Here is a 57,671-nt window from a genome sequence, read left to right as displayed (position 1 = left end):
CGTCCTGGCTTATGTTCCCCTGAGACCTGGGGTAAAAAATTTACCTAGCGTGAGGTGATGACGTATGAATATCATCAATGAATATAATATTCTTCTTTGCAGAATTTCTCCCGGCCTACGAAAGGTTATCGTAAAATTTGAAATGAGAGGGGCGTTAAGAATTTTAGGCTGTTTGAGCGGAACGGATTAATCTCGCATGAATTTATCTGCCCGCGAGTTCCTAAAATTTAGCCACCGAATGAAAAATTTAGAGAAGCTTTCGTAAGCCTAGACTTTTTTGGTTCTTTTTTGGGCGATGCAAAAAAGAACAAGCGGTCCTATGAAATGCCAATAAACTCGCCTGGAAAATGTAAGAAAAATAGAATACGTCAATGGTAACTTGTTTCAGGGTCTAATAGATTAAAACCTTGGGAGTAGTCGAGATGTTCTGTATACATTAGGAGCGCTAGATGCTGAAACAAGTTCATTATGACGTGTCGAGAGTAGGTTCGGAACTAAAGAACTATAATTTATAAACATGCATCCCAAACCGGATCCTCCGGTGGGGGTGCAACCACTTCAATTGCCTCCTTGCTAACCGGATGTGTAAAAGACAACCTCCTTGCATGCAAATGTATACTCGCATCTTTATTGCTTCTGTCAAATCCGTATTTAAGATCCCCTTTTATAGGACAACCGATAGCTGAAAGCTGACTGCGAATTTGGTGGTGCCTGCCGGTATGCAGGTCTATCTCCAGCAGGTAGTAATTGTGCAGCTTTTTAAGGATCCGGTAATCCAGCAGGGCCTTTTTGCTCTCCGGCACTTCCTTTATATGAGCGTAGGATTTGTTTTGTTTTGGATTTCTTTTCAAATAGTGCGTGAGGGAACCTTCAGTATTTGGAGGAGGGTTCTTTACAACAGCCCAATAGGTTTTCTTAGCTTCTTTATCTTTAAAGAGTTTGTTTAACCTCGGTAGGGCTTTAGATGTCCGGGAAAATAGAACGATCCCGCTGGTGGGACGGTCTAAACGATGCACCACACCCAGGTAGACATTCCCCGGTTTATTATATTTTTCCTTTATATATTCCTTGACAACCTCGCTTAAAGGTTCATCTCCAGTCTTATCCCCCTGTACAATATCCCCCGGCCGCTTGTTCACTATGATCACGTGATTATCCTCATACAGTACCTGAAGATTTTGGGGGGTGGAGATAGTTTTGTCGGGTTTCAAATTTTTAATTTTTGTCTGGAAAGGAAGAAAAAAGAAAAGAGAGAAGAGAGAAGAGACAAGACAAATGAGAGATTTAGTCTAAAGTCTAATATCTCATATCTCATATCTCAATACTCAATTCTAATACTGCTCCTCATCGCTAGGGAAATTTTTGCTCTTCACGTCATCCCTGTAATTTTCAAAAGCTTTGGTCATTTCTGAATATAGGTCAAGGTAGCGTCTTAAAAACCTCGGATTGAACTCATGTGTCATTCCAATCATATCGTGCACCACCAGCACCTGGCCGTCAACTCCGTTTCCGGCGCCTATTCCAATTACGGGAATTGTTAGACTTTCTGCCACTTCTTTGGCTAATTTGGCGGGTACTTTTTCTAGGACCAGGGCAAAACAACCTGCACGTTCCAGCATTAGAGCATCGCTTTTTAATTTTTCAGCTTCGGCATCTTCTTTGGCTCTTACAGTGTAAGTTCCGAATTTATAAATAGACTGTGGGGTAAGTCCCAAATGTCCCATTACCGGGATCCCGGCATTAAGGATACGCTTTACAGAATCCTTGATCTCTTTTCCGCCTTCAAGCTTCACCGCATGTCCGCCGCTTTCTTTCATTATCCTAATGGCAGATCTTAATGCTTCTTTCGGGTCGCTTTGATAACTTCCAAACGGAAGGTCCACTACAACCAATGCCCTGTGAACTGCGCGAATTACACTGGCAGCGTGATAGATCATCTGGTCCAGGGTAATAGGCAAGGTGGTCTCGTGCCCGGCCATTACGTTACTGGCAGAGTCACCTACAAGGATAACATCTATTCCAGCCCCGTCTACGATCTTTGCCATGGAAAAATCATATGCAGTAAGCATGGCGATCTTTTCCCCGTTTGCTTTCATTTCTACAAGGGACTTGGTGGTAACTCTTTTGTATTCTTTTTTAGCGACAGACATTAAGATAAATTTTAGTGGAGTAAAAGTAGTAAATTAGTCAGCTACATTCAAACCTTGCACTTATGAAGAAGTTTTTAAGTTTTCTCTTTCTGGTTACCTGTTTCACCTCTTTTGCTCAAACGGCTGAGGAAACAGCGGTTAAAGATGTCGTCACCGGCTTTTTTGAGGCTTTCCACCGCCAGGATTCTGTTGCCTTGCGATCCTATGCGCATCCTTCAGTTAAAATGCAATCCCTGGGAAATAACGCCGAAGGGAAGTTGAACTTGTCAACAAACACCTACGGGGAATTCCTTGAGCGTATAACCTCTATTCCTTCATCCACCAAATTTGAGGAAAACCTTCATGGTTTTGATGTTAGGGTAAATGGGCCTTTGGCTACGGTGATCACACCTTATTCCTTCCTGGTGAACGGAAATTTAAGTCATTGCGGTGTAAATTCCTTTACTATGGTTAAGGAGACTGAAGAGTGGAAAATTGTCCATATCATCGATACCAGGGGCAGGGAAGGCTGTGAAGGTTATTTGAATAAGTCTTAAGCTGAAATTTAAAGAATAAGGGCTCTATATTTAATTTTCTAAAGCAGCTGCGGAAGAAGCAACAACAGCACCACCCCGTTATTCATAGCGTGCAGGGCAATTGGCCAGAGGAGGCTTCGGTTTTCAATTTTTACCTTTCCGAAGAAAATACCGGCGATGATCCGTGGGAAGATCAGCAGAAAAAGAACGAAATTCAGTTCAAACCCTTCCACATAATTATAAATATGTATCATCCCGAAGAGGACTGAGGTTATAATCCATATAAGAATCTGATATTTTTTCAACCAGGAGCATAATTTCCATTGCCAGGGAAGCGGAATTAATTCCCGCAACACCACGAAAGAAAAAATAAGAAAGACCAGCAAAAATCCGAATTTTACTGTCCAGTAAACATCAACGGGAATAAAGCTGGTAACCAGCACAACCAGCCAGCAGGAAAAAAAGAAAATGAGCTCATTAGTTGTTGGCCTTATAAGCGTCCTGAACATACCTTCCTCCAGCACCGGCGCAATGATCACCGCCAGGAGGAAGAACTGCAGCGGGTTCTCGAGAAGCAACCGGTTGATGTCATTTTGCTGATATTCGGAAATACTGAAATGAGGAAAAAGCACCTGCAATAGTCCCAGTGCAATAAAGAACATAAAGTAATAAGCCAGCATCCAACCGTAGTTGCGAAGCAGGTTTATGATCTTATGTTTCAGCAAACGAATTTATTTTTTAATTCAGCGGGATTTCCTGCCAAAGATAAGTGATAAATCCTAGCAGTCGCTTAAGCTTACTTTCACTGCCAGGCCGCCCTCAGATGTTTCCTTGTATTTGGAATTCATATCTTTTGCGGTATCCCACATGGTTTCAATTACCTTGTCCAGGGGAACTTTAGCCTTTGAAGCATCGCTTTCCATAGCGATCTCTGCCGCATTGATAGCTTTTATAGCACCCATAGCGTTTCTTTCTATACAAGGGATCTGCACCAATCCTGCGATAGGATCACAGGTAAGGCCAAGGTGGTGTTCCATTGCAATTTCGCTGGCCATAAGTACCTGCTCCGGGGTGCCGCCCATAACCTCTGTAAGAGCCCCTGCAGCCATTGCTGAGGAAACCCCTATTTCTGCCTGGCAACCGCCCATGGCAGCAGAGATCGTTGCACCTTTTTTGAATAAACTTCCAATTTCACCTGCAACCAGCATAAACCTCTTAATGTCCTCAAATGTGGCATTATGATTCTCGATCACGAGGTAATACATCAATACAGCAGGAACTGTTCCTGCACTACCATTGGTAGGAGCCGTAACCACTCTTCCCAGGGAGGCATTCACCTCATTCACACTAATGGCAAAGGTACTTACCCATTTTAGGATCTGGCGGAATTTTACTTCAGTCTTGCGAATTGTCTCCAGCCATTCTTCAGGAGAGTCATAAGTAGCCTCTCCAATTAGGCGGTCATGCATATCCGGAGCCCGGCGATGCACATTGAGTCCACCGGGAAGAGTGCCCTGGGTATGACAGCCGGTGTACATAGACTCCAGCATAACCTGCCAAACCTGCCGTAAACCTTCATCGATCTCCTCATCACTGCGGAGGGAGCGCTCATTTTCCAAAACAATTTCAGAAATTGGCTTATTCTGTTCTTTGCAATATGCCTGTAGCTCTATGGCTTTTTCTATAGGAAACGGAAAGCCCTGGAAGCTTTCCATCTTTTTTTTCGCATTCTTCCGTTCTTCCTTCACTACAAATCCGCCACCGATGGAATAGAAAGAGGAGGAGGTTGTTTTCCCGTTGGAGAGAGTGGAGCGAAAGATCATCCCGTTAGGATGAAAATCCAGGAACTTGCGGTTGAATTTTATATCGGTTTCGGGGTTAAAGGGAATAGTCCTTTCCCCGTTAAGGTTTAGACGGTGAAAAGTGTTTATGTTGTTGATCTCAGGATCTATTTGTTCAATATCCATCAACACAGGATCGTGACCACAAAGGCCAAGAATGACAGCCACATCTGTAGCGTGTCCTTTTCCTGTGAGGGATAGCGAGCCGTAAAGATCTATGTGAATGCTTTGCACATCATCAAAGGTCCTTTTTTGTTTAAGCTCTCCAATCCATCGCTGGGCGGCACGCCACGGCCCCAAAGTATGGGAACTCGAAGGGCCCACACCAACCTTAAGCATATCAAAAACACTAATACATTCTATTTTTTGCATTTCTCTCCTGTAATTGAGGGGCAAAAATAAGGATTTGGGAATTGTTTAGGGATATTTTCCGGAAATGTTATTTACAAAAAAGAAGGCATTTTTGAGTTGTCGGTTGTCGGTTGTCGGTTATCGGTTGTCGGTTGTAAAAGTTGTAGGTTGTAGGTTGTAGGTTTTAGGTTGGAAAAATGTGAAGAGTGCAAAATAGAGAGTAAAAAGTATATACGCACCACCAAATTCATAAGGGGTAAACTTGTATTACATCTGTAGCTCCCCCTTCGGGGGCCGGGGGGCTGTATTCTGCCATCATGTCATATCAAATCCGCTGGCATAGTGATTGACTATTAGAGGTTGTAAAACAGCAAACAATAATAAAAATCAACGTATAAAGTTATGAGTAAAATAATTGGAATTGACTTAGGTACTACCAACTCGTGCGTTGCAGTAATGGAAGGTAACGAGCCAACGGTGATCCCTAATGCCGAAGGTAAGAGAACAACCCCTTCTGTAATTGCATTTGTAGAAGGTGGTGAGATAAAAGTAGGAGACCCTGCAAAGCGCCAGGCGGTAACAAACCCAACCAAGACCATTTCATCTATAAAGAGATTTATGGGGAACAAATATTCTGAATCTTCAAAAGAAGCAGGAAGGGTTCCTTATAAAGTTCAAAAAGGAGACAATGATACTGCAAGGGTAGATGTAGACGGAAGAATGTATACCCCGCAGGAACTTTCAGCAATGATCCTTCAGAAAATGAAGAAGACTGCTGAGGATTATTTAGGACAGGATGTAACCGAAGCGGTTATTACTGTACCAGCTTATTTTAACGATTCCCAGCGACAGGCTACAAAAGAAGCCGGAGAGATCGCAGGACTTAAAGTAAGAAGAATTATAAACGAGCCAACCGCAGCAGCACTTGCATACGGACTTGATAAAAAATCACAGGACCAGAAGATCGCAGTTTATGACCTTGGTGGTGGTACCTTTGATATCTCTATCCTGGAATTAGGAGATGGGGTTTTTGAAGTGTTGTCTACAAATGGTGATACCCACCTGGGTGGTGATGACTTTGATGAAGTGATCATTGACTGGCTGGCAGATGATTTCCAGAAAGCAGAAGAAATAGATCTTAGAAAAGATCCTATGGCTTTACAGCGTCTTAAAGAAGCTGCAGAGAAAGCAAAAATTGAATTGTCTTCTTCTTCTCAAACAGAAATTAACTTACCATATGTAACTGCGACTGCATCAGGGCCTAAACACCTTGTGCAAACCTTGACAAGATCAAAGTTTGAGCAATTGGCAGATGAGCTGGTAAAACGTTCTATGGCTCCGGTAAAGAAAGCATTGGATGATGCAGGTCTTACCAAGAGTGATATTGACGAAGTAATATTAGTAGGTGGTTCTACCCGTATTCCTAAGATCCAGGAAGAAGTGGAAGCTTTCTTCGGAAAGAAACCATCTAAAGGTGTGAACCCGGATGAGGTTGTTGCAATTGGAGCAGCTATCCAGGGTGGTGTATTAACAGGAGATGTAAAAGATGTATTGTTACTTGACGTAACACCTCTTTCTCTTGGTATTGAAACAATGGGTGGTGTGAACACTAAGCTTATTGAATCTAACACTACGATCCCAACTAAAAAATCACAGACTTTCTCCACTGCGGCCGATAATCAGCCTTCTGTAGAGATCCACGTGTTACAGGGAGAGCGTCCAATGGCAGCCGATAATAAAACTATTGGTAGATTCCACCTTGACGGAATTCCCCCGGCACCAAGAGGAACACCTCAGATCGAAGTGACTTTTGATATTGATGCCAATGGTATCATCAAGGTAAGCGCCACAGATAAAGCTACCGGTAAATCTCAGGATATTAGAATTGAAGCTTCTTCAGGTCTTACTGAAGAAGAGATCCAAAAGATGAAGCAGGAAGCTGAAGCAAATGCTGAAAGCGATAAGAAGGCAAAAGAAAAAGTAGATAAGCTGAATGAAGCTGATGGAATGATCTTCCAGACAGAAAAACAACTGAAAGAGTTTGGTGACAAACTTTCGGATGATAAGAAGAAGCCAATCGAAGATGCTTTGGAAGAACTGAAGAAGGCATATGAAACCAAAGAAGTTGAAACCATTCAGCCTGCATTAGATAAAATCAACGAAGCCTGGAAAGTAGCATCTGAAGAGATGTACAAAGCACAGGCAGAAGCCCAGGGCGGAGCAGCCGGAGGACCACAAGGTGGACCCGGAGCCGGAGCTCAGGACGGTCAGCCGGGCGCAGGAGGAGACTCCAAGCAGGGTGACGATGTTGAAGATGTAGATTTTGAAGAGGTGAAATAACACATAATTCTAGATACTTTCCATAATTGGGAAGGACTTATAAAAAAAGAAGCGCAATCATTAATTTGGTTGCGTTTTTTTATTTTTATAAGTCTGAATAGCAAAACTTTATGAGTCGCTGTTCCTGATAAAAGATAAAACTATACTCAGAACTGAGATTTTTGCTTTGGAAAAAATATCATTAAAGAAATGTTAAAAAATTGCCTTCCTTTAGGAATCTATTAATATTAGCAAATATCAAATTCACGCATTAGCACCCTACTGTAAAATGCATTTTTTCTAATCTTTAAAAATAAAAAATGAAAATTTTACAATCCCCCCCCTCCATTATTAAACCCCTAGTGTTATCAATTTTTTTGGTTTTTTGTAGTTGCCAAAAGGAGGAATTACAACAAACAACTCAAGGAAAAAACTCTCCTGAAGTTGTTGTAACATCAGTGAAAATTTCCACCGTACGAGAGAATAATTTAATTTCAGATTTATTGGATAAGTTCTTAATAGAGCCTATACCAGTAGAAAGCAAAAGAGCTATTAAAAATCCGGATTTTCAAATTGTAGGAGATGAGACACGTTTTGTGAAAATTCAAGACTATCAATCCTATACTTTTCCGATTACTTTTAAAAATCAGGGAAAAGCAATTTACAACCTTGTTTTGAGTTCAAAAAATGGAGGGGAGTTTCAACCTTTTATTGTCCAATATAATTTAAAATTTCCCGAATTACTTTCCATAAACCAAGGCGGAAAGGTGTCTTTAAAAAATAAAGTAAAATATTATCCTGTTCACAATATGAATATGGGTAACTTTTTCGATACCTACCTTAATGCCAGAAGTGTTACTTGTTATGCTCGGGCGGCTCCTCAGGTCCAGAGGATTATCCTGAAGATACTAATTACAATCCTGGTTATCCTCAAAGCCCGGGAGATTCAGATGGCACTTATGATTGGGATGAACCAAATCCTCTGGGAGGTGGAGGAGATGGAAGCGGTTCCCCAGGGGATAATAATGAAACGGTAGATGGAGAAGAGATCATGACGGCTCCAATGATGCGCTTTGGTGCAATAGTACAAATTTCAGAGATTTTAGAATTAACTTCAGATTCACCGGAAAGAGAGTGGTTGCTATACGAGGCTACAGATGATCAATTAGTAGAGTTAAACAATTATTTAAATAGTATTAACTCCATTTCAGATAAAAATTTTGGCAAGGAAGCAATTGATGCCTGGATGGCCGCCGGGGAAGTGGATTTTGAGGAACAGATAATTTACACTACCAACATGAAAGAATGTGTAAAAGATATAATTAAGAAAATGTTGAATGATCAGGAATATATAGATTTAGGAGAAATGCCAGCTTTTGTAAAGGAGGAATTAAACCTCACCGGATATATTTTAAAAATTTTTAATCAGTCAGATAAATATAATTTAATTTTTGACGTCAAAAATTTACCTCCTAATGATGATGGTCAAAGAGTTAATGCCAATACTGATCCAAAACGTGATCCAAATGACCAAATAATAATTAATTTTACCATTACCCTTGATTCCGATTATATTAGTAATTCTACCGACTTGTCTGTTGCTCGTACTATCATCCACGAAAGCTTACATGCCTATACTTCTTATATTTATCAAGAAGAAATGTTTAGTAACCTTTCCAACTCCTTGAGGACTTTACTTTCAGCAAATAATAATGATCCAAATACAGCTCAACATATCCTTATGACCCAACAGTTTGTGAGTGCTATTTCGAATTCTTTGGAATCTTGGGATAACAGCAGTTTGGTAAATCACGAATATTATAATTATTTAAGTTGGTCAGGAGCTATGTTGGGCACTACTGCTTTTGACGATTTAGATCAAAACACACAACAGGCTATAGAAGACGCCAACATAGCTGAAGGCTCGGCACTTTCTCCAGCCACAGGACAAGCTCAAGGAACCAATAACTGTAATTAATGAAAACTAAATCGCTTATATTATTGATGATACTGGGCAGCTTTATTACTTGTAAATCTCAGGTGAGCAATCGGAATGTTCAGGAAAGAAAGGAGACTCAAGCTATTTTAAATTCCTATTTCGACGGATTCGAGAACAGAGGTATTCATTTTAATAATAAAATCTTACAAAATTATGAAGGTAAGCATTGGTCCCATTTAATTAACCCTTTCCATTTGAGCCTGATTCAAAATTTTAATATCAAAAATGAATCTGATGTTGTGCATTTTGAGAACTTGTTTAAGGAAGAAATTGAATTTCTACAAAAAAGTTCCCGGAGTTTTAGAATTGAAAAATGGACAGAAATATTAGATAAAAAGAATATAGTTGATTCTGGCACCTCAATGTTATCCTTGTCGAGCCCAGCATTTGATAGATCTTTGAACTACGCGATTTTTTATTTGTCAAGTAATGAGGGAGGTTCTTTGATAATATTTAAAAAAGAGGGGAATAAATGGGTTTATTTTGCCTCAGGGATGGTGTGGATATCATAAGTTTTAACCATATCTGGGAAAAAAAGTTATCTCCCCAAAATTTATTACGATCAACGAATCTTGAAAGTAATCTGGAGAGATGTCCAAAGCACAGGCCAAGCAAGGCGGGCAGCCGGGAGCAGGCGGGCCACAAGGTGGACCGGGAGCCGGAGCCCAGGACGGTCAGCCGGGCGCAGGAGGAGACTCTAAGCAAGGCGACGATGTTGAGGATGTAGATTTTGAAGAGGTGAAGTAAGCTAATCGCTTATCCCGACGTAAGGAGGGATCTCTTTAAAACTTAAATAAAATGAAGCGCAATCCAGAAATGGGTTGCGCTTTTTTGTTGTTCAAAAAATCTTATCTTAAAAGCAGTTGGTAGCGTACGCACTTATTTAGAAATGCAAGAACAATTCTTCCCCGCCTGAAGCCTTCCGTCTAGATTGGCTCATAATTTTGTTAATTAGGATAATCTTAGGTGCCAATCAATCCACCTTCCCTTGAAAAAAGGGAAGGAGCTTTTAAAAGTTAAAATTTAATTTAGTACCGAATGGTCATTCGACATCCCATTAAATATTTTATTAGCGTGAGGTGATGATGTAAAAGAACCATCAATTTGAGTTAATTTTTCTTTAGAAGGTCTTTTCCGGCCTACGAAAGTTTATCGTAAAATTTGAAATGAGAGTGGCGTTAAGAATTTTAGGCTGTTTGAGCGAAACGGATTAATCTCGCTTTAATTCATTTGCCCGCGAGTTCCTAAAATTTAGCCACCGAATGAAAAATTTAGATAAACTTTCGTAAGCCTAGACTTTTTTGTTTCTTTTTTGGGCGATGCAAAAAAGAAAAGGCGGTCTTATGAAAGAGGGATAAAATTGCCACCTTTTTAAGAAGTTACGGGAGAAATAAACTTTGATAATATCTGTCAATCGTAGATTTTTTTCTATATCGATACCAGAAGGAAAAATGTATTTTGAGGTGCTAGGGAGTTAATATTCTTGATGGTTAAAGGAAAACTTTTATACTGTCTACATCAAAAACACATAATACAAATACACCAAATTAAACACCACCAGCAATCCAAAACAAATCATACTAAAGATCCTGTAGGATCTGCCCGGCCGGTGCTCCTCCGGCATCTGTTTTCCCGTTACCAGTTTATAATTAAACCAGGCAAGAAAGGGTGCGGAGAGAAATGAGAGTCCTGCGGCAAAATCTACCAGAAGAGTGAAGGAACCCGAGAACAAAAACAGCAGGGACAATGATAAAATCGGGATTATGAAAATAGATATTTTGTACACCTTCCATTTGTCCTGCTTTGAATATTCCGCTTCTTTTTGAGGTTTTTTAAGTTCAGAAATCACACGCGGATAAGCATCTGTTACGGTTAAGACTGTGCTGAACATGGTAATAAAAGCCGCAACAGATATGAGGGGTTTGCTCCAGTTTCCAAGGGTCTGTCCGTAGAGGTTAATGAGCTGGGAGGAAAATTCAACACTGTTGGAAGAAAAAGAAGTTCCGCTGCCAAACATCACCAGGACTCCTAGTAAAAAAAAGAGCAAACCAATAAACGCGGCAGAGAGGTATCCTACGTTAAAGTCGGCAAAAGCTCCTTTGACAGAGATCTCCTGTTTATTTTGAAAGGCTTTTTCTTTGGTCCAGATGGAATGCCATACAGAAGCGTCAAGGGGAATGGGCATCCAGCCCATAAAAGCGATTATAAATCCCAGGCTGGCAGTGGTCCATAGGGAAGGAGTTTCATGGGTGATAACTTTTTCTGTAGTGCCGGCACCAAATGCCATTAGCACAGCTGCAAGAGTTGCGAGGGTTAACAGGGAAACGATCACCTTCATACTTTTATACAGCCCCGGGTATTTCCCTATAAGCAATAGGGCAATGCAGGAGCCAAGAATTATAAGGCTCCAGAGAAAAGGTGTTAGCCCCAGATTAAATAAACGTTCTGCCAGGCCGGCTGTTACAATTGTGACAGCTGCCTGGATAATGAACATACTACCAAGCGTGATAAGAATATAGACCCGGTAAGGGAATTTGCCCATTTTCCTGTATCCTGTGATAAGGTGATCCCCTGTTCCCGCGGCAAACCGGGGACCGAATTCCAGGAAGGGGTATTTGGAAACACAGGCGATCACCAGGACCAAAATAAGAACATACCCATAATCTGCTCCGGCCCGGGTTGCCTGCACCAGGTGGGAAACACCAATTGCCGCACCTGCAAGTAGAAATCCGGGTCCAATACTTTTTAGTATCGATACCGGCTTTTCCTTTAGAACAGATTTTCTCATAAGGGAGGCTTATTCAGAAGAAATAGTTTTGGCGATCTTCTCCAGGATTTCTGTATTCACCTCGTGCCCCCCATCGAAGGAAATTATCTCCAGGCGGTCTCCAAATAATTCTTTTGCCCTGGCATGTTCTGTTTTAAGCCGCTCTTCGTTCAAATATTCATCCCGGGTGCCGTAGATCAAAGTAACCCTGGTGTCGGTTAAAAATTCGAAATCTTCAGGTTCCAGTTCCTTCGGAAGTCCGCCGGAGTGGAGGATAAGGTGGGAGCATTCCACCTTATTTCGGGCAACCCATCTTGTGGCGGCCGATACTCCCTGGGAGTAGCCAAACAGGATAAGCTTTGGTGCGTTTTGAAGAGCCTCAGCCGTGTAGACTTCTTCGAGATAATTAAGTACATTCTCAATTTCAGGCTCTGTATTCTCTTTTGTGAGCCAGGAGGCCCCTACGTGACGATATTCATTGTTGAGATAATATTTTGACTGTGCCTGCGGGGCGATGATGTAATTATCCTCAGGATCCAGGTTTTTAAAATATTTAAGGAAATATCGGCTAAGGTATCCTATCCCGTGCAGGACCACCCACACGTTTTTCGTTGTAGCTGTAAGATCATTAAGAGTACTGTAGGTATTACTTATCTCGTAAGAAACCTTTTTTTCGGCTGGATTCATATTTTTTCTAATTAAAACGGAAAGTATAAAATATTGATTTGAAATACTCAGATTATTAATGTCAATTTGAAAAACAAAACAGTTTCTTTATAATGAGTATCCAGATATTCAATATAAATATCTGAAAAACAGCATATTGAAATAGTATTTTTTAATTTTTAAGGGATTTCCCCTATTGAAGTCGGGATTAAAATAAGATTAAATTTATTACCGAATTTTATAAAATTCTTCACATAAGACCCGATGTCCTTCCCTACCCGGACTTCTAAATGGGTGCATGCAGGAGTACGCCCAGTGATCACCTCCCATATGATAATTATGCTTATTCTTTAATGCAACCGCTGCATAAAGATATAAGTGCATCCTAACTATTGTATTGTATTAATTTAATCATGAAAAATTTTATAAAGTATTTTACTGCTATTGCAGGTTTCTTGCTGCTGTTTACCTATTGCAGCAAAGATGACGTTAATCCTCTCAAGGAGGAAAAGGCCAGCATTTCTTTTAGTGCGATCTTAAATGATATGGTTGCCAACAGGACAGCCACGAAACAGGAAGTAAGTGAATTACCCACTTGTACAGATGATGAGCCTTCCTATGTAGAAATTATTTTATTACAGAATGAGACAGAGGTCGTGGGGGCTTCAGGGGATCCATTTCGTATTGATCTGGTTTCGGGCCAGATCTTTACTGAAGAAGCTCCCGAACTGGAACTGGATCCCGGGACCTATATCTTAGCTCACTTCGCGGTTTATAATGCCGGTGGAGAATTAATTTGGCTGGCACCCAGAGGGGGAGCTCTGGCAGGTTTTGTTGCATCTCCTTTACCTCTGACTATAGATCTCAATGCCGGGGTTAAAAAATATGTGGATGTTTCGGTGTTATGTTACGACGATCGAGATGTCAACGAATATGGATATTTATTTTTCGATCTAAATCCAACCCAGGCTGTTACATTCTGCTTCTTTGCAAATTATTGTAATGATATAGGCAGGCATTTCCCGGCAGCTTTCTCAGTTGATATTTGGCTGGGAACAGATAATAGTGGTTCTGTCCTGTATTCCGGTTTAGAAAATGTTGTTTCTACTGAAGGTGAAGATCCCTCTGCCAGTCCGTTATGTGTAGCACTGCCGGACCTTCCGGAATTTGAAGATGACGAAGATTATATCTATTTCGAGATCAATTTGCTGGACTGGGAAGGAGTTTATGGAGATGTCACCAATACGGTTATCCAGGGAACCCTTAACAGGAATGACATTCATGGCAATTTTGATGGTGAGGATAATGTAGATTATGAGCACCTAAGATTTGGTTGTGATGGTGATGATGTCGATCCGGGAAACGGAGAAGATGGTGATGCAGACGGGGATGGAATTAGTGACGAAGAAGATAATTGCCCTAATGTAGCAAACCCGGAGCAGGAAGATACAGACGGTGATGGAGTAGGCGATGCCTGCGATAATTGTCCTGAAGTAGCGAATCCGGATCAGGCAGATGCTGATGGCGATGGCATTGGAGACGCGTGTGATGATGGAGAGGTTGAAGATGCTGATGGTGATGGTATTGCTGATGGTGTAGACAATTGTCCTAATGTAGCCAATCCCGATCAGGAAGATACAGATGGGGACGGTGTAGGCGATGCCTGTGATAATTGTCCTGAAGTAGCAAACCCGGATCAAGCTGACTCTGATGGGGATGGTATAGGCGATGCCTGTGAAGACGATGAGATTGAAGATGCTGATGGTGACGGAATTGCAGATGATGTAGACAATTGTCCCAATGTAGCCAATCCCGACCAGGAAGATACAGATGGTGATGGTGTAGGCGATGCCTGCGATAACTGTCCTGAAGTAGCCAACCCCGATCAGGCAGATTCTGATGGTGATGGTATAGGCGATGCCTGCGAAGAAGGTGAAATAGAGGATGCAGATGGTGATGGTATTGCAGATGATGTAGACAATTGTCCCAATGTTGCCAATCCCGACCAGGAAGATACTGATGGTGACGGTGTAGGTGACGCCTGCGATAATTGTCCTGAAGTAGCTAATCCTGATCAAGCAGATTCTGATGGTGATGGCATAGGCGATGCTTGTGAAACTACCGGAACTCCTGGAGAGGGTGGTGGACCACTGACTAACGGGGAAAACCATACAGGAAATATTGCTTTGGGCACTCTAGATACCTGGACTTTAAAGGCGGATGAAGGTGATTTTATCCACGTTTCAATAGTTAGGACCTCGGGAGACCTTACTCCAGAGATCCGACTAATTTCTCCTACAGGTGATGTGGTCAGCCATGCTTGGACTTCTGGTGGTGAGACCGCCCAATTCGTTGTGAATAATGCTCCTGTAAGCGGAAACTACCGTCTAATTGTGGGAGATGCCCACACTAATGGTAGTGGTGATTATGTGCTGCGTTTAGTTCATTCCCCAGAAGATTTCGTAATACCTATGGCTGATGAGGGTGGCGCTCTTATTAATGGGGCGAACCAACAGGGTTCCATTCCTCTAGGAGATCTTGACCAATGGAGCTTTTCAGCAAATGAGGGCGATTTCATACATGTTACAATAGTGAGGACTTCGGAAAACTTAACTCCAGAGATCCGTCTTATCTCCCCTACGGGTGATGTGGTCAGCCATGCTTGGACTTCTGGCGGTGAGACCGCTCAACTCGTTGTGAATAATGCCCCGTTAAGCGGAACGTACCGTGTAATAGTAGGAGACGCCCACATCAATGGCAGTGGGGATTATGTGCTTCGTTTAGCTCATGCACCGGAGGATTTTGTGGTTCCAGCGGGTGATGACGGAGGTATTCTTACTAATGGGGCTAACCACTCAGGCTCGATTGCTCTGGGGGATCTCGACCAGTGGAGTTTTTCTGCTAATGCGGGTAATTTCATTCAGGTTACCATAGCGAGAACTTCAGGGGAACTTACTCCAGAAATTCGTTTGATTTCTCCAACAGGTGATGTGGTCAGTCATGCATGGACTTCTGGCGGAGAGTCCACCCAACTTGTATTGAATAATGCCCCTTTAAGCGGAAATTATCGCCTAATTGTTGGCGATGCTCATATAAATCATTCAGGGGAATATGTGCTTACCATAACTTGGTAAGGTGGGTTCTCGACTTTAACTATAGGATCCGCGGCTGGAGTCTAAATGCCACTGGAAACTTAGGTCTCATCTGAGAGTTTGAGTATAAATTAATTACCCAATCAAAGACAAAGGAGTCGCTGAAAAACGGCTCCTTTTTCTGTTAGAAAAACTTTAGTAAGACTTACTGAATGCTTTCGTATTTTTACAAAGTAAACAACTTAAGTGGAATGGAGAAACACGAAATCCTTGCAAAATGCAATGAAATGTCTAAAAATACCTTGATGGACACTCTCAATATAGAATTTACAGATATAGGTGACGATTATGTAGTGGCAAAAATGCCGGTGACTTCCAAAGTTCATCAGCCGGACGGGGTGCTTCACGGGGGAGCTACTGTTGCCCTGGCAGAAAGCGTGGGAAGTGTGGCTTCTCATATTTTCCTGGATTCTTCAGAATATTTTATCCGCGGCATTGAGATCTCTGCAAATCATTTAAAAAGTATTTCTGAAGGTGATGTCTACGCCAAAGCCAGTTTCCTGCATAAAGGGCGTACCACCCAGCTATGGAACATCAGGATCACAGATGTGGAAGATAATCTTATTTCTGTGGTTAAACTTACAACCATCGCTCTCCCAAAGAAAAAGTAATGACAGATCCTAAAGAATTTTTTAGCACCCTTAAAGATCAAATGGAGAGGAATTTTCCCTTTGTAGCTTATAAAGATCCGGCTTCAAGATCGGGAAGCACCAAAGCATTGTTGCAAGATTACCTGGATGTTTATAAAACTACTGATTTCTCCCGAAGTGGATTCCTGTTTGCCCCATTTGATGACCGGCAGGAAGCGGTTTTAATTCCGCAGGAAAAGTCGAAGTTCCTGGAAACGGTTTTTTCCGAAACTGAAGAATTGCAGTTATCACCCGGAGTGGATTATTCAAATTCCAGTGCGGTGAAAGAAAAGGAGAGGCACATTGATCTTGTGCAGAAAGGAATAGACGCTATAAATGACGGGGAATTCCAAAAAGTCGTTTTATCGCGAAAAGAGGTTTTGGAAACCGGCAGCCTGGATGCTCTCGAACTCTTTCAACGCCTGCTGAAGAAATATCCAAACGCCTATGTTTACCTTTTTCATCACCCTGTGGTTGGTACCTGGCTGGGTGCTACTCCTGAAGTTTTGCTGGAGGTGGAGAGGAACAGGTTTAGAACCATGGCCCTGGCAGGTACGCAGCAGTTCAACGGAAGTATGGAGGTGGGATGGGGTCCAAAGGAAAAAAAAGAGCAGCAGTTTGTAACCGATGCTGTTGTGGAAAGCCTTCAGAAAAATGGCAGAAATATTCAGCTAAAAGGGCCGTATACCAGCAGAGCCGGGAATCTTTTACATTTAAGAACAGATATTACGGGAGAGATTGGAAATGTAAATGCGGAAGATGCTACCGGAAATGAAAAAGATCTTTCAGAAAAGGAAAAAAATAGCCTTACCAGCCTGATCACGGCCATTCATCCCACCCCTGCAATTTGCGGACTTCCAAAAGAACCTGCAAAAAAGTTCATCATTGAGAAAGAGAATTATGACAGGGAATTCTATACCGGGTTTCTAGGAGAGATCAATATGAAGCAGGAGATAAAGCGCAGCGGGAACAGGCGGAATACTGAAAACCTGGCTTATGCCGCGCAGGTCACAAAAACTTCCCTCTATGTGAATCTAAGATGTATGAAACTTACGCAAAACACCACAGAAATTTTTGTGGGTGGAGGCATCACTGCAGAAAGTGTACCTGTAGCAGAGTGGGAGGAAACCCTTAATAAAGCGGGTACCATGAAAGCAGTAATTTCAAAGATGCCGGGTATAAATTAAAAACCGGAAGTATTAATTGCAACCTCCGGTTAAACTCTTTTTAATAATTTCCGGCGCTCAGGAACGAAAGTCCAAAAATTATAAATAGCAGAACATAAAACCCCGTAACTACCAGGATCCATAACAAGGTAGCTTTGGCCCAGCTGGATTTATTGATGTTATTCCCACTTCCAAAAGCCCATACCAGGAGCATAATGAGACCTACAAGAGGAATAGCTGTTAAGAATAAGGTCCAAAACCATTCACTGGTGCGTACCGGTGAAGAATCCTGGGCCGGATAAAAATTTCCTGAATTGGCAGGCGACGTGGCTTCCATTTAACTTAATTTTTTTAGTTAGATAAAATGAAAGTAAATAATCCTTTTTAAAAAACCAAAAAAAATGTTAAAATGACCCTAACTGATTAAAGAGGGACGGCTGTGAGAGATTTTCTGCTTCACAATGAATTTATGCCAAGGTGAAAATTTGTAAATTTGGTGCTCTATGAAGTACTCAAAAATACCTGTTGCACAATCTATAGTCTCGCTTTGTGTAGCCAAAAATATAAAACACGTTGTGATCTCCCCGGGATCACGGAACGCACCTCTAACAATAGGATTTACCCATCATCCTGAGATAACGCCTTACAGCATCGTTGATGAACGTTGTGCAGCCTTCATGGCACTGGGTATGGCGCAGCAGTTACAGGAACCGGTAGCGGTAGTTTGCACCTCAGGATCTGCCTTACTTAATTATTACCCGGCCATTGCAGAGGCATTCTACAGCGATATTCCGCTGGTGGTGATTTCAGCCGACAGGCCTATTGAGAGGATAGACATTGGGGACGGGCAAACCATCAAGCAAAAGAATGTTTTTGAGAACCATATCCTATATTCAGCCAACCTGCATTCAGAAGTAGTACTGGAGACTGAGGCTACAGATAAGAAACTTCAGCAAAAACAATTTGAGTCCCAGCGGCATAATGAGCGGGAGATCAACCTGGCGTTGAACAAGGCACTGGAGGATAAAGGGCCGGTACATATCAATGTCCCCTTTTATGAGCCCCTTTATGATATGGTAGATGATCTTAAGGTAAAACCCCTGCAGATCTATCCCGATATTAAACAGCGAATTTATTCTGAAAAAGAGCTTACCCCTTATGCTGAGCTTTGGAGCAAAGCAAAGCGTAAAATGATAATCGTGGGAGTAGCCCAGCCCAATGCCGTGGAGCAGCGGTTCCTGGAAAAGCTGGCCGGGGATAATTCTGTTCTTGTTTTTACTGAAACTACCTCCAATCTCCAGCATCCTGAATTTTTCACCAGAATTGATACCCTTATTGGTCCCATAGAACGATCTGGTGATGCTGAAGAGCAGTTTCGCGCCTTACAACCAGATATTTTATTGACTTTTGGAGGGATGATCGTTTCCAAGAAAATAAAATCCTTTTTGCGAAATTATCAGCCGGAACAGCACTGGCACGTGGATCCAAAAAAGGCCTATAATACCTTCTTTTGTCTCAACAAACATTTTGAGACCTCTGTAAATTCATTTTTTCAGAATTTTCTTGATCTTACAACGCCGGTTGAAAGCGATTATGCCGAAAAATGGAAAGGCGTGAGAAAAGAGCGGCAGCAGCGGCATGAATTATATATGGAGGAGATCCCGTATTCAGATCTACGTGCGATGCAATCAATAGTACCCAAAGTGCCTAAAAATTACAACGTGCAGCTAGGAAACAGTTCCACGGTGAGGTACGCCCAGTTATTCCGGTGGGACGCTACTCATAAAATGTTTTGCAACCGCGGGACCAGCGGGATTGATGGCAGTGTTTCCACAGCAGTAGGGGCGGCAATTATAAGTGAAGAACCCACCCTGCTTATTTGCGGGGACCTTAGTTTCTTCTATGACAGCAACGGATTGTGGAATAATTATTTACCCAAAAACTTCAGGATCATTGTACTCAATAATGAAGGTGGCGGGATCTTCAGGATCTTACCAGGGAATAAGAATACAGAGAATTTTGATACCTATTTTGAGACTGTACATAATCTAAATGCAGCATCTATCTGCCAGATGTATGGGCTGGAATATCAGAGCGCAAAGAACACCAGCGAAACAGAGAAGGCATTGAAGGATTTCTTCGATGCTTCAGAAAAACCAAAGCTCCTGGAGATCTTTACACCTAGAAAACTGAATGATGAAGTACTGCTGGAATATTTCAGCTTTATGAAATCCTAGTAGCAGAAGTAGCCGGTTTAAGTTATATTCCTTATATTTATATGAATAATCTAAAATCCATAGAACATGGCTACAAAAACAGACGAAAAAGTTGGAAAGTACATTGATGATTACAAAACCAAGATAGGGGATGACCTGGATGTTGGTTTGCTTCGAAAAGTAACTGAAGCCTGTGGTCCAAGTATCTTTAACAGTGATGCCGAAACTGTTGCAAGCTCAAGTGAGACTGAAATGGCTACAGTGAAAAACAATTTCCTCATAAAAAAATTGGGTCTTAAAGATGACGATAAACTCGATGCCGGCCTTGAAGCTGTTATTGAGCGATATGGGAAATCCAACAGGACCAAATACAGGGCAGTTCTTTACTACCTGCTAACCAAACATTTTAAAAAAGAGAACATCTTTAATTAAACATAGAGCATTACTTTTAAAATCCTTTTTTCAGCAATGAAAAGAGGATTTTTTTATGAAGAAAAGTCATTTGAAATAAAAGTATCTTTGCAATTTAAATTAAGAATTATGCTTAGAGTAGGAGAATACCACACAATGAAGATCAACCGGGATACAGAACCCGGCCTTTTTCTTGAAAATGAGGAAGGTGACGAGGTGTTACTACCCAATAAATATAAACCTGAAGCCTTTGAGATAGGAGATGAAATTAAGGTGTTCGTTTATCTCGATCACCAGGAACGGCCTGTGGCCACAACCCTGGATCCATACGTAAAGCTGGATGAGTTCGCATATTTAAAATGTGTGGAAGTTAGTGATATTGGAGCCTTTCTTGACTGGGGGCTTGAGAAACATCTTTTTGTTCCTTACAGGGAAATGGCTTCTAAAATGCGCAAGGGCAGCTGGTATCTTATATTTTGCTACCTGGATGAAGAAACCGGAAGATTAGTTGCCTCCAGTAAAACAAATGCGTTTTTGGACAACAGGGAACTCACTGTAGAACCTTTTGAGGAGGTAGATCTTATAGTTGCAAATCCTACAGATCTTGGGGTAAATGTAATTGTGAATGAGATCCACCAGGGATTGATATTTAAAGATGATCTTTTCCAGGATGTACAAGTTGGTGACAGACTAAAAGGATGGGTAAAGAAGACAAGGCCAGATGGAAAAATAGATATAACCTTGCAACGTCCCGGTTACAGAAGTATTGAACCCAATGCCCAGGATATTTTGAATGAGTTATCATTAAAAAATGGTTTCCTTCCCCTTACAGATAAGTCAACGCCGGAAGAGATCCAGACAAAATTGCAAATGAGCAAAAAAAGCTTTAAAAAAGCTATTGGGACCCTTTACAAGCAGAGACAAATTGAAATTAAAGAGGACGGGATCTATTTAGTGCCTAATCAATAGTAATAATATCCACGATTGTAGGGCGAATATACCCGGCTACGAAGAAATGGGTTGTGAAAGCTGTTTAAGTATGTGGCGCCTGTAGTTTCTGCAGCATTACGATAAACTGAATTTCGGGTACCCCGGGTTTGTAGTTCGGGGCTAAAGGATTGGTTAAAGAACCTGGTCCCCATTTGGAAATCATTGTTCCTGGTGGTAAGATTGCTGCCGGGCGCCTGTGGTACCTGTACAGGGGGTGCAAGTTCGACGGTACGTCTTTTCATTTGTTTTTCTTCTGCCATTAATGCAGCTATGTCTACCTCTTTCCTATCTGAAGAGGTATCAAAATTTACCTCACGTATCCTGAATCTCCCTGTATTGGGAATTTCAGGGCCCAGGATAGTTAGGGATGGACGTATTTCAAGTCTTTCAATGATAAAATCGGGTGTATCTCTTACAGCAGGGATCTCCTGTGCCTTTCCTAACCAGGAAGTAAATAAAAAAATAATAAATAAGCCCGCAACTCTCATCAAACTTTGATTTTTACAAAGATAATCAAGAATTGTGCAAAAAACAGAATTTGAACTTTTAGAAACCTTCTGTTGAAGAAGAAGTTAATGGAAGAGCAGGAATGGCGGGACGGGGAATCGATAGAAAATATATGCAAAACTTTATTTCCTTTCCCTACCTTTTGTAAAGTAGTGGCTGCTTTGGGCAGGGGAATTCATATTAAAAATGTTATTTTTACCTTAAAAAAAAGTATATGCATAATATAGAGTGGCAAACAGCCAAAAAATATCAGGATATAACCTATAAGAAATCTAATGGGGTTGCAAGAATTGCATTTAACAGGCCCGACGTTAGGAATGCCTTTAGACCCCAAACCACCAGCGAATTATATGATGCTTTCTACGATGCTCAAGAAGATACTTCTATCGGGGTAGTATTATTGTCTGCTGAAGGTCCTTCCTCCAAAGATGGGATCTATTCATTTTGCAGCGGCGGCGATCAAAAGGCAAGAGGTCACCAGGGATATGTGGGAGAAGACGGAATGCACCGGCTAAATATCCTTGAAGTGCAGCGACTCATAAGATTTATGCCTAAGGCGGTTATTGCTGTGGTGCCTGGATGGGCAGTAGGAGGAGGGCATAGCCTTCATGTGGTTTGTGACCTTACCCTTGCCAGTGAGGAACATGCGATCTTTAAGCAAACAGATGCAGATGTTACCAGCTTTGACGGTGGATACGGTTCTGCCTACCTGGCTAAAATGGTGGGGCAAAAAAAGGCGAGGGAGATATTCTTTTTAGGAAGAAATTATTCTGCACAGGAGGCTTTTGAAATGGGGATGGTGAATGCTGTTGTTCCTCACGAAAAGCTGGAAGAGACTGCATACGAATGGGCACAGGAGATCCTTGCAAAATCCCCGACCTCCATTAAAATGCTGAAGTTTGCCATGAATCTTACAGATGATGGAATGGTAGGGCAGCAGGTATTTGCTGGGGAAGCCACCAGGCTTGCCTATATGACAGATGAGGCTAAAGAAGGCCGGGATGCATTTTTGGAAAAAAGAAAGCCCAATTTTGAAAAGAAATGGCTTCCATAATGGAAAATTTCTCCAACCCTGAGATTGATCTAACCAGCCTTCCTAACTATGAGGAGGTTAGCTTCCATGGTATTTCCGGGAACTATTTATTCAAAGCAGTTTTTCAAACCGGGATCTTTATGTTATTTGTTTTTGCGGCTTGGGGAGCGATGTTCTACTACAATGTGAACCCATATACTCTATGGATATCCCTGGTAGTCATTTTGTTATATTTTTTATTCAGGTTCTGGAATACTTATAAAATGCAGCAAAACTACGGTTACGCACTGCGGGAAAAAGATATACTTTACCGCCGGGGATTCTTTGTGAATACTACTACTGTTGTGCCCTTTAACAGGATACAGCACGTATCCATTTCCAGGGATGTCTTTGATAAATTTCTTGATATCGCTTCTATCCAGGTTTTCACAGCGGGAGGAAGTGGAAGTGATCTAAGTATTCCCGGCCTGGAACCGGTCCGGGCCCGCGAATTGAAAGAAGCCCTTTCTGTAAAGATCACAGAGGATGAGTCCTGAAGCTTTTAGCCTCCCGCAGCGGCAATCCATAAAAGGGGTAGTACTCATTTTCCTTACTACGCTTTACAGGTTCCTTCGCGGATTCTGGGTTCTGGGAGTTTATTTCCTGTTAAGTAATCCTTCTTCAACAACCGTGCTTTATGTGGTGCTTGGAATAATTGCTGTTGCAGTATTAACACTGGGATACAGCTGGTTTTATTACAGGAGATTCCTTTTTCATATCGATTATCAAAGAGATGAATTTGTTCTTCAAAAGGGGGTGTTCTCTACAGAGGATATTTCCATCTCTTTTGATAAGATCCAGCAGGTTCATTTAAAAAGGTCCCTGGTTCAAAGGCTTATCAATGTCTACAGCGTAATAATAGAAACAGCAGGGAGTAAAGAAGATGAGGTTAGCATAAAGGCTGTAAGCAGGGAAAAAGCCAGGGAACTTACAGATATCCTGATGAAGGCGAAAAAAGATGCAGTGGAACCGGTTTTTAATGACCTGGAGGTAGAGGAGCGGCCTGAAGATGCAAAGCCAAAAACAAAATTATGGACCCATAAACTGGATATACTTACCCTTCTTAAAATTGGAATAAGCAGCAATTACGGAAGAGGGTTTGCTCTCGTTCTTGCCTTTTTTGCCACAATTTATAATGAATTAAATACCTTCTTCAAGGATTATGAAGAAGAGTTTAGCGAATATTATGACCAGGTGCCGGACTTTACCCAATCCTTCAGCCTTATGATCATCTTATTCGGCATCCTTCTAATTATTAGTATTCTTATAACTGTACTGGAAGTTTTCATAAAGTATTTTGGACTTAAACTGGTGCAAACACGGGAGAGCCTGGACCTGGAGATGGGGCTTAAAACCAATACCAGGGTATCCCTGCAGCCTAGAAGAGTGCAGCTAATGCAGGTGGTAACCAATCCCATTCAAAAAGCCTTCAATTTATATGAGGCCAGAATTGCTCTTGCCAGCAGTGAAAATGTACTTCAAAAAAAGAAAATAAAAATTCCTGGTTTAGCAAGGGATACCGTTGGCAGGGTGAAATCTTTCCTATATGGAGCAAGAGAGACCGGCCTGGAGAAAGTCATTCGGCCTCACCGGTTAATGCTGCTTCGGCGAATTTTTATAGTGTTAATTCCTGTGGGAATAAGTTATTTGATACTATGGTGGTTTCCTTATACCACTCAGGGATTCTGGGTTAGTATGGCCGTTCTTTATTTACTGCTGGCGCTTCCGTATCAAATCCTTCGGTATAAGTCTTTAAAATTGATCTTTGAGGATGATTTCCTAATAAAAAAGCAGGGAGTGTGGACAAGCAGGGAAGAAGTCTTTGAAGCATTTAAAATGCAGGCGGTAACCGTAAAGCAACCCTTTTGGTATAAAAGAAGGAACCTGTATAACCTGGTTTTTCATACAGCCGGAGGCGATGTCACTTTTAAGGCAGTAAACAGGGAGGTGATTCCTTATATTAATTACCTGTTGTATAAAGTGGAATCCAGTGACAGGAAATGGATGTAAAAACCTTTTATGATCTTGTATCTGCAGACCCGGCGAAAGCAGCGATCTCTGCTGCAAGTTCTTTCCATACCTCTTCCTGTAGAAAATGTTTGGAAGGAAGCGTTTTAAAGAATTTAAGGTCTGCATACTTTTTTATTTCCTCGCCATATTCTTTTAAAGAAAGAGCAGGATCATCCTCGCCCCATATTACCTGGACCGGATAAGGGGTATCCTTCACCGCCTTTATGCATAGCCGGCGGAATTCCTCTGAATCTTCAAAATTTCTCATGATCTTCAAAAAGGCTTTTCCATCATCTTCCCTTTTAAGAAGGTCTACATAGGCTTTTATTTCTTCTTCCCTTATCCCATCGTCATTATTGACTCCCAGGGTAGAGAACATGAGCGGCCAGGTGGTATGAGTAAGCAATTTTAATTCTGCTTCTCCAAGGATCTTTTTCTCAAAGGGCCGCATTGGTAATGGCTTTTTGAAGTTCACAACATCTACCCAGGTATTTAAAATTGTGAGGGAGAGGATCTTTTCCATATTAGTTGCAGCCAGTGCAAAGCCAATAGGACCACCTATGTCATGGACCACAAGATGAAATTTTTCTACATTGAGTTGAGCCAGGGCCTTTTTTAAAAATCTGGAAAAATTTGAGAAAGTATATTCAAAATCCTCCGGCCGGGCAGAGAGTCCCAGTCCGGGAAGGTCTATTGCGATGCCTCTGTAATTTTTTGCTGCAAGTTCGGTTAGAACCTTTCTGTAAAGAAAGGAAGAGGTGGGTACCCCGTGAATACAGACTATAGCTTCTCCCTTGCCATAATCCAGTGCAAAGGTTTTAATACCATCTACACTTAAATAAGTTCCGGAATTCTCATGGACCTGTATTATTTTTTTAATTTTCTCCTGCGTCTTCATCATTTGTAATTAATCTGCTCTTCAAGATAAAACGAAAAGTGACAGGTTGCAATTTTGAAATAATAAAGTAAGATTAAAGTTTAGTAAGATTGTAAGGCAAGTCCTAATTCACCCCCCCCCCTCAGAATAAAATACCTTCAGATTATATTAAACAGAAAAAAGCCGCAGGTAAACCCACGGCTTTTTTTATGTTGGAGATAAAAATTTTATCTCAGTTTTTGATATTTCTGCGGATTTGCTTCATTCATAATTTCATAAACCTTCTCGAAAATATCTTCAGCTGAAGGTTTTGAGAAATAATCTCCATCTGTTCCATAAGCCGGCCTGTGCGGTTTTGCAGCCAGAGTTTGGGGTTTACTGTCCAGATGTATGTAGGCATTCTGCTCTTCCAGGATCTGTTGCAGGATAAATGCTGAAGCGCCTCCCGGCACGTCTTCATCTATTACAAGAAGCCTGTTAGTTTTGGCCACACTCTTCACGATATCCTTATTCAGGTCAAAGGGCAGGAGGGACTGTATGTCAATTACCTCTGCACTAATGCCTATTTCCTCCAGCTCTGCGGCAGCTTCTTCCACCAGTCTCAAGGTAGAACCGTAGGATACGAGGGTAATATCTGTTCCTTCTTTTATAGTTTCCACAACACCCAGCGGGGTACGGAATTCTCCAAAGTTATTTGGGAGTTTTTCTTTTAGCCTGTAGCCATTAAGGCATTCTACAATCAATGCCGGTTCATCTGCTTCCAGTAGGGTATTGTAAAAACCGGCAGCCTTCGTCATATTTCTTGGTACCAGGATATGCATGCCTCTTAACAAATGTACAAGAGCACCCATTGGCGAACCACTATGCCAAATACCTTCCAGCCTGTGCCCCCGTGTTCTTACTATAAGAGGAGCTTTTTGTCTTCCTTTAGTTCTATATTGAAGGGTGGCAAGGTCATCACTCATTATTTGAAGAGCATAAAGTACGTAATCCAGGTACTGTATCTCTGCAATGGGTCGCAGTCCTCGCATAGCCATTCCAAGCCCCTGTCCAAGGATAGTGGCTTCCCGTATACCTGCATCGGCTACCCGTAATTTGCCATATTTCTCCTGCATTCCTTCCAGTCCCTGATTTACATCACCAATTTCACCGGAATCTTCTCCGAAAATAAGGGTTTCAGGTTTTGTGCTGAATATTTTATCAAAATTGTCTCTCATGACAATCCTTCCATCCACTTCCGCAGCATCCTCATCATAGGTAGGTTTTACCTCATCAACATTTACGGCCTTCCACTGGGACTCGCTGTAAAGGTTACTGCTGTATTCTGGCTGGGATTGTTTCGTGTAATTTTCAATCCAGTTTGCCAATTGACCTTTAGCTTCACTTTCTTTACCTATAAGGTATCTAAGAGATTTTCTTGCAGCTACGAGAAGGTCTTTTTTCAAAGGGTCTTTAAGGGAAGAAACTTCCTTGTGAAAGGCCAGAATTGCTTCTTTATTGGAACTCTCTTTTGCAGCATTTTGAAGCAGCGGTAATAATTCCTTCTGCTTGTTCTTCATAGGATCTGCATATGCAGTCCAGGCAGCTTTTTTCCCGTCCCTTACTTCTTTTTTAATACCGTTTTCAAGTTCTTCCAGTTCTTCGGTATTAGCAAAATCATTCTCAAGGATCCATTCCCTGAATTTTAAATTACAGTCATATTCCCTTTCCCAGCTTAATCTTTCTTCATTCTTATATCTTTCGTGGGAGCCTGAGGTGGAATGCCCCTGTGGCTGGGTAAGTTCCTTTACGTGAATTAGAACCGGGGTGTGAGATTTACGGGCAATTTTTGAAGCTTTCTCATAAGCTTCCACCAGTGCCACATAATCCCATCCATTTACTACAATGATCTCATAGCCATTGGTATCTTCATCTTTCTGAAAACCTTTAAGTATTTCAGAAATATTCTCTTTTGTCGTTTGATATTTAGCATGAACAGAGATGCCGTATTCATCATCCCAAACACTCATTACCATTGGCACCTGTAAAACGCCGGCAGCATTAATGGTTTCCCAAAAATGTCCTTCACTCGTACTGGCATTGCCAATAGTTCCCCATGCAACTTCATTTCCTTGATTGGAGAAACCTTCAGCATCTATACCATCAACATTGCGATATATCTTTGAAGCCTGTGCAAGGCCAAGTAATCTGGGCATTTGGCCGGCGGTAGGAGAAATATCTGCACTGGAATTCTTTTGTTGCATCAAGTTTTTCCAGCTACCATCTGCATTAAGGCTGTGAGTGGCAAAATGTCCTCCCATTTGCCTACCGGCACTCATTGGTTCGTCTTCAAGGTTGGTATTGGCATAAAGTCCCGCAAAGAACTGTTGTATAGTCAATTCACCAATGGCCATCATAAAGGTCTGGTCCCGGTAATAACCAGAACGAAAATCCCCGTTCCTGAATACCTTGGCCATTGCCAGCTGCGGCACCTCTTTCCCATCTCCAAAAATACCGAATTTAGCTTTTCCCGTGAGAACCTCTCTTCGACCCAACAGGCTGCATTCCCTGCTGGTTACTGCAATTCGATAATCTTCAAGAACCTGACTCTTAAAATCTTCAAATGATAATGATTCTTTTGCTTGTGTTTGGCTGTGCATGAAAACGTTTTTGAATGATAACAAAGGTAATCAAAACTAAGGTTAAATACAATTCAATAATTATACGTAAAAAATACTTTTTATCTTTTAAAAAGAAATTAAAATGCAGAATCCTCAAAATGATATCGTATATCTGCAAATAATTGCGAATTAAATAATGGGTTGCCGAGGTTTAATAATAATTATCGCATTTTAGGAATGAGAAAATAAAAACCCTTAATACCATTCCCGGGTGAATAGTTTTAGAAGGGTGTTCAAGTCCAGAGTGACAATAAACCTAATTTTTTGGTCATATCTATCCTGTGCGATTTCCCAACCCAGGTTAGAATATACAGGGAGGAAGACCTCAAAATAATCCTGCACCAAACTTACCCTCACACCAGAGTCATACACAAATGATGGATTTACTCCACGGTTTTTTACAAGGCCAATGTCCCCATAAGCAAAGATCCATTTCCAGATATTTGTACTGGCATTGAATGTGGTCATCCATTGATTGGCATATTGCGGCTCCAGTTGGGATTTGAAACCACCTTCAGCCATAATGATCTGTTGGCTGAAAAGTCCACTGCTTTGACTTCGACCATAATAATTGTAATCAAAAAGATAATCTGTAGGACGATCAAGGGCAAAACTGAAGAAATCATTATCTGTCTCGTCATTATAGAGAAACGTTCCAGCAAACAGCCTGAGGTTTATTTGGCGGTTATTCTTGAACAGTTTTCTGTATTCTACATCCAGTGCCAGTTTACTAAAGTTCTTGGCGAGTTCATAATCAATTCCCCCCGCAATATAATCAACCAGGTTCGTGTCACTGTAATTGTAGCTTACATTAAAAACATTATAGTTGGGTTGGTCTACCGGGTTTAGGAGGTCATAATCCCTTTGTACATTTACATTTCTTAATATGAGGCTTTGTCTTTCATTATCTCTTAGATAATTATTCCTGAAGAAGAACCCCAGGTAGGGTGTAAATTTTTCATAGAACAAATTGTAACCATAAGAGAAACGCACGCCTCCTATTCCATATCTAAGGGCAAACAAATTATCATCATCTAGATAATGAGTGTTGCTTATAGAAGCAGAACCTACGATTGTTTGGCTTCCAAAACCAAATTTTGGAGATATCCTAAAATCAAAATTTCTGGTAAGGAAAGGTTTATTGTAAATCTTTGGCCCAATTGCGATACCATCGTATAAGTTAAATGATACTTCGGGCATAAAGAATACCTGATAATATCTTGGATCTTCTATATCCTGAAGTAATCTAAATTGTACGGGTTTGTTCAGCAGGGTATTAATGCCCTTATAATTATCCCGGCGATTAAATTCAGGTATCACGCCTTCATGGTTTAGGGCCAGCCTGTCTATACCCTCTCTTGGAATTGTCACCTGTTGATTTTCTGCTGTGTTCTCAATCCAGGTTTTATACACGATCTCCCCGTCGTTTAAACCATATAAGGAAACCGGCATATTATTATCCTTCTTATTTTTGATGGTCACCTCCAGGGAATCCCTGGTTTTTTTTACTCTTTTGAATTTAAAATCGATCTTGCCTCTGGTTGCAACATAATCATCAAAAAACCAGGAAATATCCTTACCTGCATTATTTTGAAGTTTCTCTTTAAAAGCATTTGAATTAGTGGGTTCTAACAAATTTTCCAGATAAAATTCCCGTATAGATGCTTCAACAGCGTCGTCTCCCAGAAAATCTTCTACATATTTTAACCCAGTCCCGGCTTTATATGCATTTGCAATATTCTTATTGAATTTTACAAGAGAATCCTGGCTTGTGGTGAGGGGCTGGTCCAGGTTCATCCTCGCCATGTGCATATACAGTAGGGGATACTGGTCATTAAATTCAAGGTCGGCGGCGTGGAACCATCTAATTCCTATAAATTCACTAAAGGATCCTAAAAGTTTCATATCGGGATAATGAAGGTCTACATAATCCATCATTAAGGATATGTGGATAGCGTCATATACCCATTGTTCCTCCCGGGGATTGAGAAAAAGGGTGTTTTTCAAATAGTGATCTGTTACCGCCTTGAACTGTTTAATGTCATACTGAAAACCATCTGGGAATGGCCTTATAAATTGCGGTAACTGATTTAAACCGTAAACCGGGTTATTGAGATAATCTTCTTTTGTTACCAACATTGCCTTATGAGGGTAGGGGCCTAATCTTAATTCGAGAAATTTTAGGATCCGGTTTAAAATAATCCCTTTCATTCCCATCATGAGCCCGTCATCCTCAAGATTGGTCAATACCTCGGTTTGATTAACTTCCATAGATTCAAATCGCGATGAACGGGTAAGATAGAGCTGCGGGTTGATCCTGTTTTTTCCGGATAGGAAGGTGGTTTTGTAAATATTCTCTGTGACTACCTTTTCAATATTAAGAGATGATGCAACGTAGAGATAGGGTTTGGTAGAAAGCCTTATTTTAATGTTTGCTGGAGGCGTGTATTGGTCGCCAATATTCCTGTCACTGTAGAGCTTCCATTCTTTATCAAAAACAGCCGGGGTGATATACCAGTATTTAAGTTTAAAATTGCCCTGGTCATCAAAGCCGAATCTTGTAAATTTTTCTGAAGGTATCTTTACACTGTATAAGAGGTTAATTTCTACCTTTTCCCCCGGATATAGTGGTTTTTCGAGATTGACCTTTATGATATCTGGTGCCCCATCTGGCCTTTCCCAGGTAAACGGTTGGATATATTCATTGGTGATACTATATATTTTCGTAGAACCCCGCTCATCTTCCCTGGCAAAATGGAATCTCCTGAGATAATCCTCTGCGAAGCGTTTAGCCAGCGGGGTAGACTTGTCTTTAAAGCTGTTCGCCCAGTCATTTAAATAGATCTCATTTAGGGCCTGGTCACTTGTATTTTCATAAAGGATTTCCTGCTGTATGTTGAAGATCCTTGTAGAATCATTCAATACAGCGATTATATCCATATCTATTTGCCCATTGACCCTGGATACCATACCAAGGTTAATGAGCATAATTAAAAGGATAAATTTCTTATTCAAATGGAATTCCCTGTTTATAATTACAATAAGACCAAAATTACAGTATCAAAGAAACTGCGAAAAGATGTATAAGAATAATTATTTAATTAAAAATTAGGACTTAAGTTGTATTCATCATAGAACCTGTCCAGGATATCTATTACTTCATCTTCTGTGTCCACAACGTGAAGCAGGTCTATATCCCCGTCACTTATATTTTGAAAGGAATCCAGGAGGGTGGCTCTTACCCAGTCAATGAGTCCGCCCCAAAAGTCACTCCCTACCAGGATAATAGGGAACTTGTCGATCTTATTGGTTTGTATGAGGGTGATAGCTTCAAATAGCTCATCCAGGGTTCCAAATCCTCCCGGCATAACAACAAAACCCTGGGAATATTTTACGAACATAACTTTTCTAACAAAGAAATAATCAAAATCCAGACTTTTATCACGGTCGATATAAGGGTTGTCGTGTTGCTCAAAGGGAAGGTCAATATTAAGTCCTACAGAGGTTCCTCCACCAAGGTGTGCCCCTTTATTACCTGCTTCCATTATACCGGGGCCACCACCGGTAATAACACCATACCCGTGATCTACGATCTTTTGGGCTATTCTTTCAGTTAATTTATAATACTTGTTATCGGGTTTTGTTCTGGCAGACCCGAATACTGATACACAGGGGCCAATCTGGCTTAGCTTTTCATATCCTTTTACAAATTCCCCCATGATCTTGAAAATTGCCCATGAATCGTTGGTTTTGATCTCATTCCAGGCCTTATTTCCTTGTTTAGCTCTCATTATATATTTTCTACTTTTTTAGATTTTAATTCTCTTTTTAAATATGCCGCGGTATAACTTTTTTTATGCTTTGCCACTTCCTCGGGTGTACCGCACACTACAACCTCTCCGCCATTTTTTCCGCCTTCATATCCAATATCAATTATATAGTCGGCTATTTTGATCACATCGAGGTTATGTTCAATGATAAGAACAGTATTCCCTTTTTTAACCAACTTGTTTAGAACCTCCATCAAAACCCTTACGTCTTCAAAGTGTAATCCTGTGGTAGGTTCATCAAGTATATAAAAAGTATTGCCGGTGTCGCGCTTTGAAAGCTCTGATGCCAGTTTGATACGCTGCGCTTCTCCTCCAGAGAGGGTGGTACTTTGCTGCCCCAGGGTAACATATCCCAGTCCTACATCCTGTATGGTTTTCAACTTACGGTAAATTTTTGGAATAAGTTCAAAAAAATCTGTCGCCTCATTAATGGTCATCTCCAGAACATCTGCAATAGATTTTCCTTTATACCTTATCTCAAGGGTTTCCCGGTTGAAACGTTTTCCCTGGCAGGTTTCGCACTCTACATACACATCTGGTAAAAAATTCATTTCAATAACCCTTAAACCTCCTCCTTTACAGGTTTCACATCTGCCTCCTTTAACGTTAAAGCTGAATCTTCCCGGTTTATAACCTCGTATCAAAGCTTCAGGGGTTTTGGCAAACAGGTTCCTTATTTCAGAAAAAACTCCGGTATAGGTGGCGGGATTTGAACGTGGGGTTCTTCCAATTGGAGTTTGATTAATATCGATTACCTTATCTATATGTTCAAGCCCGGTGATTTTTTTATAAGGTAAGGGTTCTTTTACCCCATTAAAGTAATGAGCATTCATAATAGGGTAGAGGGTTTCATTTATAAGAGTAGATTTCCCACTTCCTGAAACTCCTGTTACCGCGATCATTTTCCCGAGCGGGATCTTAACCGTAACATTTTTAAGGTTGTTGCCGGTTGCGCCTTTAAGTGTTATATTCTTGCCATTGCCTTTTCTTCTTTTGGAAGGAACTTCGATCTCCTTTGTTCCGTTAAGATAAGAGGCGGTAATGGTATTATGTTGTTTTATTTGCTCTGGTGTTCCCTGGCTTATTATTTCCCCACCATGTTTTCCTGCCTGCGGGCCTATATCGATCACATGATCTGCCCGCTCGATCATATCCTTATCATGTTCTACCACGATAACAGAATTCCCCAGGTCTCTAAGAGCAATAAGGGAGTTAATGAGCTTGTCATTATCTCGTTGGTGTAATCCTATGCTTGGTTCGTCCAGGATATATAATACCCCCACCAGTTGAGAGCCTATTTGGGTAGCCAGTCTTATTCGCTGGGCTTCTCCTCCCGATAGGGATTTGGAGCTTCGGTTAAGGGAAAGATAGGTGAGCCCCACATCTACCAGGAACTGCAGGCGTGATTTGATCTCTTTTATAACCTCTTCAGCTATCTGTAATTGTTTTTCTGAAAGATGTTGGTCAAGATCTTCAAACCAGGACGCAAGGTCTGTAATATCCCTGTTTGCAAGTTCAGCAATGTTCTCTCCATTCAGCTTAAAGAATAGTGCCTCTTTCTTGAGCCGGCTGCCTTCACAAGTAGGACAAACGACCTTGTCCATATATTCCTTGGCCCATCTTCTCAGAGATGCAGAGTCATTATTATTATAGGTGGTTTCAATAAAAGTAGCCACGCCTTCAAAATCAATTTTAAACTCCCGGGTTATCCCCAGGGTTCTTGACTCTTTTGAGAATTTTTCCTTCCCACCATAGAGGATCATTTCCATGGCGGCGGCCGGGATATTCTTTACAGGATCACTTAATTTAAAATCAAATCTTTCAGCAATAAGTTCCAGCTGGGAGAATACCCAATTCTTCTTTTGGGGTCCATGGGGTGCAAGGGCTCCGCTTTTTATGGATTTGGAAGTATCTGGGATCAACTTATCTGGATTCACCTGGTGAAGTGCTCCAATTCCATTACAGGTAGGACAGGCACCTTTTGGGGAATTAAAAGAAAAGTTATTAGGTTCAGGGTTAGGGTAGGAGATACCTGTAGTAGGGCACATAAGATTCCGGCTGAAATACCTTACATCTCCCGTATCCTGCTCCAGTACCATTAACACATCATCGCCATGATACATAGCTGTTTTTATACTGTCATTAAGCCTTTTTTGTCCATTGGCTGCAGCATCTATTTTTAAGCGATCCACCACGATCTCAATATCATGGACCTTATAGCGGTCCAGCTTCATTCCCTTTACAAGGTCCCGTACCTCTCCATCTACTCTCACCTTTAAAAAACCCTGCTTGGATATTTGTTCAAAAAGTTCCCGGTAGTGTCCTTTCCTGGACCTAACGATTGGCGCAAGAATATTGATGCGCTTATCAGTAAAATTTTCAACAATAAGGTCGCTTATTTGCTCATCGTTATAACTTACCATCTTTTCCCCGGTGTTATAACTATAAGCATCAGCCGTGCGCGCGTACAGCAGCCGCAAAAAATCGTATATCTCTGTAATAGTACCAACCGTACTACGCGGATTTTTACTGGTAGTCTTTTGTTCTATCGCAATAACCGGGGAAAGGCCTTCTATCTTATCAACATCTGGCCTTTCAAGTCCTCCCAGGAACTGCCTGGCGTAAGCTGAAAAGGTTTCTATGTAGCGTCTTTGACCCTCAGCATAAATAGTGTCAAAGGCCAGGGATGATTTTCCCGAGCCAGATAAGCCTGTAATAACAACCAATTTTTCCCTGGGAATCGTGACATCAATGTTCTTTAAATTATGAACTCTCGCCCCCAGTACTTCTATGTTTTCTTCCTCTCTAGCCATATTAAAATTCAAGTGGGCAAAGGTACTTAAACTGTTGCTAACTAAAAAGAAAGAGACTTCGTGGTATTTAAATGTTATTAAATTTTAAGAAACAGGGAAGCGGCTCCTGTAGCCCTTAACAAAAGATTAGTAGGATTCAATAATTTGTTCTTAAATCTTTGTTGACGATTTTGGCTAACACAGGAAATTCTTATCTTTACTCTCACAAAATCCCCCCTGGATTTTTCGTGTCCACCCACCGGACCAAGAATTCATTCCCTACCCCTTTTGTGTTTTCTATTTGAAAACAAACTAAATTTTTACACCCCCCCAAGAAGAATTGTAAAGTTTTTTGCAATGCAGATAATTGATTTGTCCCAAACTCAATTATTGGCCTACAGACATTATTAATTAAAGAAATTAAATGTTTCGAGGGATGAATACGGAAAAAAAACAATTATTACTCATTAGTAACAGCACAGAATTTATTGCAGACATTAAAGAGGGATTATCTCTTCATTTTCAAATTAACGTGGTCACTTCCATGCATTCCGGCTTTCATACAGCTCTTAACCTCTTACCGGATATCATTTTAATAGATCATACATCTATAGATCCTAAAAGCTTAAAGAATATCTCCAATTTCAAGAGTACGCACTTTTTAAATAAGTGCTGGTTGATGTTGTATGCCAACGAAGAATGCAGAGGCAAGATCGAAAAGGATTATAAAGATGAAATAGATGAGATTTACTACACTTCCACATCTGCCGGAAATTTATGTGGTAAGATTATGCAAAGGGTATATTCCAATTCTTCCCTTACTAATTATTGGAAGGATTCTTTTTTAGGGCTCTTTAATCTTTTATCAAATCCTGTTGTCCTGTTACAACAGGAATCCATCATTTCAATGAATGATTCCTTTAAGCAAACCTTTAAAATTGATAAGGCAGATGGTATTAGGCTTACAGATTTTGTGAAGTGTGAGAACAAAGCAAAAGTAAGGGAGAGCTTAAGGAATTTTGCCAGAGGGAAACATATGAAAGCTGTGACGAAAACTGCTCTCAGGCTAAAAAATAATAAAGTAAGGAATGCCAAGATCAGTTTTTCTAAACTTGACAAGATGATCAACGGTCAATATATAATGATGATACATTTTAGCAAGGAGGAGGATTTAGTGACTGAATCTATTGGATCAAATTCGGCTTTGGTTGAGGAATGTTTTGAGGAGAACAGCCAGATGACCAAATTTAGTTTCACTAAAAGAGAAAAGGAGATCATTCAACTTTTATGCAAAGGATATAAGACTAAGGAAATTTCTGAGACATTATTTATTTCACCTAAAACAATTGAAAAACATAGAGCAAATATTATAAAAAGAACAAATTCTGAGACGATCCTGGAAAGCATTATTTATGCTATTAGCCACAATATGATAGACTTACGTGTCGCTTAACATAAGGTTAACCAATTTTATAGGGGATTTCCCCCATAGGTTTACAGCAGGATCACCTTTAAATTTACACTAAATAAGAAAGTCACCCCCACTCTGCTTCTTATTGTCAAAACCCCACTAATTTATTAAAACCAGGTAAGTCATCCTTTGATGGTATTTACATATATAATTTATTAACCATTCTAAGTATTATTAACTAAAACTATTTTCACTATGAAAAACTTTAAACTTTCCATTGCCTGCCTCGCGGTATTCGCAATGATCTTTACTTCCTGTAGTAAAGAGGAAGTCGGTGGAGCCGACCTCAATTCTGAAAAAGCCACGTTGTCCTTTGGGGCACTGGTAAATGACCTGGTAGCCAATCGAGCAGCTACAAAACAAGCAATAGCAGATCTTCCTGAATGTACAGATGATACTCCTTCTTATGTGGAGATCGTTCTTATGTTGGGTGATGATGAAGTAGTAGGTACTTCAGCCGATCCTTATAGAGTAGACCTGGTAGCAGGACAACTGTTTACAGAGGAAGACGAAGCTTTAGAACTTGATCCCGGAAATTATACACTGGATCATTTCTCTGTTTATAATGCAGATGGAGACCTAATCTGGCTTTCTCCAAGAACCGGAAGTGCATTAGGAGAATTTGTAACAAATCCATTACCATTGGCTATTGATCTAAGAGCAGGCGTTAAGAAATATGTAGACGTACCTGTTCTTTGTTTTGATGACCGTGACGTAAATGAATATGGATACCTGTTCTTTGAACTTGATACCAATGTTGCTCTTGAGTTCTGTTTCTTTGCTAACTACTGTCCTCCAAATGGAAGACACTATACTGCCAACTATAGCGTAAGCATCTGGGCAGGAACCAGCTCTGCAGGAACTCCTTTATATACAGGTGTTGAAGCAAACACTGGTCAATATGACAATGGTGACTATTATGCAACTCCAACTTGTTTCGCTTTACCAGATAATGATGACCTTAATGAGGATTACTTATACTATGAAGTAACATTGTTAGACTGGCCAGCAAACTATGGTAGTGTACCAGCAGGAACTGTAATTAGTGGAACACTTAGTAAGCAAGACATCCTGGATAACTTCGATGGTGATGATAATGTTGATTATGAGCATTTAAGATTTGGATGTGAGGATAACGGAACAACTCCTCCTGATGATGATAATGATGGAGTACCGAATGATGATGACAACTGTCCAAATGTTCCTAACCCAGGTCAGGAAGATGCAGATGGTGACGGTGTAGGTGATGCTTGTGACAACTGTCCAAACATTGCAAACCCAAATCAAGATCCAGCAGCTTGTGCAGACCAGCCTGGTGACGATTGTGAAACTTCCTATATGTTTGGGGATGTGGAACTTAATTCTCTTCAATATCCTGGTAACAACTGGGGTTGGGGGTTAGACTTTGATGGAAGTGATAGCTGGTTTGATACTTATATGACTTCTGAAGGAGTGTATGAATTCCCACTTTGGGCTGGTGCCGGACAGAATAATACTGCAGTGGCCAGACAAGACGGAGTTGTAAGAGTAACATTGACCGATGATAATGTACAGGTTCAGCTTGTTCTTGATGCAGGAGTATCTGTAATTGAATCTCATATTTTCTTTGGAGAAGGTAACTGGCCAGCAAAACGGGCTCCTGGTCAACTAGGAAATAATTATAACGCGACTACCTCACTAAATGTTCATAGCTATCCGTATTCAGGCGATGGAACTTTTAGATTGATAGTTCACGCAGTTACTTGCGAATAAATAAACATTAATGCTGTCCGGGGCCCCGGCCCCGGGTGGCTTTAATTTAAAATTCCAATTAAATAAAAAATTAAAATTTGGGTGGTGAAAAATTTTCACCAGGGTCCCGGCAGGGATACCCATTTTCAAATCGAACTAAACTCTTTTATTAACCAAGCTTAATTTATTATGAACCAAAACTTTTGTATTATGAAAAACTTTAAACTTTATTTGAGTGCAGTTGCAGTATTTGCAATGCTCTTTACTTCGTGTAGCAAAGACGAAACAAATCCTTCAATTGAAGGTGAAAAAGCCACGCTAACCTTTGGTGCGCTGGTAAATGACCTGGTAGCCAATCGTGCTGCCTCTAAACAAGCGGTGGCAGATCTGCCTGAATGTACAGATGATACCCCGGCTTTTGTTGAGATCGCCCTTTCCTTGAATGGAACAGATGTAGTAGGTGATGTCGAGAACCCTTTTAGAGTAGACCTTGTTTCAGGACAGATCTTTACTAAAGAAGTAGCAGAACTGGAACTTGATCCTAATGTTTACAGCCTGGATTATTTTACCGTTCATAATGCTGATGGGGACGTGATCTGGATCGCTCCTCAAACAGGAAGTGCTCTGGGTGAGTTCGTTGATGTAACTCTTCCATTAAGCATCGACCTGCGTGCAGGAGTTAAAAAATATGTAGATGTACCAGTTCTATGTTACGATAATCGTGATGTGAACGAGTATGGATACCTGTTCTTTGAGCTTGACACTAACCAGGCAATTAAGTTCTGTATCTTTGGAAACTACTGTCCTCCATCTGAAGGTGGACGTCACTATCCTGCTGAATACAGTGTGAGTGTATGGTCTGGAACAGACGCTACTGGAACTCCACTTTATACAGATGTACAGAATCAAACCGGAACTTATGACAATGGTGATTTCTATGCAGAACCATTATGTTTTGCCTTACCAGATACTGATGGTACCGATGATTACTACTTCGAAATTACTCTAAGATCCTCAGATGAATATGGAAATGTAGAAGAGAGAGTTATTAGACAGGGAAGTATTAATGATGTTATTGTGAAAAGCTTCTTTGATGGTGATGACAACCTAGATTACTACCACTTTAGAGAAGGTTGTGATGGTGATGACGGCCCTCCAATCTTTGAAACTCCTGGTTCTGAGGCTGAATACTACGCTACTTGTGCGTATCCTATGAATAACTCAAACTCTGTAGCACTTGCCTATTTTGAGGTGAAGGACAATATGCTTAAAGCGACTATTCTTGCTGCCGGTGTTACGCCAAATCAGCAACACCCTCAGCATATTCACGGTCCGGAAGATGGTTCTAATGCAACCTGTCCTCCAATGAGTGCTGATGCAAATGGCGATGGCCTAATTAGCCTAGCAGAAGGGTTGCCATATTATGGTGGAGTTCAACTTTCACTTAATAATGAAGATGGATCCTTCCCAACTGCAAACGCAGCAGGATTCTATAACTATCAAAGGACGTTTGATCTAACAGGAACATCTTTATCTGCCTGGGAAAACCTTGCAGTAGTGGTTCACGGTCGTAACGTTGGTGGTTCTTACGATGCTACTTTACCTGTAGCTTGTGGACAAGTAAATAATTTAAATTCAAATTCACATTAATAGGTATGGCCGGGGGTAATCCCCCCGGCCACCTGTTATTATAACTTTTAACCATTCAAATATTTATTAACTAAAACTATTAAATTATGAGAAATTTCAAACTGTATTTAAGCTTTGTGGCTGTTTTCGCAATGCTTTTTACTTCATGTTCCAAAGACGAAGCAGGAGTGAATCCTGATTCAGACAAAGCGACCCTATCCTTTGGCGCTATCGTTAGCGACCTGGTGAATAACAGAGCTGCAACCAAACAGGCTGTGGCAGATCTTCCTACCTGTACAGATGATACTCCTTCATATGTAGAGATCGTTCTTTCCTTGGGAGGAAATGATGTAGTGGGAAGTGAAGGTAGTCCATATCGTGTTGATCTAGTTGCAGGTGAAATATTTACTGTAGAGGACGAAGCACTTGAATTGGAGCCCGGAGATTATTCTCTAGATCACTTCTCAGTTCATAATTCAGATGGAGACGTAATTTGGTTATCACCAAGAAGTGGAAGTCCTTTGGCAGCTTATGTGGATAATGCTTTACCAATTGCTATTGATCTTAGAGCCGGCGTTAAAAAATATGTTGACGTTCCTGTTCTTTGTTTCGATGATCGTGATGTAAATGAGTATGGTTACCTGTTCTTTGAACTTGACACCAATATTGCTCTTACATATTGCTTCTTCGCTAACTACTGTGATGATGATGGAAGACACTATCCTGCCCGTTACAGCGTAAGCATCTGGAGTGGAACTTCATCTGCCGGTGTACCATTATATGAAGGAGTCATTAACGAGACCGGAGTTTATAACAATGGTGACAGCTATGCTACCCCGCTATGTTTTGCATTACCAGATAATGACAACATGGATGAGGACTACCTGTACTACGAAGTTACTTTACTGGACTGGGATGTAGCTGAAGGTGGATATGGAGATATTGACCCTGTAATGATAAGCGGTACACTTTCTAAAGCTGATATTGTTGCTAACTTCAATGGTGAAGATGATGTTGAATATAACCACTTAAGATTCTGTGGTGACGGTGACCCGGTTGATCCAGGAAATGGAAACGGTGGAACAGATCCAGACCCTTCCGATTGTTTACCAGCGCCTGGTGATGATTGTGATCGAATCAACTTCAGCGATTCTATAGATATCGCCGGTTTACCAGTAGATGTTGATGTTCCGTTTGCAGACATTACATTAAATGGAAATTCAATTGGTACTGTTTATTTCGACCTGGCCTCAGAAGGAGCTGATTCTATGGTTGTTTTTATGGACCTGGATGAAGGTTATACAATGAGTGATGTCGAGGTGTCTCTACCAGATTTTGTAGATACTGAAATATGTGTATCTAATATCAATGAAAACGATGTAGAGGTTACATATGTTGTAGAGGCTGAAGGTGGAATTACCTGGCCTGTAAATGTTGACTTTGCAGCTAATGTATGTCAATAAGAGAAGATTAACTTGAGCGGTTGGTCAACCGGGGGGATGACCAACTTGCTGAGTTAGTTTTATTAATCACCGAATAGTTATTTCATAATAATTAGTAGGTGTTAATAGAAGAGGCTGTCCGGTTTGCCGGGCAGCTTTTTTGCGTTTCATCGAAAAAAGTTAAAAAAAACTTAAATCTTTTGTTTTTTTTTATATGTTTGTTCTGCTTAAGCAAATGAATAATTAAATCAATTCTTCCCCCCAACCGATTTAATTGTTCAGTGTTCTTTCAATTCTATTGTGAAAAATGAATTTTTAATGACTGGAAATTGTCTTTCAGCACAAAATTCGAATCAGATAGTAGGGAGTCCACCCATAATTTTGTCAAATTTTTTTTCAACCAGATTGTTAATTTTTTTTGGAATGAACTTTGAATTACCCCAAGTCGTTTAACGTTTATTTAACCTAGGAACAGGTGAAAAACAAAATATCTGTTCCCTTTTAATTGTAACCCCAACTTATGAGAAGAAGCAAATTATTGTATTTACTACCGGCACTCGCTTTTCTATCCTGTAGTGAAGATTCAATCAACGACCCCCAACCAAAAGAAGAGCTAGTAGGTACAGAGGAAGTACTTACGAATGTAGAAGCCGCTTATCCCCAAGAAATAGGGAAGGTTTCCCAGGTTTATTATGCAGGAATGGAAGTTTCTGTAGAAGAAATAGACGGAGAATACATTTATCAGGGAGATATTATGTTACCAGCAGAGGCCTTAACATCCAGTCCTGTTAAAGTGATATATGAAAAAGGCGAAACTCCTAATCAAAAAAGTACCGGAAGAACATCCGGTAAATGGCCAAATAACACTGTTTACTATGCTATAGACGGGAACTTGTCAAGCAAAAACCGTGTAACCGACGCTATTAAGCACTGGGAAGCCAATACAAACCTTAAATTCGTTCAAAGAACCTCGCAGTCCAATTACATTTATTTTACATCTGGGTCGGGCTGTTCATCATATGTAGGTATGATTGGAGGTAAACAGAACATCACCTTGTCTTCCAGCTGTTCAACAGGTAACACCATCCATGAAATAGGACATGCTATTGGCCTGTGGCACGAGCAAAGCCGTGTGGACAGGGACAAGCACATAAAGATCAATTATGAGAATATTCAGAGTGGAAGAGAGCACAACTTCAAAACCTATGCTGATATGGGGGCTGATGGTGCAGAGTTTACCTCAAATCTTGATTTTGGTTCTATAATGATGTATGGTCCTTATTCTTTCTCTAAAAACGGTTCCCCAACAATCGTAAAGGCGAATGGAAGTACTTACTCTGTTCAAAGAACATCACTATCTGCAGGGGATAAGGAAGGTGTAAATAGTATGTATCCTTCGGGAAGTACAGAACCTACGTATATCAATGGAGAATATTATACCATTGCGGGGGTAACAGTACTGCGATACTATAACAATTGGTATTACCTTGGTGGAAGATTTGGTATGAAGAAGGTTGTATTAATAAATGGAACTTGGTATTACGCCTAAGTTTTAAAAATAGATTTAAAACAAAAAATCCCGACCAATTGGTCGGGGTTTTTTGTTTAATGTAGTTTTAATGTGGTGTGGCTGCCACAGGCAATTGTGGTAAAATTCCACACCTTTTTAAGATACCACAAAATAAGTTTCTCCTATCAAAACTTTAACATGTTAAAGTTGAAGTTTTTTCGAATTCAACATACAACCGGTGTATTCTAATTTCCTTCAACCAAGGGGATTTCCTATCAATTAGGTGCGGGAGAAAATTCATTTTACAGTCTGAAATTCTTATAGCTTTTTAACTCTCTCCTCTGTGAATTCCCGTAAGTCTTTAAAGAATATTTTAAATTCCTCGTCAAACTCACTATAGTAAAGATCCAGCTCTTTTACTGCCAGATCCATTCTTGACCGGTTTTTAGTCCGGCGGTTCATTTGAGAAAGAATCCTTCCAATTCCCTCCACCGTTGCATAATCCAAAAGCCAGTTGTCCCGTATCATATATGGAAGAAAATGTTGAACTGCCTTAGGAAGTATTTCCAGGTTATCCTGAAGTAGCTCATAAAAATCATTCACGTACTCATCCAAAGGGATCTGTGAATATGAGGTCCAGTTGGAGGCCAGGAAATGATCATAGAGAATATCTACTATGACTGTGCTATAATGGCTGTAAATTGGAAACAAACGTTGTGAACTTTGACGGAATACCGGGTGCGCATCAGTAAAGGTATCTATAGCCCTGTGAAGTACAATTCCCTTCTGCACTCTTTCTGGATATTTTATAAATGCTTTTCCTTTGACAGAATCGGCTATAAAATTTCCAATCTTAAGATGGTCATCATTTCCTGAAAGATAGATATGGGCTAGAAAGTTCATTCCTCCAAGGTACTAAATTAGGAGCCTCCCTTTTTAAATAGTTTAAACTTTTGGGGTATAAGGTGCAGCCTTGTATCTTTGCCGGGCTTCCTGCCTGTATCTTCAGGTGAGGATTTATGAATTTTTAAAAAGATATTATGAGCCTTATAAAATCAATTTCTGGAATAAGAGGAACCATTGGAGGGAAACCTTCAGAAAATCTAACTCCGCTGGATGCGGTTAAATTTGCAGCTGCATACGGCACCTGGTTAAGGAATGAATATTCTAAAGATGAACTAACGGTGGTAATTGGGCGGGATGCCCGAATTTCGGGTTCTATGATCCAGCAGCTGGTGATGAACACCCTTGTAGGAATGGGCATCAATATCGTAGATGTGGGATTGTCTACCACTCCCACCGTGGAAGTCGCGGTTACTATGGAAGGTGCAGATGGTGGAATAATACTTACTGCAAGTCATAATCCCAAACAGTGGAATGCCCTTAAACTTTTGAACCACAAAGGAGAATTCCTGAACGGGGAGGAGGGAGCTAAGATCCTCGAAATAGCCGGGTCAGAGAATTTTGTTTTTGCTGAAGTTGATGATCTGGGTAAAATAGAATCAAAAGACGATTATATATATCGTCATATTGATGAGGTGCTAAAATTAAAATTGGTAGATGCCGACCTTGTAAAGAAAGCCAATTTTAAAGTAGTGGTGGATGCTGTTAATTCTACCGGCGGTATTGCAATCCCGGCTTTGTTGAAAGCCATGGGAGTAGAAGTGGTAGAGCTATACTGCGAGCCTAATGGTAATTTCCCTCACAACCCTGAACCTTTGAAGGAGCACCTGGGAGATATTTCAAAGCTGGTAGTGGAGGAAAAGGCACATTTGGGGTAGTGGTTGACCCCGATGTTGACCGTTTGGCTATAATTGATGAAAAGGGACAAATGTTTGGCGAGGAATACACTCTTGTAGCCTGTGCCGATTTTGTCCTTGGAATAACCCCGGGGGCCACGGTAAGTAATCTTTCGTCTTCAAGGGCACTTAGAGATTTAACCAAGAGTCACGGGCAAAATTATCAGGCGAGTGCTGTTGGGGAAGTGAATGTAGTACAACTTATGAAGGATACCAATGCTGTTATAGGAGGAGAAGGAAACGGCGGGATTATTTATCCTGACTCGCATTATGGAAGAGATAGCCTGGTAGGGGTGGCTTTATTCCTAACCCACCTTGCAGAAAAGAAGATCTCTGTGTCAGCATTAAAAGAGGAGTATCCCGTTTATTATATGAGTAAGAATAAGATCGAATTAACACCAGATATCAATGTTGATGAGATCCTTCAGAAAGTACAGGAGAATCATTCCACTGAAGAAATTTCAACCGTAGACGGAGTTAAGATAGATTTTCCTGAAAACTGGGTGCATCTTAGAAAATCCAATACAGAACCTATTATAAGAATTTATACTGAAGCGAAATCTCAACAGGAAGCAGATGAGCTTGCTGAAAAAATGATAAAGGAAATCAGAACTATCGTTTCCTAACTTCTGTCAAATACCACAGCTTTATTTGGGATGGGAGTATTCTTATGCTTCCATCTCTTATGAGTCCATAAATAAAACTGTGGTGCTTTTCTTATTTGCTTCTCAAGTTCATTTAAGTAGGTTGAGGTAATTTTAAATTGTGGCTCCTCTTGTGGTTTTGCAGTTATTGTTACAAAGGTGGCTCTGTAATGGCCGCGCTTAGGTTTTTCCACGTGTAGATAAACCACCGGCATATCCAGGTCTTTTGCAAGTTTTTCAGACCCCAGGAAAACCGGTACGGTGTGACCCATAAATTGTGTCCAATATCTGGCTCTTTCGATCTTTGGAGATTGATCTGCTATCATAGCATAGACCCCTTTCACCTTTTGCTTCTGGTATCTGGTGATGGTCCTGGTGGCTTCTACGGTTGGAATAAGTTCGCCATCGAACCTCCCCCGTATATCCTTTGCCATCTGGTCAAAATGAGGATTTTTTATCCTCTTATAAACTCCAAACCCTCGATAATCATATCCATATAACTGTAAGGCGTTTACCCATTCATAACTTGCATAATGCCCGCACATTAAAAGAATACCTCTCCCGGTTGCCATATGTTTTTCTATTTCTGGCAAATTGGTGAAAGTGTATCTTTTTTTCAGTTCCTCATTTGAAATGGAAATACTCTTGATCATCTCCAGGAACATATCACACATATGACTGTAGAAATGTTTTCTAATTTGGTTGATCTCTTCTGAAGGTTTTTCCGGGAAAACAAGTTTTAGGTTCTGAGTGACCGTTTTCCTCCTGTAGCCTATAATATGATACGTTAAAAAGAATACAAGATCTGAAACCAGGTAAAAAAGACGGAAAGGGAGTTTGGAAATAAGCCACAAAACAGGGTAGACCAACCAGTAAACTAAACGCTGCATGGGGAAAATGTTTAGGCAAATATATGGTATATTTGGCACTAAAGTTAAGCATCTATGGGAGATTTGAGTTTGGTTACCATTATAATTATCGCTTTAAATGTGATCGTTTCCTTCAAGGGATTTAATGATCCGGTTTTTTTTAATAAATACAAATTCAATACAGGAGATATACGGAGAGGGGCAAAGTATCAAATATTGACATCGGGATTTTTACACGTGGATACCACCCATCTTTTCGTGAACATGTTGACCTTATATTTCTTTGCCAACGTGGTTTTATTTGATTTGGGAGCGATTGGTTTTGTGGTTGTTTATTTGGCAAGTTTAATTCTTGGAAACCTATTGAGCTATTTCTTTCATAAAGATGAAACCTCTTATAACGCCGTTGGAGCCAGTGGAGCCGTGATGGGAATTCTTTATTCAGCCATTTTATTACGTCCCGATATGATGCTGGGCCTCTTTTTTATTATTCCAATTCCTGCTTATGTCTTTGGAATAGGGTATTTACTCTATACCATATATGGTATGAAACGGCGTGCAGATAATATTGGTCATGACGCACATTTTGGTGGCGCTGTGGGGGATATATTCTTACCCTGGCCCTGGCACCCTGGATCATACAGCATCACCTTCTAATGGTAATCCTGCTTGCAATTCCCATAGTTATTCTTTTTGTACTTCAAAAGCTGGGAAAAATCTAACTCTGGTACTCTTCTTGTTACTGCTGCTCCTGTACACCTCTTCTCGTAAGGGGACAGGGTATTTCAATCAATAATTTAAGACACATCAATATGAAGAAGCTTATCATTTTAGCCGTGTTAATGAGTGCCGTCTCTACACAGGCCCAGGAACCGCAAAGTTTTATCCAGCAACCGGTCGTGACCGTTAAAGGAGAAGGTACAGTAAAAGTAGTTCCAGACCAGGTATTAATAAGATCCAGGATAGAGCATGAGGGTAATGATGCAGGGGAAGTAAAGAAGCAAAATGATGCCGCGGTCGCAAAAATTCTCAAGTATTTAAAATCCCGGGGAATTGAGGAAAAGAACTTCAGGACAGAATATATGAACCTGAATAAGAATTATAACTATAATGACAAAACCTATAGCTATGTAGCCAACCAGGCAATTAGCATTAAGCTGGAAGATCTCAAGAATTATGAGGAAGTAATGAGCGGCTTACTGGAGGCGGGCCTTAACAGGATCGATGGCATTGAATTTCAGTCTTCTAAAAAAGAGGAACATGAATCTGCAGCCCGGAAAAAAGCCGTGGAGAATGCGAAGCTGAAAGCAGGGGAATATGCCGCTGCGTTGGGACAAACTATAGGGAACGCTTTGAATATAAGTGAGGTGGAGACAAATAATTACCAACCCGTTTACAGGATGGAAATGATGAAGTCCAGTGCAGATGCCGGGGGAGAGAAGACCATTGCTCCGGGTGAAATGGAAGTAACGGCCAGAGTGACGGTGAGTTTTAAACTTAATTAGAGCTAACAGATTTAAATTAAAGAAGCCACGGAAAATAATGAGGGCACTGAAAAAGTCCTCTAAATAATTACATTTTAGGATAAATAAAAAGGAGCGAAATCATAATGGTTTCGCTCCTTTTTTGTATTTTCATGACTGATTTCTAATGTCTCCCATATGTTGTTACCGCAGCAAAAAATGCAATTAAGTGCATATTCTGATTTATATGCTTTAATTATACCCAAAGATAATCTTCTTAGAAAAATCAACGAATTAATAGATTTTACTTTCATCTACGATGAACTAGTGAACAACTATTGTTTAAATAATGGGCGTAACGCAGAAAGTCCTATCCGGATGTTCAAGTATTTACTATTAAAAACGATCTATACCATTTCAGATGTTGATGTAGTTGAACGTTCCAGATATGATATGTCCTTCAAATATTTCCTTGAAATGGCACCCGAGGATGCAGTCATAAACTCCAGTTCATTGACTAAGTTTCGTAAGCTGCGTTTAAAAGATACCGATTTATTGAATCTGCTTATAAATAAAACTGTCTCAATATCCATTGAAAAGGGAATCATTACATCTAAATCCCTTATTGTTGATGCCACACATTCTCTATCCAGATCAAATCCATATTCAGCACTTGAGGTCCTGAGAGAGCGTTCAAAGCTGCTTCGCAAAGTGGTTTACGCTGTAGATGAAAATATGAAAGAACGCTTCCCGGAAAAGAACGCTTCGGGTGAGTTGGAAAAGGAACTTGCTTATTGCAAGGAACTGGAGAAGTGTATTGAATCAGACCAAACATTAAGTTTAATTCCTGCAGTCAAAGAGAAGTTGAACCTGTTAAAGGAGACTGTGGAAGATACCCAGGAAAACTACATTCTTTCTAAGGATACAGATGCCAAAACCGGCCATAAATCAGCTGACAGTAAATTCTTTGGTTACAAGACCCATCTGGCCATGACAGAGGAACGCATTATTACGGCTGCAGTTGTCACCTCGGGTGAAAAAGGTGATGGTCCTGAGTTGCCAATGCTTGTAAAAATAAGCCAGAACAATGGAATTCAGGTGGATACAGTAATTGGTGATAGCGCATATTCAGGTAAGGAAAACCTTAAGCTCAAGGATAAAGATGATCAGAATATTAAAATCGTAGCAAAGCTGAACCCTGCAATCGCACAAGGCTCTAGAAAGAATGAGGATAAATTTGATTATAACAAGGATGCTGATATGTTTGTGTGTCCGGCAGGACACCTGGCCATCAGAAAAGCACGACAAGGGAAAAAGGAACGAGGCAAGAACCAGGTAGATACTTATTATTTTGATGTAGAGAAATGCAAGACCTGTCCATTACGAGATGGCTGTTATAAACCGGGAGCTAAAACTAAAACTTATTCGGTCTCTATAAAGTCAAGCTTACACCAGGAACAGATAGTGTTTCAGGAGTCTGAATATTATAAAGAAAAATCTAAACACCGCTATAAGATCGAGGCTAAAAATAGCGAACTAAAAAATGTTCACGGTTATGATCGTGCTATAGCATATGGCATTAATAGCATGCAAATGCAGGGGGCTTTGGCAATATTCACCGTAAACCTTAAGAGAATCCTTAAATTAACCATATAAGTTTCAGATTCGAAATAAAATGAGCTTTAAGAGCTCAGATTAATCATCCTAAGGGATTGGTCATCAATAAAAAAACCGCCACCGGAAATCCTAAATAAAAAAGCGATCGAGTCAAAAATAGATTTTTGCTTGATCGCTTCAATAAGTTCATCTCAAAAGAGATAGTTTTTCAGTGCCCTCAAAATAATCCCGTGGCTTTTTTAATACTTTTTATTTTTGGAAATATAAACCTTTTATTCTCCAAGTAGTTCCTTTACTTTCTTTTCCAATGCCGGCCCGCGTACATTCTTGGCTACTATCACCCCGTTCTCATCCAGAATGAATGCTGCAGGAATAGCTCTTATCCCGTATAACTGTGCAATGGGTTCTTCCCAGAATTGGAGGTTGGAGATTTGGGTCCAGGTTAGATTATCATCTTCGATTGCCTGCAGCCACCTGTCGCGTTGATCTGCCCTATCCAGAGAGACGCCAATTACATTAAACCCTTTATCGTGGTACTTCTCATAAACCTCTACAATATTAGGATTTTCCACCCTGCATGGCCTGCACCATGCTGCCCAGAAATCTATTAAAGTCACTTTACCCATTGCATCTTGAAGGGAAATTTCCTCCCCGTCTGGATTAGGGCCGGAGAAAGTAGGGGCTTTACTGCCTATATCCACTGCAGAGACCTTATCCAGGTTCGTTTTTAAGGCTTGCGCCATAGGAGTTTGCTTCACGTTATCTGAGAGCATTTCGAAATATTGCTTTACCTCTGCTGTCGAAGCTCCGATACTGCGCATATCGGTCACAATAAGGGCAGAGACATAAGCATCTGGATTTTCTTCGATCATTCTTTTCTTTATTTCCAGATCTTCCTCCTTGACCTTCTCCTCCCGTTGGCGATATTCCTCCATCATTTCAGGCCCTATGTTTCCTGCTCCCATTTCCTGTTGCATCTCTGTTCTTAATTCCATGACCCGGCTATTAAGATCTTTAAGATGGTTCAAATAAGAAAGAAAAGCCTCATTCTCCCGGCCGCCATCAATTTCAGAATCACGGAGGTCATCTTTTTTAATATTGAATTTGATGGGTTCATTTTCAGCTATATAAAGAACGTTGCCATTCAGGCCTTCAATACTAAGAAAATGAAGTGCAGGTTGGTCCACATCTTCCAGGTCCAGTGAAAAGCTTTCATTTTGGATACTTACAGAGTCTATCCTGGTAGGTTGATTGTTGGGTTCGAGCCTTGAGATATAGATCATATTATTATCCTCAACTCCTTCAATTGTTCCTGAAATTGAATAACCATCGTGCTCTTCCTGGCAACCAAAAAAGGAAGCTATCATAAGAACCACCAATATCTTTTTCATATATAAATAATTTACGTTTGTTAAGTTTCGTATTAAATTAGCCCTGGCTCAGATTCCATCAAAATGTACTTCTGGGGTGCTGAATACGTAATTTAATTTCAGCTGCAAAAATAAGCAACTGGGATTGATTGGAAGGGAAGTTTGTAAAAAATTGTTAATTTAAGCCCATTGAATATGGAGATCCTAAATCTATTTTAATTTTATACTATATTCCCCGAATATGAAAAACCAGTTAGAGGAATTTCCACTTGACATAAAGATAAGTTTCCATAAGATCATTGAGCAGTATCGCAAGCAGGTAGAAAAGGAGCCGGGAAGTATTGCCAGGAATTACATGGAAGAATTGCTGGAATACATAGGTTCCTTTCCTGAATTATCTGAAGGTATTGAAGATGCTGAAGATCTAAAACGGCTTAAGGATCCCATACGCATACTTCTTGATGACCTTTTCCCCGGAATTCTTACAGATAATGAGATCAAGGCGGCCTCCCTGCCGTTTCATAATATCATTTTTAACCCCTCCAACAGGCTTAAGAATCTCCTTAATGCCGCAGGAGAGGATTATGTCCTGGAGATGAGAGAGCTAAGTGATGATATGAAATATATTTATGGATGTATCCTGGTACTTAATCATCATTATAATTATGGGATCGATTTTTCCAGGCCATTATATTATGACATCCCAGATAAGAATGGAATTGTAAAGCATTACAGGTTGGCCCTGAATGCAGATTTCCTGGAGATCTTCCCGGGGAAAGGTGCCAAAGAAATTACAGATAAGGATGTAGACCAGTTGATCCAGAATATTGATGACGTTAGCCTATGGAAGGAAAAGTTTCCACCCAGGAGCTGGATCTTCAAAGGATTTACAATCTTAAATCTTACAGATGTTACCGTAGATGATGCCATATCCCGGCTTAAAACCACCTTGCTGCAACAGGAACCGGCAGAGCAGGGGGATCTTGATAAATTTCAGGAAGTCTTCAGGTCAATTTATAAGATATCAGATCTCAAGGTGGGATTTACTATTTACAATAAAAGGGAAATGATCTTTGAGAGAATGAACGGGAGGGAGGCTCAAAGTTTTATTCTTCACAACCAAATGGTAAGCGATTGTAAAACCGGTATTTGCGAAAACTCCTTCCGCAGCCTTATAGAAGATCAATCCTATTTTACAATTGCCAATGTAGATAGCTATGCCAGGAAAACAGGCAATAACCTCCTGGCTCAAAATTTAAAGGAAAGCAATATAAAAAGCTGTATTCTGGCACCTATTGCCAGCGGCCAGGAATTATTAGGGGTTCTTGAGTTGGTATCCTTCAGAAAAAATGAGCTTAACAGCATAAATGCCATTAAGCTGGATGATATACTCCCGTATATTGTAACAGCCGTACAAAGGAACAGAAGTGAATTTGAGAACAGGATCAAAGCGGTAATCCAAAGCGAATGTACCTCAATACATCCCAGTGTTCTGTGGATATTCGAAAAAGAAGCAAAGCGTTTTATTAAGGATATGGATGAGGATGGCCTCGCTTCATTTAAGGATATTGCTTTTAAAGATGTTTATCCTTTATATGGTCAAATTGATATAGTAGCATCATCTGAAGCGCGGAATACTGCCATTCAAAAAGATTTGATCCATCAACTCGAAATGGTTGAGAATATTATAGAAAAAGCCAATGAGATCGAAGGTCTTCCCATTTATGACCAGGTAAGGTTTAGAATAAGGGAATTCATGGAAGAGCTGAAGGATAGCCTTAATGCTTCAAGTGAGCAAAAGATCTTCAATCTCCTGCAAAAGGAAGTGAATCCTATCATGGATCATATAAAGGACCAGTCGGCCGACCTGGAGAAACTGGTTTTGGAATACCAAAAAGAACTGAATCCTGAGACCGGCGTGGTTTATATTCGCAGGAAGCACTATGATGAAACGGTACAACGAATTAATCGCACCATGGCCCGCTTCATTGACCGGCAACAGGTTGCTGCACAAAGCATTTATCCTCATTATTTCGAAAGGTATAAGACAGATGGGGTGGACCATAATATGTACATTGGGGCTTCCCTTACCTTTAACAGGCCCTTTAATATGGTCTACCTGTATAACCTGAGGCTGTGGCAATTGAGGACGATGTGTGAAATGGAAAACAGATTCTATCAAATACAGCAGTCCACTCCAATTAGCCTTGATGCTGCATCACTTATATTGGTGTTTAATACCACATTGTCCATAAGGTACAGGATGGATGAGAAGAAGTTTGATGTGGATGGTACTTACAACGCCCGGTATGAGATCATTAAAAAAAGGATCGATAAGGCTTTTATCAAGAATACCGAAGAAAGGATCACTCAAAAAGGAAAGATCGTGGTTGTTTACTCTCAAAGCAGTGATGAAAGGGAGTATTTGAGATATGTCAAATATCTTCAAACCAAAAACTACCTGGGAGATGAGATTGAGCTCCTGGAGCTGGAGGATGTGCAGGGGGTTATTGGCCTTAAAGCCATACGGGTAAATATACTCTATACACCCAATGAGCAGGAACCGGACAGGACTATTACTTACGAGGGCCTTATGGAATACCTAGATGAGGTAAAAGGCGACCACAAAACTTATGACTGAGACAATTATTCCTATCATAAATACCGTATAAGTAAGCCTTAAAAGGAAATATTTTCTTTGTAACACCTTTCCCAGAAGGTGAAGGTCCAGCATCATGGATTCATATACGTAATCCTTGTCTTTGATGATCTCTTTCATTCCCCATTTGAACTGCTCAAAAGGCATTTTATGAAAATTCCCAAAGAACAAAAGATTCACTTCCCGTTTTTTTACCTGGTCTTCTGTAAATTCCCCTGAGGTTACATTGGGCCGCGTAGACATAATGGATAGGATAATAGACGCCACACTAAAGAGTATCAAAATAAGGGAAGGTATCAATAGATGTTTATTGGACACAGCATCCAGCTTGGGAACGAGGTTCGCCAGGGCCAGGGAAATAATAATAGCATTAACAGAAAGTAAAATGTTTGCCTTTGTATCTGCAATATCACTAAGCTTTATGTGATTCCTTAGAGTAACTCTAAAGAGGGTTTGAATACTTCGTTCAGGGTTATTATTCTTGAATTCAGCTTTTAATTTTGCTTTGGTTTCCTCTTTTTTAAGTTTCTGTTTTTGTTTGTTTTGCTTCTCAAGAAGATCTGAAAGATTTTTGTCCTTTAAGGGTTTCCATTCTTTGGAAGCATATTCTGTATAATAATTATGTTTTTCAGTAAATAGTCTAATGTTCTCGTTTAGCCATTCGAGAGGCGAAAAATTCTTTATGTTTAAAAGCTGCAATTCCTGTCGCAGGAATTCACTTGTTTCAGGGAAATATTCCTTGGCAAGATGTGAACTATCTGCATCCCGAATTATCTTCCCTAATTGTGTTTTTGGAGGAGAGTCAAATTTGGTCGCCATGATACAATCGTTCACCATTTGTATAGTGTCCTTATCTACATTATTATCCTCTAAAAAGGCTGTCGCTATCTTCACACTTTCTTCCTCATGGCCTTTGAATTTTTTGGTGTATCCCGTGTCGTGAAGCCACGCTGCCAAGAGAAGTGCCTCTTCCTCTTTAACATTTAATTGAGAGTTCTCAATTAATTCTTTAGTACTTTTAACCACCCGCTGCGTGTGGTTATAGTTGTGATATATATAAGAATTAGGCAGTTTTTCCTTGAATAATTGAAGTACGAAATCATCTGCCTTTTTGATAAGATCTGTCATTAAATATCTATTAAATATCACGCCAAATTACGAAAAAAAATAGCTACTGAATTTGCATGAAAAAAAATAACAAATTTCTAACGTTCCTGCTCCTCATTATACTTACCGGATGTTCTACCTCAAATCCGAAATACAGGGAAGGAGAGCCAAAACAGAATTTTGGATATCCCACAAATAAAGAAATCGAAAAATCCTTTTACCTCCTTGGTGACGGTGGTTATGCCCAGCCGGGTGGAACTTCAGAAGGATTAATTGCCCTCAAGAGTTACATGGACTCTGTACAGGTAAAGGATAATTATACCATGTTCCTTGGAGATAATATTTATCCGGACGGGATGCCACACGAAGAGGCGCGGGACAGGGAGCAGGCAGAGTACAGGCTGGATGCCCAGCTGGATGCAATAGAAAAGTATGACGGTAATGTTATCTTTATTCCGGGGAATCATGACTGGTACAATAAAGGTATCCCGGGCCTTGAAAGACAGGAGGAATATCTGGAAGAAAAGCTGGGTGATCAGCTTATATGGTCGCCAAAAACAGGTTGCGGGCTCGAGATCATTGATATAAGCGATGATATCCAAATGATCGTTATAGATTCCCAATGGTACCTTACAAATTGGGACAACCACCCTTTGATCAATAAAGGATGTGCAGAAATAAAGACCAGGGAGGCCATGCTTGAGGAGGTGGAAACCGAATTGAAGAAAAGCCAGAATAAGACCATCATTATCGCACTGCACCACCCACTTTATACCAATGGGGTTCATGGGGGACAGTATAATTTTAATCAGCATCTGTATCCTACACAAAAAAAGATCCCGGTACCAATTCTTGGCTCCCTGGTTTCTTTAATCAGGACAACTGGTGGGGTTTCAATCCAGGATGCACAAAATCAGCGTTACAAAACCATGGTAAACCGTCTGGCCACCCTTGGAAAGGATTCAGAGCGGTTGATATTCGTGGCGGGACACGAGCATTCCCTGCAGTACATTATTAATAATAATATCAAACAAATAGTCTCGGGTTCAGGATCCAAGGCTACTTATGCCACATTGAGTAATGACGGACTTTTCTCCTATCCCGGGCAGGGATTTGCGGTTCTGGATGTTTTTAAGGACGGCTCTTCCTGGGTGAGTTTCTACGGAAATGAAAACAACAAACCGAAATTGCTTTATCAAAAAGAGGTTCATGAAGCTCCTGAAGATTTTGATACTTCCATTTTACCCGATGAATTTCCTGAAACTATCACCACTTCTATATACCCTATTGAGGAAACAGATAAAGGTGAGGTTTTTAGAACAGTTTGGGGTGAAAGATACAGGGATCTTTTTGGGAGACCCGTAGAATTTAAAGTTGCCGATCTCGATACACTTTATGGCGGACTGGAACCCATGAGAATGGGAGGGGGGCATCAAACCGTTTCTTTAAGAGTGAAGGACAGCCTGGACAGGGAATATAACTTTAGAAGGGTTCGCAAAAGTGCTGTGCAATATATACAGGCAGTGGCCTTTAAAGACAAGCCGGTAGAGGAGCAATTTGAAAACACCCTGGCAGAGGACCTTATGAAAGATCTTTATACAGCTTCCCATCCCTATGCTTTTATGGCAGTTCCAACTTTGGCAGAAGCAGTTAAGGTGAGATATACCAATCCCGAACTTTATTATTTACCTAAACAAAAGAAACTTGAAAAGTATAATGTCGTACACGGGGATGATGTATATATGATAGAGGAGAGGCCCGAGGAAAATTGGCTTGGAAGAGAAAGTTTTGGGAAACCTAACCATGATATCGTAAGTACTTCCGGGATGTTTGATAGGTTAAGGCGTGATGAAAAATATAAACTCGATGAAGCAGGTTATGTGCGGGCCAGGATTTTTGATATGCTAATTGGCGATTGGGACAGGCATCAGGATCAATGGAGATGGGCAGAGATCGAGGATGAAGAAGGCAACAGGATCTTTGAACCTATACCGCGTGACAGGGACCAGGTATTCTCAAATTTTGACGGGGCGCTGTTTGGGACTTTAAGAGCACTGGCAGGATTCTCCAAGCAATTTGGTGTTTATGGCGAGGATATAGATGATGTGAAATGGTTTAATATAGCAGCTATAGGCCTGGACAGGGAACTTACACAAAATGTAGGTAAGGAAACCTGGATGGAACAGGCAAAATTTATCCAGGAGAATATAACAGATGAGGTTATTGATGAAGCATTTTCAAAATTGCCGCCGGAAACTCAGGGGGAAACCACAGCTTCCATTATAAGTGATCTTAAAGGCAGAAGAAATAACATCATCGATATCACCCAAAGATACTACGATCATATGGCAACCCTTGCTATAGTGACGGGTACAGATAAGGATGATCATATTGATATCCTGCGAATGGAAAATGGGGAAACCCGTATCACTATATACAGGATCAAGGACGGGGAGAAGGCAGATATCGTGAGTGATAAGATCTACAAAAAAGAGGAAACAAAAGAAATTTGGGTTTATGGCCTTGATGATGATGACATTTTTGAAATAAAGGGTAACCCCGGTGGGGATCTAATTTTTGTTAGGGTTATAGGAGGCCACAATAATGATGTTTATAGGGTGGCAGAGGATAGCGGAAGAAAGATCAAGATCTATGATCATAAAACACGGCCAAATACAGTTGAATCTATAGGGAAAGCAAAGCTCAGGTTTAGGGACAATTATGAACAAAACACCTTTGATAAGGATAAAAAGGTGTTTAACTCCGGCTCACTTACCCCGGGATTTGGTTATAATCCCGACGATGGTTTCAAAATAGGAATTCAAAGCTCTTTTATTACCAATGGATTTAAACGTAATCCATTTACCACTAAACACACCTTTGGTGGAGGGTATTATTTCGCGACCAATGGGTTTGATCTTTTTTATAACGGGGAGTTCGCGCTCATTTTAGGAAATTTCAACCTCGCGGTTGGTGCTTACTATACCAGTCCCAATTTTGCCAATAACTTCTTTGGGTTTGGAAATGAAACGCCCAATTTTGATGAGGAGCTATCTTTTGATTATAACAGGACGAGGATAAGTAAAGTAGGTGCTGAAGCAGGATTCGTTCGCCAGTCGCCCTTCGGTAGTTTCTTTAGCTATATGGCAACATTTGAAGGTATAAAGGTAGATGAAACCGAAGGCCGCTTTATTAAAGAAGAATTTGATCCTGAAGATCCCGAATTTTTTGAGAGAAAATATTTTGCAGGCCTGGAGGGGATATACAGGTATGAAAGCTATGATAATAATCTCAATCCTACCCGGGGGATGAAATTTGAATTGGTCCTTGGAGGTAAAATGAATGTTGAGGACACAGATCGTAATTTTGGATATTTTAAACCTTACTGGGAATTTTATAATGCCCTGAGCCGTGACCGGAAACTGGTGCTTAATTCCAGG

The 57,671-nt window shown here is 40.5% G+C and carries 40 protein-coding genes and 3 pseudogenes (1 of these 43 only partly in view); 26 read left to right on the top strand and 17 right to left on the bottom strand.

The genetic code is table 11. The features are described 5' to 3' along the window. Nucleotides 1-509: 509 nt before the first annotated feature. Nucleotides 510-1,211, bottom strand: coding sequence for an RluA family pseudouridine synthase (locus tag FHG64_RS04330; protein ID WP_139065267.1), 702 nt, complete (start codon nt 1,209-1,211; stop codon nt 510-512). A gap of 120 nt (nt 1,212-1,331) precedes the next feature. Continuing rightward, the gene (gene panB, locus FHG64_RS04325) at nt 1,332-2,150 is read right to left on the bottom strand and encodes a 3-methyl-2-oxobutanoate hydroxymethyltransferase (protein WP_139065266.1); all 819 of its coding nucleotides are present in this window, start codon (nt 2,148-2,150) and stop codon (nt 1,332-1,334) included. A 62-nt stretch (nt 2,151-2,212) separates the two neighbouring features. On the opposite strand from panB, the gene FHG64_RS04320 reads away from it, so the two are divergent. Beyond that, nucleotides 2,213-2,686, top strand: coding sequence for a nuclear transport factor 2 family protein (locus FHG64_RS04320; protein ID WP_139065265.1), 474 nt, complete (start codon nt 2,213-2,215; stop codon nt 2,684-2,686). A 38-nt stretch (nt 2,687-2,724) separates the two neighbouring features. Here FHG64_RS04320 and FHG64_RS04315 read toward each other — a convergent pair whose 3' ends face one another. Next, complete coding sequence (locus FHG64_RS04315; RefSeq protein ID WP_246054288.1) at nt 2,725-3,390, bottom strand: CPBP family intramembrane glutamic endopeptidase; 666 nt, start codon at nt 3,388-3,390, stop codon at nt 2,725-2,727. Nucleotides 3,391-3,444: 54 nt separating this feature from the next. Then, nucleotides 3,445-4,878, bottom strand: a complete 1,434-nt coding sequence (locus FHG64_RS04310; protein ID WP_139065264.1) for an L-serine ammonia-lyase — start codon at nt 4,876-4,878, stop codon at nt 3,445-3,447. Between the two features lie 381 nt (nt 4,879-5,259). On the opposite strand from FHG64_RS04310, the gene dnaK reads away from it, so the two are divergent. The 5 genes from dnaK to FHG64_RS19130 all read left to right on the top strand — a co-directional run bounded on the left by dnaK (nt 5,260) and on the right by FHG64_RS19130 (nt 9,922). Beyond that, nucleotides 5,260-7,197, top strand: a complete 1,938-nt coding sequence (dnaK, locus tag FHG64_RS04305) for a molecular chaperone DnaK (RefSeq protein WP_139065263.1) — start codon at nt 5,260-5,262, stop codon at nt 7,195-7,197. Nucleotides 7,198-7,496: 299 nt separating this feature from the next. Then, nucleotides 7,497-8,213 (top strand): hypothetical protein, encoded by a 717-nt coding sequence (locus FHG64_RS04300; RefSeq protein ID WP_139065262.1) that lies wholly within the window; start codon nt 7,497-7,499, stop codon nt 8,211-8,213. 14 nt (nt 8,214-8,227) lie between these two features. Beyond that, the gene (locus FHG64_RS04295; RefSeq protein WP_139065261.1) at nt 8,228-9,154 is read left to right on the top strand and encodes a hypothetical protein; all 927 of its coding nucleotides are present in this window, start codon (nt 8,228-8,230) and stop codon (nt 9,152-9,154) included. Beyond that, nucleotides 9,154-9,687, top strand: coding sequence for a hypothetical protein (locus tag FHG64_RS04290; protein WP_139065260.1), 534 nt, complete (start codon nt 9,154-9,156; stop codon nt 9,685-9,687). The genes FHG64_RS04295 and FHG64_RS04290 overlap by 1 nt, the downstream gene beginning before the upstream one ends. Nucleotides 9,688-9,766: 79 nt before the next feature. Further along, entirely contained in the window at nt 9,767-9,922 is a 156-nt protein-coding gene (locus tag FHG64_RS19130; RefSeq protein WP_168191289.1) for a hypothetical protein, read from the top strand. A gap of 766 nt (nt 9,923-10,688) precedes the next feature. Here FHG64_RS19130 and FHG64_RS04285 read toward each other — a convergent pair. Together FHG64_RS04285 and FHG64_RS04280 are read right to left on the bottom strand one after the other, a co-directional pair. Further along, the gene (locus FHG64_RS04285) at nt 10,689-11,963 is read right to left on the bottom strand and encodes an NRAMP family divalent metal transporter (protein WP_139065259.1); all 1,275 of its coding nucleotides are present in this window, start codon (nt 11,961-11,963) and stop codon (nt 10,689-10,691) included. Nucleotides 11,964-11,972: 9 nt separating this feature from the next. Next, entirely contained in the window at nt 11,973-12,629 is a 657-nt protein-coding gene (locus FHG64_RS04280; protein WP_139065258.1) for an alpha/beta hydrolase, read from the bottom strand. Nucleotides 12,630-13,021: 392 nt separating this feature from the next. Here FHG64_RS04280 and FHG64_RS20065 point away from each other — a divergent pair. The 3 genes and pseudogenes from FHG64_RS20065 to FHG64_RS04265 all read left to right on the top strand — a co-directional run. Beyond that, nucleotides 13,022-14,710: pseudogene (locus tag FHG64_RS20065) on the top strand (thrombospondin type 3 repeat-containing protein); the annotation flags it as partial. A 1,241-nt stretch (nt 14,711-15,951) separates the two neighbouring features. After that, nucleotides 15,952-16,371: a PaaI family thioesterase gene (locus FHG64_RS04270; RefSeq protein WP_139065256.1), complete on the top strand. Its 420-nt coding sequence runs from the start codon at nt 15,952-15,954 to the stop codon at nt 16,369-16,371. Further along, on the top strand, nt 16,371-17,576 hold the full coding sequence (locus tag FHG64_RS04265; protein WP_139065255.1) for a chorismate-binding protein: 1,206 nt from the start codon (nt 16,371-16,373) through the stop codon (nt 17,574-17,576). Before FHG64_RS04270 ends, FHG64_RS04265 begins: the two co-directional genes overlap by 1 nt. Nucleotides 17,577-17,616: 40 nt before the next feature. On the opposite strand, the gene FHG64_RS04260 is transcribed toward FHG64_RS04265, so the two are convergent. Further along, complete coding sequence (locus tag FHG64_RS04260) at nt 17,617-17,892, bottom strand: hypothetical protein (protein ID WP_139065254.1); 276 nt, start codon at nt 17,890-17,892, stop codon at nt 17,617-17,619. A 166-nt stretch (nt 17,893-18,058) separates the two neighbouring features. Here FHG64_RS04260 and menD point away from each other — a divergent pair, with 166 nt between their 5' ends. From menD to FHG64_RS04245, 3 genes are all read left to right on the top strand, one after another. After that, nucleotides 18,059-19,792 (top strand): 2-succinyl-5-enolpyruvyl-6-hydroxy-3-cyclohexene-1-carboxylic-acid synthase, encoded by a 1,734-nt coding sequence (menD, locus tag FHG64_RS04255; RefSeq protein WP_139065253.1) that lies wholly within the window; start codon nt 18,059-18,061, stop codon nt 19,790-19,792. 66 nt (nt 19,793-19,858) lie between these two features. Further along, nucleotides 19,859-20,203, top strand: a complete 345-nt coding sequence (locus FHG64_RS04250; protein WP_139065252.1) for a DUF2853 family protein — start codon at nt 19,859-19,861, stop codon at nt 20,201-20,203. A gap of 108 nt (nt 20,204-20,311) precedes the next feature. Continuing rightward, a complete protein-coding gene (locus FHG64_RS04245; RefSeq protein WP_139065251.1) occupies nt 20,312-21,151 on the top strand; it encodes a CvfB family protein in 840 nt (279 codons plus the stop codon). Here FHG64_RS04245 and FHG64_RS04240 read toward each other — a convergent pair. Further along, a complete protein-coding gene (locus FHG64_RS04240; RefSeq protein ID WP_139065250.1) occupies nt 21,145-21,663 on the bottom strand; it encodes a hypothetical protein in 519 nt (172 codons plus the stop codon). The genes FHG64_RS04245 and FHG64_RS04240 overlap by 7 nt on opposite strands. A 230-nt stretch (nt 21,664-21,893) precedes the next feature. Between FHG64_RS04240 and FHG64_RS04235 the strand changes: the two genes are divergently transcribed. The 3 genes from FHG64_RS04235 to FHG64_RS04225 are packed head-to-tail and all read left to right on the top strand — an operon-like array spanning nt 21,894 to nt 24,761. After that, nucleotides 21,894-22,733, top strand: coding sequence for a 1,4-dihydroxy-2-naphthoyl-CoA synthase (locus FHG64_RS04235; protein WP_139065249.1), 840 nt, complete (start codon nt 21,894-21,896; stop codon nt 22,731-22,733). After that, entirely contained in the window at nt 22,721-23,248 is a 528-nt protein-coding gene (locus FHG64_RS04230) for a PH domain-containing protein (RefSeq protein WP_139065248.1), read from the top strand. Before FHG64_RS04235 ends, FHG64_RS04230 begins: the two co-directional genes overlap by 13 nt. Continuing rightward, entirely contained in the window at nt 23,238-24,761 is a 1,524-nt protein-coding gene (locus FHG64_RS04225) for a PH domain-containing protein (RefSeq protein ID WP_139065247.1), read from the top strand. Before FHG64_RS04230 ends, FHG64_RS04225 begins: the two co-directional genes overlap by 11 nt. A 7-nt stretch (nt 24,762-24,768) precedes the next feature. Here FHG64_RS04225 and FHG64_RS04220 read toward each other — a convergent pair whose 3' ends face one another. The 5 genes from FHG64_RS04220 to uvrA form a co-directional block, all read right to left on the bottom strand. Beyond that, the gene (locus FHG64_RS04220; protein WP_246054286.1) at nt 24,769-25,662 is read right to left on the bottom strand and encodes an alpha/beta fold hydrolase; all 894 of its coding nucleotides are present in this window, start codon (nt 25,660-25,662) and stop codon (nt 24,769-24,771) included. Nucleotides 25,663-25,865: 203 nt separating this feature from the next. Further along, nucleotides 25,866-28,277 carry an alpha-ketoacid dehydrogenase subunit alpha/beta gene (locus FHG64_RS04215; RefSeq protein WP_139065246.1) on the bottom strand — a complete coding sequence of 804 codons (2,412 nt, stop codon included), beginning with the start codon at nt 28,275-28,277 and terminating at the stop codon, nt 25,866-25,868. Nucleotides 28,278-28,493: 216 nt separating this feature from the next. Beyond that, entirely contained in the window at nt 28,494-31,313 is a 2,820-nt protein-coding gene (locus tag FHG64_RS04210; protein WP_246054284.1) for a gluzincin family metallopeptidase, read from the bottom strand. An 86-nt stretch (nt 31,314-31,399) separates the two neighbouring features. Next, nucleotides 31,400-32,089, bottom strand: coding sequence for an LOG family protein (locus FHG64_RS04205; RefSeq protein ID WP_139065245.1), 690 nt, complete (start codon nt 32,087-32,089; stop codon nt 31,400-31,402). Next, a complete protein-coding gene (gene uvrA / locus FHG64_RS04200) occupies nt 32,089-34,941 on the bottom strand; it encodes an excinuclease ABC subunit UvrA (RefSeq protein WP_139065244.1) in 2,853 nt (950 codons plus the stop codon). The genes FHG64_RS04205 and uvrA overlap by 1 nt, the downstream gene beginning before the upstream one ends. 415 nt (nt 34,942-35,356) lie before the next feature. Between uvrA and FHG64_RS04195 the strand changes: the two genes are divergently transcribed. The 5 genes from FHG64_RS04195 (at nt 35,357) to FHG64_RS04175 (ending at nt 42,742) form a co-directional block, all read left to right on the top strand. After that, on the top strand, nt 35,357-36,373 hold the full coding sequence (locus FHG64_RS04195) for a response regulator transcription factor (RefSeq protein WP_139065243.1): 1,017 nt from the start codon (nt 35,357-35,359) through the stop codon (nt 36,371-36,373). 213 nt (nt 36,374-36,586) lie between these two features. Further along, nucleotides 36,587-38,143 carry a thrombospondin type 3 repeat-containing protein gene (locus FHG64_RS04190; RefSeq protein WP_218937555.1) on the top strand — a complete coding sequence of 519 codons (1,557 nt, stop codon included), beginning with the start codon at nt 36,587-36,589 and terminating at the stop codon, nt 38,141-38,143. Nucleotides 38,144-38,332: 189 nt separating this feature from the next. After that, a complete protein-coding gene (locus tag FHG64_RS04185; RefSeq protein ID WP_139065242.1) occupies nt 38,333-39,772 on the top strand; it encodes a hypothetical protein in 1,440 nt (479 codons plus the stop codon). Nucleotides 39,773-39,858: 86 nt separating this feature from the next. Then, a complete protein-coding gene (locus FHG64_RS04180; RefSeq protein WP_139065241.1) occupies nt 39,859-41,214 on the top strand; it encodes a hypothetical protein in 1,356 nt (451 codons plus the stop codon). 499 nt (nt 41,215-41,713) lie between these two features. Continuing rightward, the gene (locus FHG64_RS04175) at nt 41,714-42,742 is read left to right on the top strand and encodes a M12 family metallopeptidase (protein ID WP_139065240.1); all 1,029 of its coding nucleotides are present in this window, start codon (nt 41,714-41,716) and stop codon (nt 42,740-42,742) included. Between the two features lie 279 nt (nt 42,743-43,021). Here FHG64_RS04175 and FHG64_RS04170 read toward each other — a convergent pair whose 3' ends face one another. After that, complete coding sequence (locus FHG64_RS04170) at nt 43,022-43,606, bottom strand: acyl carrier protein phosphodiesterase (RefSeq protein WP_139065239.1); 585 nt, start codon at nt 43,604-43,606, stop codon at nt 43,022-43,024. 137 nt (nt 43,607-43,743) lie between these two features. On the opposite strand from FHG64_RS04170, the pseudogene glmM reads away from it, so the two are divergent. After that, nucleotides 43,744-45,128 (top strand): annotated as a pseudogene (gene glmM, locus FHG64_RS04165) (phosphoglucosamine mutase). Here glmM and FHG64_RS04160 read toward each other — a convergent pair. Then, entirely contained in the window at nt 45,125-46,036 is a 912-nt protein-coding gene (locus FHG64_RS04160; RefSeq protein ID WP_139065238.1) for a lysophospholipid acyltransferase family protein, read from the bottom strand. The pseudogene glmM and the gene FHG64_RS04160 sit on opposite strands and share 4 nt — an antisense overlap. A gap of 54 nt (nt 46,037-46,090) precedes the next feature. Here FHG64_RS04160 and FHG64_RS04155 point away from each other — a divergent pair. The 3 genes and pseudogenes from FHG64_RS04155 (at nt 46,091) to FHG64_RS04145 (ending at nt 49,134) form a co-directional block, all read left to right on the top strand. Next, nucleotides 46,091-46,737, top strand: a pseudogene (locus FHG64_RS04155) (rhomboid family intramembrane serine protease). Between the two features lie 90 nt (nt 46,738-46,827). After that, complete coding sequence (locus tag FHG64_RS04150; protein WP_139065237.1) at nt 46,828-47,520, top strand: SIMPL domain-containing protein; 693 nt, start codon at nt 46,828-46,830, stop codon at nt 47,518-47,520. 156 nt (nt 47,521-47,676) lie between these two features. Next, nucleotides 47,677-49,134, top strand: a complete 1,458-nt coding sequence (locus FHG64_RS04145) for an IS1182 family transposase (protein ID WP_139065236.1) — start codon at nt 47,677-47,679, stop codon at nt 49,132-49,134. A 233-nt stretch (nt 49,135-49,367) separates the two neighbouring features. Here FHG64_RS04145 and FHG64_RS04140 read toward each other — a convergent pair whose 3' ends face one another. Then, entirely contained in the window at nt 49,368-50,486 is a 1,119-nt protein-coding gene (locus FHG64_RS04140; RefSeq protein ID WP_139065235.1) for a TlpA disulfide reductase family protein, read from the bottom strand. A gap of 220 nt (nt 50,487-50,706) precedes the next feature. Here FHG64_RS04140 and FHG64_RS04135 point away from each other — a divergent pair, with 220 nt between their 5' ends. Continuing rightward, nucleotides 50,707-53,106 carry a GAF domain-containing protein gene (locus FHG64_RS04135; RefSeq protein WP_139065234.1) on the top strand — a complete coding sequence of 800 codons (2,400 nt, stop codon included), beginning with the start codon at nt 50,707-50,709 and terminating at the stop codon, nt 53,104-53,106. Here FHG64_RS04135 and FHG64_RS04130 read toward each other — a convergent pair. Then, the gene (locus FHG64_RS04130; protein ID WP_139065233.1) at nt 53,068-54,252 is read right to left on the bottom strand and encodes a Pycsar system effector family protein; all 1,185 of its coding nucleotides are present in this window, start codon (nt 54,250-54,252) and stop codon (nt 53,068-53,070) included. The two genes, FHG64_RS04135 and FHG64_RS04130, sit on opposite strands and share 39 nt — an antisense overlap. Nucleotides 54,253-54,308: 56 nt before the next feature. Here FHG64_RS04130 and FHG64_RS04125 point away from each other — a divergent pair, with 56 nt between their 5' ends. After that, nucleotides 54,309-57,671: the 5' portion of a metallophosphoesterase gene (locus FHG64_RS04125; protein ID WP_139065232.1), read on the top strand. 366 nt of this gene lie beyond the right edge of the window; 3,363 of the gene's 3,729 nt are visible here — the first part of the coding sequence; its start codon is at nt 54,309-54,311; its stop codon lies beyond the right edge, outside the window.

Origin of the sequence: Antarcticibacterium flavum (assembly GCF_006159205.1) — a bacterium.
Taxonomy (GTDB): Bacteria; Bacteroidota; Bacteroidia; order Flavobacteriales; family Flavobacteriaceae; genus Gillisia; species Gillisia flava.
The sequence above is the reverse complement of the archived record's forward strand: the minus strand, read 5'-3'. Positions and strand labels throughout refer to the sequence as shown.

Bases quoted from the DNA above. Each gene is read 5' to 3' on its own strand.
- panB (WP_139065266.1), bottom strand. From the start codon at position 2,150: ATGTCTGTCGCTAAAAAAGAATACAAAAGAGTTACCACCAAGTCCCTT.
- FHG64_RS04320 (WP_139065265.1), top strand. From the start codon at position 2,213: ATGAAGAAGTTTTTAAGTTTTCTCTTTCTGGTTACCTGTTTCACCTCT.
- FHG64_RS04310 (WP_139065264.1), bottom strand. From the start codon at position 4,878: ATGCAAAAAATAGAATGTATTAGTGTTTTTGATATGCTTAAGGTTGGT.
- dnaK (WP_139065263.1), top strand. From the start codon at position 5,260: ATGAGTAAAATAATTGGAATTGACTTAGGTACTACCAACTCGTGCGTT.
- FHG64_RS04300 (WP_139065262.1), top strand. From the start codon at position 7,497: ATGAAAATTTTACAATCCCCCCCCTCCATTATTAAACCCCTAGTGTTA.
- FHG64_RS04295 (WP_139065261.1), top strand. From the start codon at position 8,228: ATGACGGCTCCAATGATGCGCTTTGGTGCAATAGTACAAATTTCAGAG.
- FHG64_RS04290 (WP_139065260.1), top strand. From the start codon at position 9,154: ATGAAAACTAAATCGCTTATATTATTGATGATACTGGGCAGCTTTATT.
- FHG64_RS19130 (WP_168191289.1), top strand. From the start codon at position 9,767: ATGTCCAAAGCACAGGCCAAGCAAGGCGGGCAGCCGGGAGCAGGCGGG.
- FHG64_RS04285 (WP_139065259.1), bottom strand. From the start codon at position 11,963: ATGAGAAAATCTGTTCTAAAGGAAAAGCCGGTATCGATACTAAAAAGT.
- FHG64_RS04280 (WP_139065258.1), bottom strand. From the start codon at position 12,629: ATGAATCCAGCCGAAAAAAAGGTTTCTTACGAGATAAGTAATACCTAC.
- FHG64_RS04270 (WP_139065256.1), top strand. From the start codon at position 15,952: ATGGAGAAACACGAAATCCTTGCAAAATGCAATGAAATGTCTAAAAAT.
- FHG64_RS04265 (WP_139065255.1), top strand. From the start codon at position 16,371: ATGACAGATCCTAAAGAATTTTTTAGCACCCTTAAAGATCAAATGGAG.
- FHG64_RS04260 (WP_139065254.1), bottom strand. From the start codon at position 17,892: ATGGAAGCCACGTCGCCTGCCAATTCAGGAAATTTTTATCCGGCCCAG.
- menD (WP_139065253.1), top strand. From the start codon at position 18,059: ATGAAGTACTCAAAAATACCTGTTGCACAATCTATAGTCTCGCTTTGT.
- FHG64_RS04250 (WP_139065252.1), top strand. From the start codon at position 19,859: ATGGCTACAAAAACAGACGAAAAAGTTGGAAAGTACATTGATGATTAC.
- FHG64_RS04245 (WP_139065251.1), top strand. From the start codon at position 20,312: ATGCTTAGAGTAGGAGAATACCACACAATGAAGATCAACCGGGATACA.
- FHG64_RS04235 (WP_139065249.1), top strand. From the start codon at position 21,894: ATGCATAATATAGAGTGGCAAACAGCCAAAAAATATCAGGATATAACC.
- FHG64_RS04230 (WP_139065248.1), top strand. From the start codon at position 22,721: ATGGCTTCCATAATGGAAAATTTCTCCAACCCTGAGATTGATCTAACC.
- FHG64_RS04225 (WP_139065247.1), top strand. From the start codon at position 23,238: ATGAGTCCTGAAGCTTTTAGCCTCCCGCAGCGGCAATCCATAAAAGGG.
- FHG64_RS04220 (WP_246054286.1), bottom strand. From the start codon at position 25,662: ATGATGAAGACGCAGGAGAAAATTAAAAAAATAATACAGGTCCATGAG.
- FHG64_RS04215 (WP_139065246.1), bottom strand. From the start codon at position 28,277: ATGCACAGCCAAACACAAGCAAAAGAATCATTATCATTTGAAGATTTT.
- FHG64_RS04205 (WP_139065245.1), bottom strand. From the start codon at position 32,089: ATGAGAGCTAAACAAGGAAATAAGGCCTGGAATGAGATCAAAACCAAC.
- uvrA (WP_139065244.1), bottom strand. From the start codon at position 34,941: ATGGCTAGAGAGGAAGAAAACATAGAAGTACTGGGGGCGAGAGTTCAT.
- FHG64_RS04195 (WP_139065243.1), top strand. From the start codon at position 35,357: ATGAATACGGAAAAAAAACAATTATTACTCATTAGTAACAGCACAGAA.
- FHG64_RS04190 (WP_218937555.1), top strand. From the start codon at position 36,587: ATGAAAAACTTTAAACTTTCCATTGCCTGCCTCGCGGTATTCGCAATG.
- FHG64_RS04185 (WP_139065242.1), top strand. From the start codon at position 38,333: ATGAAAAACTTTAAACTTTATTTGAGTGCAGTTGCAGTATTTGCAATG.
- FHG64_RS04180 (WP_139065241.1), top strand. From the start codon at position 39,859: ATGAGAAATTTCAAACTGTATTTAAGCTTTGTGGCTGTTTTCGCAATG.
- FHG64_RS04175 (WP_139065240.1), top strand. From the start codon at position 41,714: ATGAGAAGAAGCAAATTATTGTATTTACTACCGGCACTCGCTTTTCTA.
- FHG64_RS04170 (WP_139065239.1), bottom strand. From the start codon at position 43,606: ATGAACTTTCTAGCCCATATCTATCTTTCAGGAAATGATGACCATCTT.
- FHG64_RS04160 (WP_139065238.1), bottom strand. From the start codon at position 46,036: ATGCAGCGTTTAGTTTACTGGTTGGTCTACCCTGTTTTGTGGCTTATT.
- FHG64_RS04150 (WP_139065237.1), top strand. From the start codon at position 46,828: ATGAAGAAGCTTATCATTTTAGCCGTGTTAATGAGTGCCGTCTCTACA.
- FHG64_RS04145 (WP_139065236.1), top strand. From the start codon at position 47,677: ATGTTGTTACCGCAGCAAAAAATGCAATTAAGTGCATATTCTGATTTA.
- FHG64_RS04140 (WP_139065235.1), bottom strand. From the start codon at position 50,486: ATGAAAAAGATATTGGTGGTTCTTATGATAGCTTCCTTTTTTGGTTGC.
- FHG64_RS04135 (WP_139065234.1), top strand. From the start codon at position 50,707: ATGAAAAACCAGTTAGAGGAATTTCCACTTGACATAAAGATAAGTTTC.
- FHG64_RS04130 (WP_139065233.1), bottom strand. From the start codon at position 54,252: ATGACAGATCTTATCAAAAAGGCAGATGATTTCGTACTTCAATTATTC.